We start from the raw sequence: 56585 nt of genomic DNA, 5'->3' as shown, positions 1-56585 counted from the left end.
ACCAGGCCGGCCTGCTCCAGCACCAGCAGGTGCTTCGTCACGGCCTGCCGGCTGACCGGCAGCCGCGCGCCGAGTGTGGTCGCGCTGGCCTGCCCGAGCTCGGCCAGCACGTCCAGCAGCTGGCGGCGGGTCGGGTCGGCCAGCGCGACGAGCACGGCGTCAACGCTCACATTCGGCCTTGGCGAAGTCCAGTTGCATGCGCCATCCCTTGACGTTCCCCTCCCGGTGCTCGGCCGAGACGAAGCCGCTCTCGAGGACCTTCAGCGTGGTCACGCCGTCGGACTCGGACAGCCAGAACTCCACGAGCGTCGTCGCACGCTCGTCGCCGTCGTCCAACCAACGGTACGCGACGTAACTGTGCGGTTCGGCCTTTTCCGTGCGAATGCGAAAGCTGCCGTACTTGGGGTCTGTCACGACGTCAATGTCCTCGGCCTCGCGGCTGCGGGTCTGCTTGCTGCGATCGCCGTCGCCGATCCACCAGCCGGCCTCGCTGACCAGCGCCCACACCTTGGCCACCGGGGCGTTGATGGCGATCTCGCGCTCGATGTCGTCCACGTGTTCTCTCCTCCTCATGTGCTACCCCCAGGTTGCACCTAACCGCTCGGAAGTGCAACCCACGGGTTTCACTTGGCCGACTATGGTCGCGCTGTGCCCACCACGCGCCTCGATCTCGACCGGATCCACGCCGCACGCCGGGTGATCGACCCGATGTTCCTGAACACCCCGATGTACCGGTGCGACGCGCTGGGACGCCGGCTCGGCTGCGCCGTGAGCGTCAAGGTCGAGACGGCGAACCCGGTCCGCAGCTTCAAGGCCAGGGGCACCGAACTCGTCGCCAGCCTACTGGCCTCGGCCGGACGGACGGCCGTTGTCTGCGCCAGCGCCGGCAATCTGGGCCAGGCCCTGGCTTGGTCCGGCCAGCGGCGGGGTCTGCACGTTACGGTCGTGGCCTCGCGGCAAGCGCCCGCGGCCAAGCTCGACCGGATCCGTGCGCTGGGCGCGGAGTTGGAGCTGGTGGACGGCGACTTCGACATGGCCCGCGAGCGGGCGGTGGACATCTCGCGGGAACGCGGCATCCGACTTCTTGAGGACAGCCTGGACATCGAGACCTGCGAGGGGGCCGCCACGATCGGCCTTGAGTTGGTGGACAAGGAAGTCCCGTTCGACACGGTGCTGATCGCGCTGGGCGGCGGGGCGATGGCCACCGGCATGGGTTACGTCCTCAAGACCTTGGCGCCCCAGGTCGAGGTGATCTGCGTGCAACCCTCGGGTGCGCCGGCGATGACCCGCTCCTGGCACTCGCGGCGGGTCATCACCACCGAGTCGACGGACACCATCGCCGACGGCGTCGCCGGCCGACGTCCGATCCCCGAGGTCCTGGACGACCTGCTGGCCGTGGCCGACGACGCCGTCCTGGTCCGCGAGTCGTCGATCATGGCCGGCATGCGGCTGCTCCTGGAACAGACCGGCCTGGTCGTCGAGCCCTCGGCCGCCCTCGGCGTCGCCGCCGTCCTGGAGGACCGCGACCGGTTCGCCGGCCGCCACGTCGTCTCCGTCATCTGCGGCAGCAACGTCGACCTGGACTCCTACCGGCAGTGGGTCCATCAGTGACGAGGTCCGGGACCTGCCAGGTCTCCTGCTTCGAGGATTCTTCGGCAAATCTGGATTCCCCAGGCCATGGTGCGCGACGATGGGCGCAACAGGTTGCGATTGGGGGCCACACATGGCAGTCGAGCTGCGGTTGCTCGGCGCCGTCGAAGCAACGGCCAACGGCCGGACGCTCGACCTCGGACCCGCGCGGCAGCGGTGCGTGCTGGTGGCGCTCGCAGTCGGAGCGGGCAACCCGACCTCGCTCGACCAGCTGGCCGACCGGGTGTGGGCGGAGCGGCTGCCGAGCGGCGGCCGCAAGGTGCTCTACGGCTATCTTTCGCGGCTGCGACGGATATTCGAAGACGTGGGCGTGACGATCGAGCGGCGATCCGGCGGCTACGTCCTCACCGTGGACGACGGCGCGGTGGACCTGCACCGGTTCCGCACCCTCGTGGCCGGGGCGCGGTGCGCCGAGTCGGACGAGGAGTCCCTCGCGCTGTACGACCAGGCGCTCGGCCTGTGGTACGGCGAGGCCGTCGCGGATCTGGACACGCCGTGGTTCGTGGCGCTTCGCGGCGAGTTGGCCACGGAGCGGCTGGCGGTCCAACTCGACCATGCCGAAGTCGCGTTGCGCTGCGGTCGGCATGCCGAACTGTTGCCGGCACTGTCCACGCTGGCGATGGGACATCCGCTGGACGAGCGGCTGGCCGGGCTGCTGATGCTCGCCCTGCACCAGAGCGGTCGCCAGGCCGACGCTCTCGAACGCTATGAGCTGACCCGTAAGCGGCTCGCCGACGAACTCGGCATCGATCCCGGACGACAACTGCGTGAGGCTCACCTCGTGGTCCTCGCCGCCGAGCCGGCCGGCGCACCCGTGACAACGAACGCGGTTCCGCGTCAACTGCCCGCGCCGCCGCGCTGGTTCATCGGGCGTACCGGTGAACTGGCCCAGCTGGACCAGGCCATCGTCGCCGGGTCGACCGTGGTGATCTCGACGATCGGCGGCATGGGCGGCATCGGAAAGACCTATCTCGCACTGCAGTGGGCGTACCGAAACCTGCACCGCTACCCCGACGGCCAACTGTTCGTCAACCTCGGCGGCTTCGACGGGACGGGCGAGCCGGTGTCGACCGCGGCCGCGGTGCGCCGCTTCCTCGACGCGCTCGGTGTGGTCGCCGGGGCGATACCCGCCGACGTGGACTCCCAACTCGGCATGTACCGCGGGCTGGTCGCCGACCGGCGGATGTTGATCGTGCTCGACAACGCCCGGGACACCGCCCAGGTGGCGCCGCTGCTGCCCGGTGGCACCTCCTGCACGGTGTTGGTGACGAGCCGTCATCGGCTCGGCGGTCTCGTCGCCGCGCACGGGGCGCAGCCGCTCGCCCTCGGCGGGTTCGACCCAGGGGACGCCCGAGCGCTGCTCACCTGCCGGCTCGGGCAGGACAAGGTCGCCGCCGAACCCGCCGCGGTCGACGAACTGGTCCGGCACTGCGCCGGGCTCCCGCTGGCGCTGGGCATCGTCGCCGCCCGCGCGGCCAGCCACCCCGACTTCGGCCTGGCCGCGGTCGCGGACGAGATGGCCCCGGCCTCGGCCCGGCTGGACGCCCTGGACGTCGGCGAGCTCACGGCCAACCTGCGTGCGGCGTTCACCGCGTCGTACAACGCGCTCAGTGACGGCGTCGCGCTGATGTTCTGCCAGTTGGGACTCGTGCCCGGGCCGGACATCAGCGTGTCGGCGGCGGCGAGTCTGTTCGGACTGCCCGGCACGGCGGCCGCGAGCGGACTGCGTGAACTGGAGGCCGCCCATCTGGTGCAGCAACATCTGCCCGGCCGTTACCGGATGCACGACCTGATCACCTTGTACGCCGCCGAGCAGGCGCGTCGACACCTCGACCAGGTCCAGCGGACACAGGCGTCGCAGCGACTCAGCGACTTCTACATCCACACCGCCTACGCGGGGGAAAGGCTGCTGGATCCGGACCGGCCGGCGATCGAACTGCCCGCGCCGCCACCGTCCTGCACGCCCGAGCGGCATCGCGACGTCACCGAAGCGCTGGCCTGGTTGGAAACCGAGCACCCCGCCGCGCTCGCCATGCTCGCGACGCTGGCCCGCGCCGGCGATCACGCCAGGACGTGGCGGTTGGCCTGGTCGCTGGGCACGTTCCAGTGGCGACGCGGGCATGTGGCCGACAACCTCGAAACCTGGCGTGTCGCGCTGGCCGCCGCACGGGCGCTCGGCGACCTCAGCATGCTCAGCCAGGCACACCGGCGACTCGGCTTGGCGTTCGCGCGCGCCAACGAACACGAACCGGCGGTGGAACAGCTACGGCAGGCCGTCGACGTGGCCGAACGCGCCGGCGACCCGGCCGACCTGTCCGTCAACCACCAGTCGTTCGCCTGGGTCTGCGCACGTCAGGGTCGCGACGCGGAGGCGCTGCTGCACGCGGAGCGCGCGCTTCGCCTGCTTCCCCAGGCCGCGGTGGACGCCAACTCGCTCAACCTCGTCGGCTGGTACAAGGCCCGCAGCGGGCAGTTCGAGCAGGCACTCGAGTACTGCGAGGCCGCCCTGACCGCGTGCCGGCGCGAAGGAAACCGGGAAGTCGAGGCGGACACCTTGGACAGCCTCGGTTTCATCGCGCACAACCTCGGCCGGCACAACGAGGCGGTGGCGCACTACCGGCAAGCCGCGACGCTGTTCAGCCAGCTCGGTCACGTGTACGAACTGGCCAACACCTTCGACATCCTGGGCCGCTCGCTGTGCTCGCTCGGGCAGGGCGCCGAGGCCGACGCCATCTGGCGGCGGGCGCTGGCGCTGTTCGAGGCACAGCACCGCACCTCGGACGCGACGCGGATACGGCGTCAGCTGAGGGGATTCGAGCGGCGAACGGCGGTGGCCTCGGCCCGGACGCCGATTGAAGGTTTGGCGAAGCTTCACTGAAGGCCGGCCGGGCAGCATGGTCCGCGCACGCGATGAGACAGCACGCCGGTGGCGGCCGCGTTCAGAGGGGAAACGCGGGCGGCACCGGCTGCTGGTTGCGGGATCATAGGATGATCGGGCGACGCCTGTCCTTTGTGGAGCCCGCGAGCGGGCCCGGAAGTCGTGACACGAGGCGCTTCGGCCGTCGGCGACCGGGCTGCGGACCGGGCCTGCTAGGTTTCCGGCCCGTGCGCGAGCTGACCGATGTGATCACGGCCCTCGGCCTGACCGAGCGGGCCGCCGACTGGACCAGCGCCGGCGACCTGGCCCGGCAGACCTCCTCGTCCCCGGCGCTGCTGCGGGAGCTGCTCAACCAGCTGGTGACCCTGGGCCTGTTCGACCGCGACGGTATGCGATACCGCGTGGCGGCGCACGGCTGACGGCTCGGCGTGCCCCTGCGGTTCCGGTTCCGGCTCACCCCGCTCGACCAGGTCACGCCCTGGTCGAGCGAGTACTGGCCGCACTGGTTCGGGCTGTCCGACGGCACGTACTGGATCGAGCTCGACGGCCACCGGCTGCTCTGCGGTCGCGACGGCGGGCCGTTCATCGACTACTACGTCTGCCGATTCTGGGAGGACCTGGTCGAGACCACCCTGGCGCTGTTCGCCGGCCGGACGCACCAGTTCTACCTCGGCTACCCCGGCGATCGCCACAACCCGGAATTCTCGCTGCGCCGCACCAAGAACCGGATCAAGATCCACTACCACGACCGGATCGACGACATCACCGTCGTCGCGACCGTGCCGATGAAACAGTGGCTCGCGGCGCTGGCGGAGTTGGACCGGGAGTTCGTCGCCGCCATGGCCGAACGGCTCGGCGGCGATCCGAAACTGCTTGCCGAGCATGAACAGCGGGCCCGCTGGGTGGCAAAAGCCCTGCCCTGACAAGGCGAAACGCCGGCCGCGTCGGAGGGGACGACGCGGCCGGCGTTGGTCACACGCAGCGGTAGCTGCTGGCGGTGGCAGGGTCGCCGTGGCCGAGGTAGCGGGACACCTTGGGGTAGCGGCAGATGTCCCGGGTCACGGCGCCGGTCGCGTTGGCGGCGGGCAGCGTGTCGGGGGCCTTGCCGTGCTCGACCCAGTTCACCAGGGCGCCCAGCGGATCGGTGGGGAGAGCCCCGGCGCCGCCGACGCAGTGGAAGCCGCCGGGCACGACGAACAGCCGGTAGAACGCGTCAACCCGTTGCGTGCCGCCGAAAATCCGGTCGACCTGGCGGCGGTAGTCGAACAGGCCGTTGGTCGGGATGAGCTGGTCGGCGGTGCCGACAGTGGTGATCAGCTTGCCGCCGGCGGCCCGGAAGCCGGACAGGTCGGGATCGGCGGTGCCGATGACGTTGTCGTACTGGGCCACGGACTGCCGGAACAGGGCGGCGAACCGGGCGTAGGTGATGGTGGAGACGTCGAACGTCTTCTGGTGCAACAGGAACGTCTGCACCCAGTCGGCGGCGACGATGAAGCCGGGCGCGGTGAGCGAGCCGTCGGGGGCGACCTGGGTGCCGGCGATGCCGGCGAAGCTGGCCCCCTTGGGCAGACCGCCCCACAGCCGGTGGCCGTGCTCGTCGGTCGGGCCGTCCCATATCTTGCGCACGACGTCGGCGTCCCGGGCGGAGATGGTGATCTCCTTGCCGTCACAGGTGATGCGCTGGCCGACCAGCTTTCGCGGGTCGAAGCCGCACAGCTCGGGCTGGTCGATCAGGCCGTCCGGGCCGGCGCACTGGTCGGTGGCGGCCTTGGTGAACGCGTCCAGCTCACACGAGGGCAGGATGTCGTGTTCCTGGTTCATCACCACCGCCGGCCACAGCGTCGCGACGGCGAACTGTCCCCAGTGGACGGCCGGCGCGCTGGCCAGGATGCCGTCGAAGTCATCGGGGTAGCGCTGCGCCTCGGCGTAGCCCTGGCGACCGCCGGTGGAACAGCCGTTCCAGTACGAATAGGACGCCGCGTGGCCGTAGAACCTTGCGGTTACGTCCTTTCCGACCACGGCCAGGTCGTGCTCGGACCGGTAGGCGAAGTCGGTCAGCAGGCCTTGGTCGATCGTGCCGTCGGTCTTGAGGCCCCAGCTGGCGTCCAGGGGATTGCCCGGCAGACCGGCGTCGGTGGTACCGGTGGCGTAGCCGTCTTTCACCGCCCGCACAAGGGAATCACCGGCGAAGTCACCGGCCGCGTAGGCGCTGCCGCCGAGGGCTTCGAACCGACCGTTCCACCCGTTGTCGGGCAGGTCGACGGTGGTGTGCACGTGGTCGCCAGCGCCGGGATGGCTGACCGTCACGGTGAATTCGCAGTAGGACGGCACGTCGCTGACCGGCGGAACCGGGCCGAGCGGGCCGTCGGGGAAGGTGACGGTGCCGCCGGGCCTGTGCACGGCGGTGACCGACTCGACCGTGGCGCCAGCCGGCGCCGCGACGGGAAGGCTGGCGCAGGTGCCGGTGCTGGCGGCGGCCGGCAGCGGCACCAGCAGCGCGAGCGGCACGAGGGCGGCGATCACGCCTGCTCTTCGTCTCATGGCCGCGACCCTAAGCGGCGCGAACCAGAAAACCGTTGCCATGCCACGCTTCCGGCCACAAGCTGACCGGAACCGCCGCTGCCCGAGGCGATCGGGCAGCGGCGGCGGCCTCAGCGCACCTGAACGGTCACGGTGACGGTCCTCGTCTGCGCCGGCAGCTTGCGGGTGTCGATGGCCAGATACTCGCCGTCGTCCTGGGTGCCGGCCGGGGTCGTCTTGGCGTGCAGCTGGAACGGCGGCGCGGTGTTGGTGACGCTGTCGATGCCGAAGTCGCTGTCATTGCTGACGACGATCGTGCGGCCGTGGTCGGTGGTGGCGACGCCCTCGATCTTGTCGTGGCCGAAGAAGCCGCCGGTCGGGTCGAGGCCGGTCAGCAGGCCGCCGAGGTCGACGCCCAGCGTCTTGCCCACCGGCGTGATACCCACCTTGGCCAGGTCCGCGGTGGCGGTCTTGGTGTCGTCGGTGCCGACGTAGGCGTCAATGGTGGCCTTGTTCGGGCCGACCAGCAGGCCGCCCTTGGCCCCGTCGTAGCCGCCCGCCCGCGGGCCGACGTCGGTCGCGCCGGCCAGGTCGATCTTGAACAGCTTCTTGTACGCGCCCGGCTCCGGCTTGCCGTCCCGCTCGTCGACCAGGAACGTGGTGTTGGACAGCGCGGTGATCTCGCTGACCGCGCCGCTGTTGGTCTTCGGGTCGTCGAGCAGGTACAGGTACTCGTGCGTGGCGTGCGTGCGCAGGTCGTAGGTGACGATGCGCAGCGTGGTCACGTTGCCGGGCTTCTTGGTCAGATCCGGCTGCTGGAGCGCGGACTGCATCATGCCGACCAGGGTCCGGCCGTCCGGCGTGACGGTCAGGCCCTCCATGCCCTTGTTCGGCACCCGGTTGGCCAGCTCGGCCGGCAGCGAGCCGTCGAACGGCGACAACCGTTGCAGCGCACGGCCGTTGCGGTCGAAGTGGGTGATGAACGGGCCGTACTCGTCGGACACCCAGAAGGTGCCGTCGGGCAGCGCGACCAGGCCCTCCGAGTCGTAGCCGTCGGGGTCGGCCAGCAGGGGGTTGCCGTTCAGGTCGACGATCGTCTCGCCGGTGCCAGCCTGGCTGTTGACCCGACCCGAGTAGGGCGTGCCGTCCTTGGCCCGCAACGGAATCGTGCGCTCCAGCACCGCTTTCCCGTTCACCAGGCGGAACTTGCCGATGGCCGGGTCGAAGTTCGGCAGCGGCTCGACCTTCACGCCGTTCGGGCCGTCCACGTTCGGGCCGCGGTCGGTCAGGCCGTAGTACTCGTCGCAGCTGCCCGGGACCGGGGCCAGCGACGAGCCGTAGCCGCCGGCCGTGACCGGCACGCCGCCGATGACGGCTAACGGCTTCAGGTTCGTGGTGTACAGCCGTACCGCGTCGGTTTCGGTGTAGGTGAAGGAATCCGTGCCGGTGAAGTCGGCGGCCGGGGTGTAGCGCAGCGAGCCGTCCTGGTTACGGGTGACGGTTCCGTGCGCCGGGGCGGTGTGCGACACGACCGTCTGTCTCGCGGTCACGGTCAGGGGCTGGCCGCGATGTGTGCGGTAGCCGGGGTCGGTGCTGGCGTCCGCGACGCCCGTGGCGAGCAGGCTCAGCGCGACTGCGCCGGCGGTAACGGCGATCCGGTAACGATTCACCGGCAGGAGTGTCGTCACGACAAGTGGACGCCGCCCGACCGACAGGCGACGCGCCGGTGAACAAACCCGGCCCTTCCGCCGGTCACGGGGTAGACATCAGGCATGCCGTCACAGCAGGACATCAACCAGTCGGTGATCAGTGAGTTCCGGGCCAACGGCGGCCGCGTCGGCGGCCCGCTGGCCGGCATCGACCTCGTGCTCGTCACCCACACCGGCGGCCGCACCGGTCGTAGCCTCACCACTCCCCTGGGCTACTTCGTCGACGGCGACGACCTCGTCGTCATCGCCGCCAACCGGGGCAGCGCCACCCATCCGTCCTGGTACCACAACCTCGTCGCCCACCCCGCCGTCACCGTCGAGGTCGGCACCGCCAAGTACGACGCCGTGGCCCACGTCGCCGCCGGCGCCGAGCGGTCCCGCCTGTGGTCCTCGATCTCCGGCGCGAAGCCCTTCTTCCTCGACTTCGCCGCCCAGGCCGCCCCTCGGGAGATCCCCGTCGTCATCCTCCGCCGCGCGTGATCGGCCTGCTGCACCACGTCGAGCTGTGGGTGCCCGACCTCCCTCGGGCCACCCGCAGCTGGGGCTGGCTCCTCGGCGAACTGGGCTATGTCGTGTACCAGGACTGGCCCGCCGGCCGCAGCTGGCGGCTCGGCGACACCTACCTCGTCGTCGAGCAGTCCCCCGCCCTGACCTCCGCCACCCACGACCGCCAACGCCCCGGCCTCAACCACCTCGCCTTCCACGCCGGCGACCGCGTCGACACCTTGGTCGACGCGGCTCCGGACCATGGCTGGACCCTGCTGTTCCCCGACAAGCATCCGTACGCGGGCGGCCCCGACCACTACGCCGCCTACCTCGCCGACGAGGACGGCTTCGAGGTGGAGCTGGTCGGAAGTTAGTTCAGGCCGGCCAGCAGGTCGGTCTCGGTGATGCCGGGGCCCTGGCCGTCGCGGATGAACCACTCGGTGCCGAAGGTGCGGTTGAAGTGCTCGTCCGGCAGGCTCAGGAAGAAGGAGTCGTCCGAGATCTGGCTGGTGTGGGCGCGCATGGCGGTCCGTTTGACGGGCGCGTAGGCGCTGACGTCGACGCGGGCGGTGATGATCGCCTCGGGCTTGCCGAACTCGCGCTCGCTGAAGTCGGGCATCTCGGCGCCGGTCTCGGCGGCGATGGCGGTCCAGTTGGCGATGGCGGCCTCGCGGTTCATGGTGCTCTGGTAGACGCGGGGCGTGCCGGCCAGTTCGGCGGCGCGCATGCCGACGCGGTGCACCTGGATGTGGTCGGGGTGGCCGTAGCCGCCGTTGTCGTCGTAGACGGTGAGCACGTCGGCCCGCTCCTCGACGAGGATGGCGGCGAGCTTGGCGGCAGCCTCCTCGACGGGGGCGGTCCAGAAGGAGCCGGGCGCGGTGTTGGCGTCCCAGCCCATCATGCCGGAGTCCTTGTACCCCAGGAACTCCAGCCGCTTGACGCCCAGGACGTCGGCAGCGGCCCTGGTCTCGGCGAAGCGCCGCTGGACCAGGGTCTCCCCCTCGGCCAGCAGGCCCTCGGGGATCTCGCCCTGTTCGCCGTCAGTCGCGACCACGAGCACCACCCGGTGCCCCTCGTCGGCGGCCTTGCGCATCACGCCGCCGGTGGCGATCGACTCGTCGTCCGGGTGGGCGTGGAAGGTGACGATCGTCGCCATCAGTTGTGAATCCCCATCATTCGTTCGGTGACTGCTCGGCCAGGAACTGTTCGAACTGGTCGCCGAGCTCGTCGGCGGTGGGCATCTGCTCCAGCACGTCGCTGAGCAGGCTGGGCTTGGCGGCGGCCTCGGCGAACGTGTCGTACTGGCGCTCCAGCGCCCGCACCACGTCGGCGACCTCGGCGGACTCGTTGACCTGGCGGTCGATCTCGACGGCGGCCCGGCGGGCGGACTCCCGCAGCGAGTCGTCGGGCAGGCTGAGGCCGGTGGCCCGGACGACGTGCTCCAGCAGCGTGACCGCGGCGGTCGGGTACGAGGTCTGGGCCAGGTAGTGCGGCACGTGCGCGGCGAAGCCCACGGCGTCCCGGCCGGCCTCGCCGAGCCGGAACTCCAGCAGCGCGCCGATGCTGGCCGGCACCTGAAGGTTGTTGGGCATCTGCTGGTGCTCGCCGATCAGCTCGGGCCGGGTGCCGTGCGCGGTCACGCCGAGAGCGCGCGTGTGCGGGGCGCCCATCGGAATGCCGTGGAAGTTGGCAGCCAGCCGCACGCCCCAGCGGTCCATCAGCGCCGTCACGGCCTGGATGAACAGCTCCCACTCGTGGTCGGGCTCGGGCCCGGTCAGGATCAGGAACGGCGCGCCGAGCGCGTCGTGCAGCAGCCGCACCTCCAGCGCCGGCGCCTGGTAGCTCTCCCAGCGGTCGGTGCTGTACGTCATGATCGGCCGGCGCGACCGGTAGTCGATCAGCCGGTCCACGTCGAAGGTCGCGACCACCCGGTTGTCGAACCGCTCCAGCAGGTGCTCGACCAGCAGCTTGCCGGCGCTGCCCGCGTCGACGAAACCGTCGAAGTTCACCAACAGGACCGATCCGTCCAGGTCGGGCGTGTCCGAGTCGACCTCGACCAGGTCTTCCGGATCCCGTGCCACCGCATACCTCCCACAACCAGCCGTACAGAGCTCTCCGATGTGCAACGCGTGAAGGGTTCGGATTCATCCCCGCCGGTCAGCTATAGTCAACGCTTGAACAATCAATGCTAGGTCACCCGAGAGGACGCCGTGAAGCTCACCCCGCTGGCCATGGCGGTGCTGGAGCTCCTGATGGAGAAGCCGATGCACCCCTACGAGATGGCCCAGGTGCTGCGGGCCCGGCACATCGAGACCAGGGCGAACGTCAAGCCCGGCTCGCTGTACCACGCGGTGGAGCGGCTGGAGACGCACGGCCACATCGAGGTGGTGGACACCCAGCGCGAGGGCCGCCGCCCGGAGCGCACGGTGTACGGGGTGACCGAGGCCGGCCGGGACGCGTTCCTGGAGCGGGCCAAGGCGATGCTCGGCTCGGTGGAGCAGGAGCACCCGGAGTACGCCAGCGGGCTGGCCGGGATGAACGAGCTGGACCGCGAGGACGCGTTGGCCGAACTGCGCACCCGCGCGCTGACGCTGTCGGCCGCCGCGGCGGCCGACGAGGTGATCATGGAGAGCCTGCGGGCCAAGCCGCTGCCGTCCATCTACTGGCTGGACAAGAGGTTCATCGCCGACCGGCGCGCGTTCGAGCTGGCCTGGACGAACCAGTTGATCGAGGACATCACCACCGGCCGGGTCGATTGGGTGCCCGCCGAGACCAAGGACGAGGCGTGAGCGAGCTAGCGAGCGAACCATTCAACGCAGAACGTCCGCGAACGCGGACACCGAGCGCCAGCGAGGTGCCGCAGTGAACGAGAGACCCGGCAATCCGTGGGGCGCGCTGGCCGCGCTCTGCATCGGCTTCTTCATGATCCTGCTGGACGCGACCATCGTGTCCATCGCGATTCCGGCGATGCTGCGCGGGCTGAACGCCAGCCTGAACTCCGTCGTCTGGGTGACCAGCGTCTACCTGCTCACCTATGCCGTGCCGATGCTGTTCACCAGCCGGCTCGGCGACCGGTTCGGCCCCAAGCGGGTGTTCCTGGTCGGCCTGGTGCTGTTCACGCTGGCCTCGCTGTGGTGCGGCCTGGCCGGCGACGTCGGCACGCTGATCGCGGCCCGCGGCGTGCAGGGCATCGGCGCGGCGCTGATGACGCCGCAGACGCTGGCGTTCATCAGCTTCCTGTTCCCGCCGGCCCGCCGCGGCGCGGCGATGGGCGTGTGGGGCGCGATCGCCGGCCTGGCCACCGTGGCCGGGCCGCTGCTGGGCGGCCTGCTGGTGGACAACCTCGGCTGGCAGTGGATCTTCTTCGTGAACGTGCCGGTCGGCGTGCTCGCGGTCGTGATGACGATGGCGCTGGTGCCCGACTGGCGGCCCGGCGCCGCGCACTCCTTCGACGTGCCGGGCATTCTGCTGTCCGGCGCCGGGTTGCTGCTGCTGGTGTTCGGGCTGCAGAACGGTCAGCAGTACAACTGGGGCGAGGTGTGGGGCGGCATCACCGTCTTCGAGATCATCGGCGCCGGTGTGGTGCTGTTGGTCGCGTTCGCCGTGTGGCAACGGTTCAACAAGCGGGAACCCCTGATCCCGCTGCGGGTGTTCGGCAACCGCAACTTCTCCAGCGGTGTGCTGGCCTCGGTGACGGTCGGCTTCACCATGACCGGCATGTTCTTCCCGATCGTGATCTACCTGCAGACCGTGCTCGGGCTGACGCCGCTGCAGGCCGGCCTGCTCACCGCGCCGATGTCGGTGCTGTCCGGCGTGGTCGCGCCGTTCACGGGACGGTTGTCGGACAAGGTGAACGCCAAGTTCCTGCTCATGTTCGGACTCGTGGCGCTGGCCGTCGGACTGGCCTGGATCTCGCTCCAGGTCACGCCGTCGACCACGCCCGTGGCCCTGATCCCCGCGCTGCTGGTGTGCGGCCTGGGCATCGGGTTCATCTTCTCGCCGATGAGCACCGTGACCATGGGCGCCGTGCCGCGGGAGCTCACCGGCTCCGCCTCCGGCATCTACAACACCGCCCGCCAGGTCGGCGGCGTGCTGGGCAGCGCCGCCGTCGGTGTGCTGCTGCAGGCCCGAATCACCGCATCGCTGGCCGCCTCCACCGCCGGGCTGCCCGACCAGATCCGCTCCGGCATCTCCAGCGACACCAACCTGGAGGGCGGGCCGCCGGATCTCAGCGCCGTGCCGTCCGGCCTGCGCCAGCAGATCACCGACGCCATCCACAGTGGACTGACCACCGCCGCCGCCCAAACCCTGTGGCTGCCGGCCGGTTTCCTACTGCTGGGCGCGTTGGCCGCCCTGGCCATGCGCACCGCCCGCCCGACCCGCGCCGCCGAACCAACCCCCGAACCAGCGGCGCACTAGCGCTTCAGCCCCACCACTGAACCATGACGATGTGGACCTCGCGCTGGTGGTCGAGGATCAGGTAGATCACCTGACCGGCAGCGTGAGGACCGAATTTCCACTTCCGCACCTCGGCCGTTGGGTTCTTGTCGTGCTGAGAATCCCCGTTCCACGGGGCAAGCTCAAGAACACGGAAGACCTCTGCCAGCCCCGGAACGGCCTCGGGCGGCAGCGCATCGATCTGTTCCTGAGCCTCGGGATAGACGTCGAGGCGGTACATCTAACCGGCGAGCCTCGCCTGCATCCGCGCCAACATCTCCGCGCCGGAAATGCTGCCCGCCGGGGCCTTGCCGGTCGCCAGCGTGGTTTTGATGGTCGCCATCATGCGGGCGTAGCTACCTGGGCGCTTGAGCTCCGTGTAGGCCATCAGCCGCCACTTGTCGAGCAGGTCCTGCACGCCGGCAAGGTCGTGAATCCGCCGCGCCTCTTCCATCACGAAGTCCCACTCGCGGTCGAAGTCCGCGAGCATCTGGCCCGTCAGGCAGGCGCGGATCGCGCCCGGTTCCGCCTCCGGTGGGACCGGCTCCGGGTCGTGATCGTACGCGGGCAGTGCCATGTCCCGACGGTAGCAGGTAGGGCGCTGACCACAAGCGGGTACACGCCGTAGTTGAAAATATCACCGAGGGTGACCGGTGTGCGCCCGGTCGAGTGGATCGGGCGCACACCGGCCGGGACTACGGGAGAACCTGGATCTTGCGGCCCTTGCCGGCCTTGAACTGCTCCAGGGCGGCGGCGTAGTCGTCGAGGGGGAGGCGGTCGCTGATGAAGACCTCCGGGTCGAGGACGCCGGCGGCGAAGAGGTCGGCGGCGCGCTCGTAGCTGTGCAGCACGGCCATCGAGCCGGTGATGGTGATCTCCTGGTTGTAGATCTTGTACGGGTCGATCTCCACGCGGGCGGCGTAGTCGGCCACGCCGAACTGGAGGAAGGTGCCGCCCTTGGCCACCCGGGACAGGCCGTCCTGGATGGCCCGGGCGTTGCCGGTGGCGTCGATGACGACATCCCAGCCGGCCCGGTCGAGCTCGTCGGCGCTGGTGGCGGCGGTGGTGCAGCCCAGCTGGCGGGCGGTGGCCAGGCGCTCCTCGTTGAGGTCGACGACCTCGATGCTGGCGGCGCCGGTGAGCTTGCCCAGCTCCAGCATCATCAGGCCCATGGTGCCGGAGCCGTAGATCAGCACGGACGAGGCGAGCTGGGAGCGCAGCACGTCGTAGCCCCGCACGGCACAGGACAGCGGCTCGATGAGGGCGGCGTCCTCGGTGCGCACGTGATCGGGCAGCTTGACGCAGTTGGCCACGGGCGCGACGGCGAACTCGGCGGCACCGCCGGCGGTGGAGACGCCGATACCGCCCCAGCGCTCGCACAGGTTGTTGCGCCCGGACCGGCAGTACCGGCACTCGAAGCAGTACAGCGACGGGTCCACGGCCACCCGGTCGCCGACCGCGACCTCGGTGACGTCGGCGCCGATCTCGGCCACCACGCCGGCGAACTCGTGGCCGGGGATCACGGGCAGCGTCGGCGCGAACTCGCCCTGCAGGATGTGCAGGTCGGTGCCGCACAGCCCGCAGGCGGACACGTCCACGACCACCTGCCGGCGCTGCGGCGTCGGATCGTCCACAGTGGTCACTTCGACCTGGCCGACCCCGCTGATGACGGCTGCCTTCACTTCACGGCTCCCAACGACAGGCCCTGGACCAACTTGTCCTGGGCGGCGAACCCCGCGGCGAGCACCGGCAACGAGATCACCGTCGCCGCCGCGCACACCTTGGCCAGGAACAACCCCTGACTGGTGACGAAACTGGTGAGGAACACCGGCGCGGTGCCCGCGACCACGCCGGTCAGCACCCGCGCGAACAGCAGCTCGTTCCAGCTGAAGATGAAGCAGATCAACGAGGTCGCGGCGATGCCGGGCATGGCGACCGGGGCGACCACCCGCCGCAGCGTGGTGATCAGCCCGGCCCCGTCCAGCGCGGCGGCCTCCAGCATCTCCACCGGCACCTCGGCCAGGAACGACCGCATCAGCCACACCGCGATCGGCAGGTTCATCGAGGTGTACAGCACGGTCAGGAACGAGATGTTGTCCAGCAGCCCGGAGAACTGGGCGAACAGGTAGATCGGCAGGGTGCCGGCCACCACCGGCAGCATCTTGGTGGACAGGAAGAAGAACAGCACGTCCGACCACTTGCGCACGGGCTTGATCGACAGCGCGTAGGCGGCCGGGATCGCCAGCAGCAGCACCAGGACTGTGGACCCGATGCTGGCGCTGGCCGAGTTGATCAGCGGCGGCCACGGGCTGACCCCGCTGCTGGCGCCGAAGAACTCCTCGTAGCCGGACAGGGTCAGCGGCGCGAACAGCGACGGCGGGTTGGTGGCGGCGTCGGACTCGCTGTGGAACGAGGTCAGCACCATCCACAGCACCGGCAGGGCGAACAGGATCCCGGCCAGCCAGGCGAAAACGCCCCACGGCCGCCACACCTTGCGCGGGCTCATCGTGTCACCTCGTTGCGCAGCAGGGAGGACACCACACGCAGCGCGAAGGTGGCGATGACGATCGAGGCGATCACCACGATCACGCCGGCCGCCGACGCCTGCCCGTAGTCATGGGCCTGGAAGAAGGTCTGGTAGATGGTGTACGGCAGGTTCGCGGTGCCCAGGCCGCCGGAGGTGATGGTGAACACCGCGTCGAAGTTCTGCACGATGTAGATCGACCCGAGCAGCCCGCCCAGCTCCAGGTACTGCCGCAGGTGCGGCAGCGTCAGGTAGCGGAAGACCTGCCATGGCGTGGCGCCGTCCATGCGGGCCGCCTCGATGGCGTCACCCGGACGACTTTGCAGGCCCGCCAACAGGATCAGCATCATGAACGGGGTCCACTGCCACACCAGGGCCGCCTCGACGGAGATCAGCGGCATGGACGAGATCCAGTCCGGCTGCGGCGGGGTGGCCCCGCCGAACAGGCCCCAGATCCAGGTCAGCGCGCCGTTGAGCAGGCCGTACTCGGGGTTGTAGAGCACGTGCTTCCACAGCAGCGCGGCGGCCACCGGCACCACCAGGAACGGCGCGATCAGCAGCGTGCGCACGAACCCGCGGCCGCGGAACTTCTGGTCCAGCAGCAGCGCGAGTCCCAGCCCGAGCAGCAGGCTGACGACCACGACGGCAACCGTGAGGATCACCGTGGTCACCACCGACGAGCGCAGCGCGTCGTCGGTGGCGACCGCGATGTAGTTGCCCAGGCCGGCGAACCCGCGATTGCTCGGATCCAGCGCGTTCCAGCGCAGGAAGGAGATGATCAGGGTCACGACGAACGGCAGCTGGGTGATGATGATCGTGAACACCAGCGCGGGCAGCAGCGGCGCCCGGCGCGCCCACTCGGCGGCCCGCTTGGGGCCGGTGCGCACGGGGTTCACCAGCGGTCGGTCGACCAGGGCCTGGGTCGCCATGTCACTTGCCCTGGTACTTGGTCGCGACCTTCTCGGCCAGTGCCTGGCCGGCGGTCAGCGCGGCGTCCACTGTGGTCGATCCGGCGATGGCCGAGCTGATCTGCTGCGACACCTGGGTGCCCAGGTCGGTGAACTCGGGGATGTCGACGAACTGGATGCCCAGCGTCGGCCGCGGCTGCACGCCCGGGTTCTTCGGGTCGGCGCTGGTGATGGCGTCCTTGGTCTGCGAGGCGAACGGCCCGGCGGCCTTCACGTAGTCCGGGTTGGTGTAGGTGGAGGCGCGCTTGCCGGCCGGCACCCGGGACCAACCCAGCTGAGACCCGACCAGGTTCTCGTAGCCCTTGCTGGACGCCCAGGAGATGAACTTCCAGGCGTTGTCCTGCTTCTTGGACGCCTTCTGCACGCCCCAGGCCCAGGTGTACAGCCAGCCGGAGGACTTGGTCTTGACCACCGGGGCCGGCGCGTAGCCGAGCTTGCCGGCGACCGGGGAGTCCTTGCCCTCAAGGGAACCGGCGGCCGAGGTGGCGTCGTACCACATGGCGACCTTGCTCTGCTCCAGGTTGTTCAGGCACTCGGTGAAGCCGGCCTGCGGCGCGCCGGACTCGCCGTGCGCCTTGACCAGGTCCACGTAGAACTGGGTGGCCTGCTTGAACTCCGGGCTGGTCAGCTGGGCCTGCCAGTCCTTGGTGAACCAGGTGCCGCCGAAGGTGTTGACCACGGTGTCCAGCGGAGCCATCACCTCGCCCCAGCCGGGCTGGCCGCGCAGGCAGATGCCCTTCATGCCCGGCTGCGCCCCGTCGACCTGGGCGGCCAGGTCGGCGACCTGCTGCCAGGTGGGGTTGGCCGGCATGGTCAGGCCCTTGGCCTGGAAGACGTCCTTGCGGTACATGAGGAACGAGGACTCGCCGTAGAACGGCTCGCCGTAGACCTTGCCGTCGTCGGCGGTCAGCGAGACCCGCATCGGCTCCAGGATGTCGTTCTGGTCGAACGAGCTGTCCTTGGCGATGTAGTCGTCCAGCGGCGCGAGCCAGCCGTTCTTGGCGTAGAACGGGATCTCGTAGTTGCTGATGGTGGCCACGTCGTACTGACCGGCCTGGCTGGAGAAGTCCTGGCTGATCTTGTCGCGGACGTCGTTCTCCGGCAGCACCGTGAAGTTCACCGTGATGCCGGTCTGCTTGGTGAAGTTGTCGGCGGTGAGCTTCTGGAGGTCGACCATCTGCGGGTTGTTCACCATCAGCACGTTGATCGAGTTCGTGCCGCCCGCGCCGCCGCCGCCCGCCCCGCTGCACGCGGTCAGCGCCGCGGCTGTCAGCACCGCACCGATCGCCGCGCAGCCGGCACGGCGTGCTCCGATTCGCGCCATCCGAGACATCTCCTCGTTGTTCCTCGTATACCTGGGCACTTCGGACAGCCCCCATATCCCGGTGGCGCGCACCGGGAATTCTCAGACGCGGATCACCTTCGGCCCGAGCACCGCGTACCGCTGGCTGTCCGCTGTGGACAGTCCGGGGTCGGTGACGATGGCCTCGAAGTCCGCGACGTCGGCGAACCGACTGAAGCTGGAAACGCCGAACTTTGTATGCACACCAACAAAAACACGCCGTCGGGAGACGGCGACGGCCTTGGCCTTGACCGCGCCGACCGCCGGGTCGGGCGTGGTCAGCCCGTGCTCACGGGAAATCCCGTTGGCCCCAAGGTAGGCGAGATCGATCACCATCTCGCCCAGCATGCGCAGCACCCAGTGATCAACGGTCGCCAAAGTGTGCCCGCGCAGCCGCCCGCCGAGCAGCAGCACCGTGACGCTGGGCGTGCCGGACAGGGCCGCGGCCGCCGGCAGCGAGGCCGTAACGACGGTCAGCGGGCGATCAGTTGGCAGCGCCTCGGCCACCAGTTGGGGCGTGAAGCCCTCGTCCACGAACACGGTCTCCGCGTCGCCGAGCCGGTCGGCGGCGGCCCGCGCGATGCGCCGCTTCTCCGGCAGGTGCGAGGTCGCACGGTAGGCGATGCCCGTCTCGTAGCCGGCGGTCTCCACCGGGACCGCGCCGCCATGCGTGCGACGCACCAGCCCGTGCTGGTCGAGCAACTTCAGGTCGCGGCGCACGGTCTCCGGCGCGACGTCCAGCTCGGCCGCCACGTCGCCGACGTCCACGCGGCCGTTGGCCCGGGCGCGGGCCAGGATCCGGCGCTGGCGCTCGTCAGCCTGCATCGCACCCACCTCCCACGCACATCGTTGTGTTGACTCGGGCAAGGCCACGCCCGTTCGGGCAGGAAATAGGTTTAACACCGACGCAACAGTGTGGCCAGCGCCACAACGGGGTCTCGGTTGCCCGGTTTTCGCCCGTTTGAGTGAGCCTCACCAGCGATGCCGGGCATGATCGGCCCGTATCGTGCCCGTTTCCCAGCGTGACCGTGCCCGATCGCGGCTCGATTTCCCCCTATGCGGTTAACTGGTGGCCATGGGCAGCATCTCGGACGTCGTCCGCTGGGCCGTAGTCGTCACCATGGCCGGGCCGCTGGCCCTGGTCGGCACGCCGGCGCCGCTGGCGACCAACAGCACGCTCCCGACGGGGCTGTCCACCGACCAGCTGGCCGGGCAGCGGGTCATCTACTCCTACCCGGGCGCGACGCCGCCGCAGAGCCTGCTGGACCGGATCAGCCAGGGCCGGGCCGGCGGCGTGATCTTCTTCGGCGAGAACATCCAGTCCGCCGCCCAGATCAAGGGCGCGGTCGACCAGCTGCGGCAGGCCGCCTCGAAGAGTCCGGTGCACCAGCCGCTGCTGCTGATGACCGACCAGGAGGGCGGGCTGGTCCGCCGGCTGCCCGGCGCGCCCACGATGTCGGAGAAGCAGATCGGGCAGGCCGCCAACGCGCAGCAGCAGGCCGCCAACGCGGGCACCGGGGCCGGGCAGAACCTGGCCAGTGTCGACATGAACTTCAACCTCGCGCCCGTGCTGGACGTCTACCGCACGCCCGGCGACTTCGACGACTCGGCGCAGCGCTCGTACAGCACCGACCCGGCCAAGGTGAACACCCTGGGCGCGGCCTTCGTCTCGGCCCAGCAGCAGACCGGCGTCGCCGCCACCGTGAAGCACTTCCCCGGCCTCGGCTCGGCCACCACCCAGCAGAACACCGACGAGCAGCCGGTGACCCTGACCGCGTCGGCCGACACCCTGCGCAACGTCGACGAGGCCGCGTATCCGGCCTCGGTGGCCGCCGGGGCCAAGTCGGTGATGCTGTCCTGGGCGATCTATTCCTCGCTGGACCCGAAGCTGCCGGCCGGCCTGTCCCCCACGATCATCAACCAGGAGCTGCGGGGCCGGCTCGGCTTCAAGGGCGTGACCATCACCGACGCCCTGGAAGCCGGCGCGCTCAAGGCCTTCGGCGACACCGGCCAGCGGGCCGTCTCCGCGGCCGGCGCCGGCATGGACCTCATCCTGTGCTCCGGCCGTGACGTCAGCCAGGGCGACCAGGCCGCCGCCGCCATCTCCGCCGCCGTCACCAACAACCAGCTCGACCACAGCGCCTTCGACGCGTCCGTCGAGCGGGTGTTGGACATGCGCGGCACGTTGCGTTGAGTCGCGAGGCCGCGCCGGTGCCTGGACTGTCGCCGGATTTCGGCCGCCGCCACCCGACGCGCCCCACCACCCGAGCCGGATGCGGCGGGCTAAATCCGGCCAGGGAAGGCACCGGTCACGAGCGGCCTCGCCCCGCGCGGAACGCGCGGAAAAAACACTGCAACAATCTCCCGGCTGTGACCACAAGTGGGGGTGGAGACACTGGCCGACTTGGAGTCGGCAGCTGACACAACGCTGTGGGGGGCGATCGCGGAGGATGACCACGCGGCGTTCACCACGCTGTACGAGCGGCACGCCCAGGCGGTGTGGAACTACGCGTATCGGCTGACCGGCTCGTGGTCGACGGCTGAGGACGTGCTGGCCACGGCGTTCATGACGGCGTGGCAGCGGCGGGCCGACGTGGTGCTGATCCGGGACAGCGCGTTGCCCTGGCTGTACACGGTGGCGGCCAACCTGGTGCGCAACGACCACCGCCGGCGCGGCCGGTTCCTGCGGCTGGTGCCGAAGCTGGCGGTGCTCGACGAGGCCCGTGACCACGCGGAGGAATTCGTCGAGCGGGACCACACTCAGCAGCGCCTCACCAAGGTGCTGGCGGCCGTGGACCGGCTGCCGGCCGCCGAGAAGGAGGCGGTGCAGCTGTGCATGGTGGGCCGGATGAGCACGGCCGACGCCGCCCAACTGCTCGGCATCACCGAGGTCAGTGTCCGTTCCCGCCTGTCCAGGGCGCGCACCCGACTGCGCCGCATGACCGAGGGCAGCATGACCGAGGGTGGCATGACCGAGGAGAGCTTCGATGAGTGACCCGTTCGACCTGCCCGAGCGGGAACTGCCCGACCACGTCCGGCAGCTGGCCCTGCTCCGGGTGATGGAAGGCATCGACCGCACCCCGCCGCGCCGCAGGACGGGCCTAGCGCCGCTGCTGATCGCCGCGTCGGTGATCGCCCTGATGGCCGGCGCGACGATCGTCACCAGCACGCTGAACACCAAGGACAACCGGACGCTGACCGCCTCGCCGACCAGCCCGCACCCGACGACATCGGTCAGCGGCCAGCCCTCGGGTGGCTTCCCGTTCTACGGCATGACGCTCAACTGGGGCACCGGCTCGCAGATGGAGCGCTGCTGGTCGGCGGACCACAAGCCGAACGACTGGGAGCCGCTGCTCCAGGTCAGCCGCAACAGCCTGACCGCGTTGCTCTACCGGGTCGGCGCCGACCTGGTCCTGTGCGAGCTGACCAAGGAGACGGTGACGGTCAAGGCGCTGCGGTACCCGGACCCGCCGGCCGGGAACGTGCCGGCGAAGATCATGTTCACCACCCAGGACGGCACCTACGCCGGCGTGGTGGCGCCGGGCGTCGGCACCATGGTGCTCGGCTCGAAGGACAACAACGGTGACGCGGCGGCCGTCGGCAACGGGGTCTTCATCGTGCCGAACAGCTACAAGCCGAGCGACCACGTCTTCCTGCGTGACTACATCCATCCGCTCTACGCCGTGCCGAAGGCGGACCTGCCGGCGGTGCTGCCGCCGAACATCACCGCCCACGACCCGAAGGCGGACCGCACCTCGCCGGCCGGGCAGCGGGTCGGTGGTTGCCTGGACGCCATGGTCGACCACCCGCTGCCGGACCCCGACTACTGGCAGCCGGTGACGTACCGGCAGATCGACGCCACACACTGGGTCCAACTGGCGAAGTTGGACGACACGCTCGTCGTGTGCCAGCACGGGCCCGACCAGTACGACATCACCGACGGGCGCTCGACCAGCGAACTCCTGGTCAGCCCGGACCGGACCACGCTGACGGGCGTCGCCGTCGGCGGCGGCATCGCCTACTACGGATTCCTCGCCCAGCCGAACGCGAAGACGGTCGGGCTCGATCAGCCCGGCGCGGCCGCCGAGCTGAAGGGCACGGTCGAGAACGGCGCCTTCGTTCTGTTCCAGCCGGTGGCGAGGAACCTGGCCGCCGGCAGCACGTTCGTGGTCCGGGACGTCTCCGGAGCGGTGATCAGCCAGATCGACGTGCGCTAACGTCGGTGGTGTGACCACCGAGTACCGGCAGTTCCGGTTCCAGCGCCCGCCCGGCTCCACCGAGCTGGTGCTGGTCCGGCACGGCGAGTCGGCGCCGGCCCGGTTCGACCGGCCCTATCCGTTCCAGGACGGGCACGGTGATCCGGAGCTGGCGCCGCAGGGCCGTGAGCAGGCGGACAGGCTCGCGGAGCGGTTCAAGGACGAGCACTTCGACGCCATCTACGTGACGATCCTGCGCCGCACCGCCGAGACGGCCGCGCCGCTGGCCGAGCGGCTGGGCATCGTGCCGCAGGTCGAGCCTGACCTGCGGGAGGTGCACCTCGGCGAGTGGGAGGGCGGCCTGCTGCGCAAGCACGTCGCCGAAGGGCATCCGCTGGCCGTGAAGCTGTACGCCGAGCAGCGCTGGGACGTGATCCCAGGCGCGGAGTCGAACGAGCAGCTGGCCGAGCGGACCAGCACGGGCATCCGCCGCATCGCCGAGAAGCACCCTGATCAGCGGGTGTTGGTGGTGGCCCACGGCGGCGCGATCGGGCAGGTGCTGGCCACGGCGACCGGGGCCGAGCCGTTCACGTTCAGCGGCTCGGACAACGCCTCGGTGTCGGTGCTGGTGGTGGCCGGTGAGCGGTGGATCCTGCGCGGCTTCAACGACGTGTCACACCTGCGCTGACGGCTCCGCGTCGAAGTCGCCCAGGTCGGAGAAGACGAAGACCCGCACGGCGTAGCCGGTCGTCGGGTGCACCTGGGCCAGGTAGGCCGACACGGAGCTGCCGACGATCTCCTCGACGGCGTCGAGGAACTCCTGCTTGGTGGCTTCGTGCAGCGCCTCGTGGTGGCGCAGCACGGCGTCGGAGTAGCCGCGTTCGTTGAGCACGGCGTCGGCGACGGTGAGGCTGTCGATGGACAGCACGACCAGGCTGATCGGGTCGTCGTCGCTGACCGAGACCTTCACGTTGCGGGGACCCCGCCCGTAGAACGATCGCTCCAGGCTCGTGACCTTTTCGGCGACCGCGTTGCGTTGGGCCCTGGTGATGCGCACCGGTGGCTTTCCTCTCGCGGGCTATGGGGGTTACCCTCGGCCGGATCACAACAACATAGTGGTTTCCGAGCCCACTCGCAGCGAAACAGCTGTTCCGAGGCGGTGTGGCCCGGGCGAGATACCTCCCGTGCTGGCGCGGCTCGACGGTCCGGCACCCCGGAAAGGCGAGCGGTGACATCGCGGGACGCCAAGCGAAAGGGCTTGTCTCGTGGCCGTTCAGACCCGTCCCGCCCAGTTGCGGGACCTTGTCGCCGACTTCGTCGCCCGCCGCGACGAGTGGTCGGCGCACGTCCGCTTCGATCTCACGGAGCGGTACTTCCAACGCCTGCACCTCGATGACGACGTCGAGGTCTGGCTCATCTGCTGGGATCTCGGGCAGGACACGCTGCTGCACGACCACGGGGGCAGCGTCGGCGCCTTCGCGGTGGCCAGCGGCCAGCTGATCGAGGACTACGGCGACACCGGCCAGCGAGGCCTGCGGACCCGAAGGCACCGGGCCGGCGACGCCGTCGGATTCGGGCGGACCTACCTGCACAACCTGGTCAATGTCGGCACCGAGCCGGCGATCTCCATTCACGCCTATTCGAAGCCGCTCACGGCGATGAACTTCTACTGCTGGCTCCCGTCCGGCATCCACCACCTGCGTGAAGTGCCGTGCGACACACCGGAGCCGGACACCACCGCGCTGGAGGCCACGGCGGCTCGGCTGCGTGAGGCAGCGCTATGAGCGACGTGATCACCGGACTGCTCGACCAGGCCCGCGAGCACATCACCCGGCACAGCCCGGCACAGGCGGCCGAGGCGATGCGCAACGGGGCGGTGCTGGTCGACCTGCGGCCGACCGAGTACCGCTGGCGGTTCGGCGAGATCCCCGGGGCCATCGCCGTCTCCCGGCACGTGCTGGAGTGGCGGATGGACGTGACCAGTCCGCACCGCATCAAGGAACTCCGGGCCGGCGACCACGATCAGGAGATCATCCTGATCTGCAACGAGGGCTACACCTCCAGCCTCGCCGCCTACCAGCTGCGCACTCAGCTGGGCCTGCGCAACGTCAACGACGTGGACGGCGGTTTCGCGGCCTGGCGGGACGCGGGTCATCCGATTGTGCGCCGCCTGGGGCCGGAGGCCGACTAGGCTCCGCCCGTGCTCGACTGGGTGACGATTTCCTCGCTGGCCACGGCGATCGGCACGTTGGTGCTGGCCGTGGCCACCTTCTCCTCGGTGCGCGCCGCCGCCCGCGCGGCGCGCGCCGCCGAACAGGCCTTACAGGTCGGCCTGCGACCGGCGCTGCTGACCTCGCGACTGGAAGACCCGGTGCAGAAGGTCGGCTTCCAGGACCGCAAGTGGCTCAAGGTGCCCGGCGGCGGCGCGAACGCCGAGGTCGGCGACGACGCCGTCTATCTGGCGATCTCGTTGCGGAACATGGGCAACGGGCTGGCCGTGCTGCACGGCTGGCGGTTCACGCCGGAGCGGGTGATCAACCATGTGAAGCCGGACCTGGCCGACTTCCACCGGCTGACCCGTGACCTGTACGTGGCCGCCGGCGAGTTCGGCTACTGGCAGGGGGCCTTCCGCGACCGCGGCGATCCGCAGTTCGACGCGGCCCAGCGGGCGATCAAGGACCGCGAGCCGGTGACCGTCGACATCCTGTACGGGGACCACGACGGCGGGCAGCGAACCATCAGCCGCTTTGTCCTGCTGCCGATGCAGGACGACGGCTGGCTGGTCTCGCATGCCCGCCAGTGGAACGTGGACCGCCCCGATCCGCGCTAGCGCGGGCGGCGTTCGCCGGCCGTCACCGGGACGGTGATCTCGTTGCCGGCCGGCGGCATCGGGCAGATGCCGTAGTCGGTGAAGGCGGACGGGAAGTTCCTGGCCTGGTTGAAATCCAGCGTCACCCGGCCGTCGACCGGCAGCGGGGCGTCGAGCTGCCGCCACGGCGCGGTGGTGTCGCCGTTGGTGGGGTCGTGGAACACCAGGCTGATCGTGTCGCCGCCGGCGGTCGCGGTGAGCCGTTGTTCTTTGCCACCAACGGTGAACCGCACCTCGCCGACGTCGAAGAGCACTTCGTGGATGCCGGGCTGGGCGCTGTCGACCTCCAGCCGCTTGGCCGGCTTACGTGGCGTGAACTCCGCCGGCACCACCCATTCCGGCGCGTGGTCGAACACTGAGGGGCCGTCATACCCTTGCCGCGCAGGGCCTTCCGGGTCGCGCAGCCGGATGCCGGGGCGGCCGTCGCGGATCAGCGCCTCGACGTGGATCCGCCCGTAGGCCACGAACTCCGCGGCGTCGCCCTTGACCTCACGAACGCCGTCGAACGGCCGCCCGTCGTGGAAAAGTCCGTCGGACACCGAGGCTTTCACCCGGATGACGCCGTCCTCGGCGCTCCACTCCCCCGGCAGGTCGGCGAACCGCTGCGGCGTCGAGTCCAGCCAGTGCAGCCCGACCAGGCTCAACCACCCGTACGGCGCACAGAGGTCCTGCCGACGCCGGTCCAGCCACTCCTGCCATCCGCTCATGTTCCGTATGACACCGCGAAACGGCCGCAGTGTCTAATCTTCCGGGTCCCACATCCTGGAGCGCCGTTGACAGTGACACTGCGCACTGGTCCGATGACCTCATGGATCTGACCAGGCGCCTGCACGTGGACCTCGCCCGCGTGAACGCGCAGGGCTGTGCGGCCACGCCGGAGTAGCCGCCCCCTGTCCATCTCCCCGTTGCGAGGAAACCGCCATGCCGTACCAATTCTCCGCCCCGCTCTCGCTGTCCACCAGCCAGGCCGCCGAGGTGACGGTGGTCGTTCGGGTCAGTACGAACAACGACCAGGCGCCGACGGTGGCCGCCCGCGTCGTGGACGCCGTGCGCACCGCCGTCGACCTGCCGGGCACCACGCTCACGGTGTCCGTGCCGCAGGCCCGCACACCCGAATCGGGCGAGTTACGCATCCTGCCGTTGGCCCGCCGCGTCTTCCACCGCGACGGCGCGGTCGACCTGACCCGGATGGAGTTCGACCTGCTGCTGCACCTGGCCCGCCGCCCCGGCCAGGTGCTGCTGCGCACCGCCCTGCTGTCCGAGTTGTGGGGTCTGCCCGACGGCGTCGAGACCAGGACGCTGGACGTGCACGTCCGCCGGCTGCGACGCAAGCTCGGGCCGGCGGCCGAGCTGATCACTACGGTCCGTGGTGTGGGCTACCGCATGGACGGGGCCGAACGGGTGACCATCGAGGATTGATCCGCCCGAATTGTCGGACTAGAACCTCAAATGTTGCTCAAGTTTCCCCAGATATTCGGATCGTAACGTCAGTGGCGGTTCCATTGATGCCGTCCATACGCCATGCTCCCCGAACCCGAACGGGTGGTGCGGGTCACGTCCATAGTGGACCAGAGAGCAGGGGTGTGAGCGATGGCTTCGCCGTCCAACGTCGCTTCGTCGCCAACAGGTGGGAACGGGCACTTCAAGAGAACCGTCGGCTTCTACGGCCTGATGTTCATCTCGCTGGGTTCGATCATCGGGTCGGGCTGGCTGCTGGGCGCGCTGAACGCGGCCAAGGTCGCCGGCCCCGCCTCGCTCATCTCGTGGGTGCTGGCGGCGGCGATGCTGGCGGTGCTGGCGCTGATCCACGCCGAGCTGGGCGCGGCCTACCCGGTCGCCGGCGGCACCGCGCGGTTCCCGCTGTTCGCCTTCGGTGGCCTCGCCGGCTTCATCGCCGGCTGGTCCTCCTGGTTGCAGGCGGTGGCCATCGCGCCGATCGAGGTCGAGGCCAGCCTGGCCTACCTGGACAACATCGCGTGGGTGAAGGACAACCTGAACCTGCTCAACGAGGACGGCACGCTGACCGGCAGCGGCCTGGCCTGGGCCAGCCTGCTGATGGTGATCTTCACCGTGGTCAACATCGTCGGCGTCAAGCTGCTGTCCGAGAGCAACACCATCACGGTGCTGTGGAAGACCGCGGTGCCGCTGCTGACCGTCATCGTGCTGGTGCCGCTGAGCTTCCACGGCTCCAACTTCGGCGCGGGCGGCGGTTTCATGCCGTTCGGCCTGCACGGCGTGTTCCAGGCGCTGCCGCTGGGCGTGGTGTTCGCGTTGCAGGGCTTCGAACAGTGCATCCAGCTGGCCGCTGAGGCCGCCCAGCCGAAGAAGGACCTGTCCCGCGCGGTGCTGGTCGCCATGGGCATCGGCGCGGTCGTCTACATCCTGCTGGAGATCGCGTTCATCGGCAGCCTCGACCCTGCCGCCCTGGTGCACGGCTGGGCCGACCCGATCGCCAAGGGCGACTTCGGCCCGTACGCCACGCTGGCCATCGCCGCCGGCGCCGGCTGGCTGGCCTACATCCTCTACGTCGACGCGTTCGTCTCGCCGGCCGGCACCGGCCTGATCTACGTCGGCACGTCGGCCCGCCTGACCTACGCCCTGGGCCGCGACAAGCAGATCCCGGGCGTGTTCGGCAAGCTCAGCGTGCGCGGTGTGCCGCTGTGGTCGATCGTGCTCGCGTTCGTCATCGGCGAGCTGGCCTTCCTGCCGTTCCCGTCGTGGAGCATCCTGGTCTCGGTGGTCACCTCGGCCACCGCCGTGATGTACGCCTTTGCCCCGGTGTCGCTGGCCGCGCTGCGCAAGCGGGACCCGGGCCGCGAGCGGCCGTACCTGACCCCGTTCGCGCCGGTCCTGGCGCCGCTCGGCTTCGTGTTCGCCAACCTGATCATCTACTGGTCCGGCTGGGACGTGAACTACAAGATCGGCATCGCGATCGTGATCGGCCTGGTCGTGTTCGCCGTGACCCGCGTGTTCCAGAACCCGGCGACCCGGGAGAAGCTGGACCTCAAGGCGGCGCAGTGGGTTGTGCCGTGGTTCGCCGGCCTGGTCATCCTGGGCTACCTGGGCCGCTACAACAACTCCACCGACGAGCCCTCGGCGATGATCCTGCCGGACGGCGTCGACGTGCTGATCATCGCGGCGTTCGCGGTGGCCGTCTACTACTGGGCGGTCGCCTGCGCCCGGCCCGCCGCGGAGGTCACCGCCGCGGTGGAGCGGGAGCAGATCGAGCTGGAGAACCAGCCCGAGATCACCACCGCCTGACGCAGCGCACGACAACGGCCCCGGACTGGAGTCCGGGGCCGTTTCGCGTCAACCCCGCGAGTCCCGCTCTCGGACAACCGAAATACGGTTTCAGTCGGCCCGGTGCGCGATGCCTTCCTCGATGGCCAGCCGGGTCAGCTCCGGCCGGCGGCGACGCCCGGTCTTGTCCCGGATCCGGTCCAAATAGGACCGTACGGTGCGGACGGTGATGTTCATGGCCTCGGCGATGTCCTGGTCCCGTTCCCCGGCGGCGAGCAGTGACAGCACCTGGCGTTCACGATCGGACAACACCAGCTTCGGACCGCTGTGACGCTCCCGCGAGGAGTTGAGCACGAACGAGGCCAGCGTCGGCGACACGTAGCTGTTGCCGATGGCGATTTCCCTGACAGCGCGCAGGATCTCGTCGCCGTCGGAGTCCTTGGACAGGTAGCCGCGGGCGCCGGCGGCGATGGCGCCCAGCACCTCGGCCTGCCCGGCGTGCGCGGACACCACGAGCACCTTGTGGCCCATGCCGACGACTTCCAGCACGGCCGCCGCGTCCTGCACGCCCCGCAGCTTCAGGTCCAGCACGACAACACTGTCCGGCTGCTGCCGGCCGGCGGCGAAGCGGCCGACCGAATCGGCGACCACGCCCAGTTCGATGTCGGGCGCGTCGGCCAGCACCCGGGCCACCGCGGCCCGGTAGAGCGGGTGGTCCTCGACCACGCCGACGACGATCGGCTCCCCTTCGGCCCCCATCGACCCACTCCCCTCAGTTGACCGGCGCCGGCTTCGTCGCCGCCGACCGGTCCAGCGCCGGTCCCCTGGGCAGCAACGCGAGCAGGCTGGTGTCCACGGCCGGCGCGGTGACGCCGCCGTAGCCCAGCGCCTTCACCGACTCGTCGTCGGCCACCGGATACCTGCTGCCGGTGTCGGTGATCAGGTACACCGCGTTCGAGCGGTCCTTCACCAGCGCACCCGATCCCGGTGGCACGTAGACGTTCTGCCCGCCACGGGCGTCGGTGCGGTCCACGGTGAGCGGGTGGGCGTCCGCCGGCAGCGGCACGTCCTTGCTCACCGTCACCTTGGACCCGTTGGAGCACAACGTGATCGACGCCGGCACGGTGGCGACGACCTGCGGCGCCTTCACCGGATAGCCGCCGCTGTTCTCGTCCACAGTAGACTGATGAGCGCGTGGCACGGTATTGACGTCGGCCGTGGACACCTGGATCACGCGGGTGCCGGTGTTGGCCGGGTTGCCGGCCACCAGCTTCGCCTCGGTCTGGGTGATCGCCTGCACGGAATCCTTGCGCACCAAGTAGAAGCCACCATTATCGGCTTGCAGCACCTGGCCGACACGAGCCGAGTCACCGCCGACGGTCGGGCCGGTGGCGCCGCTGTCGTCCACCTTGACCAGGCCCAGCGACTGCCCGGCCGGCACGGTGTCCAGCCACGAGTCCGCGACCGGCACGAACGGCAGGCCGTCGTAGCCGAGGGCGGTGATCGAGGCGGCATCGGGCAGGGTGTAGCGGCGGCCGGCGGTGATCAGGTAGCGGCCGCCGGAGTGGGCCTGGGCCAACAGGCCCTGACCGGCCGGCTCGGGCGTGCCGCCACTGACCGCGCCGAGGATCACCGTGGACACCGGTTCGACGCCGGCCGGGCGGTCGGCCGACGAGCTCGTGCAACTGGTGAACGCCCTGCCCAGCAAGCGATCCGCGGTCGGCAGCGAGTCCGGGGCGCCGGGAATGCCGTAGGCCGGTCCACGAGAGACAGTCGCCAGCGTCGCCGCCGGCACCGTCACGGTCTTGTCCCCGTTACCGCCGGCCAGCAGCCGCGCGGAGGCGAAGTTCAGCACCGGGTGTAGCAGCTTGTCCTGGCCCAGCACAAAACGCGCGCCGGTCTCCTGTTCGACGATGACCTGGCCACCCTGCCGCCAATCGGCGTCACCGGTCGGGTTCAGCACCCCCAGCACGCCGTAGACACCGGTGACCAGCAGCGCCGCGCCGACGCCGATCGCCACCCCCAGCACCAGCCGCCGGCTCGGCGACACCGGGTGGTTCGCATCGGCCGCGACCAGCGCCGACACCAGCCGTCGCCGGAGAAACTGGTACGCCTGGATCTGGTCCCGCTGCGTCCACACCACGTGCCCCCAGCCCGTGCCCCCTAGAAACACCTTGCCCGGTAAGAAATCCCTCTGTACGGGGCGACCCGAGCATACCTATGCTGCGGGGGTCGCCCAGGACAAGTTCCGGGATTTTCGGGCACTTTTGCCGGACACAAGGGCAAGGAGCGTCGCAGCGCCATGACGGTAGCCGACACGAGCACGCAGGTCAGGCCGCGAGCCAGGGCACGCTGGCTGCGGCCGGTCACGGCCGGCCAGATCGCGGTGTGGCAGATCGCCCTGCTGGCCGTGCTGATGACCCTGCCGGCCTTCGACGTCACCGCGATCGCGGTCGCGGCCGCCGCCGTGCTCATGGTGGCGGCGACTTCCGTGCGGCGCGGCGGGCTGTGCCTCTACCAGTGGCTCGGCGTGCGGCTGGCGTACCTGCGGCGGGCCAAGCCGACGCCGTCGCCGGACCCGATCGAGGCCGTGCTGCCCGGTTTGACCGTCGTGCGGCATGTCGACCGCGCCGGCAACCGGGTCGGACTCGCGTGCAGCGGCGCCGACCGGATCGCTTTGGTGCGGCTGCCTTCCGGCGTGCGGCCGGAGCTCGACGCCGTGATCACCGCCCTGCGAGAGGCCCAGCGGCGCACCGACATTCCGCTCGCCGGGGCCCAGCTCGTCATCTGGACCGGCCCTGGACCCACATCCGCCGCACCGCTGCGGACCCACTGGCTGGCCCTTCGCTACCGGCCCTCCGTCGCCCCCGGCGCCGCGTTGGCCCGTGGCGGCGGCTCCACCGGCTCCGACCGGGCCGCCGCCAGCGCTGCCCTTGGTCTGGTCGGACGATTGGCCGAGGCCGGCCAGTCCGCCGCCGTCCTGGACGAACCCGAACTCCGTCAGGACCTCTTGGTGGCGCTGGGAGCCGACCCCCGCGCCTTCGCCGGCAGCACCCCCGGCGCGCGGCCCGTCGTCACCGTCGAGGAGACGTGGCGCACCTGGTCCATCGGCCGGCTCACCCAGATGTGCTTCAGTCCCGGCCACCGCGTCGCCACCGAAGTGTTGGGGACGCTGGTTCCCGGCACCGAGTTCACCTGCACGTCGCTGCTGCTGCGCCGCACTCCCCGTGGCACCACGGAAACCAGCGTCTCCGTGCGTATCGGCTACGTCGCCAAGCACACCCGGCACCGCCCCGAGTCACTGGTCAAGCAGCTGGCCGGCGACCTCTACCCCACCACCGGCCGCCACTCCGCCGCCCTGCTGCGCTCGCTCCCCCTGGCCAACCCCGACTAGACCGCACGTGAGTGGCTGACCTGGCCGACAGCGCCAAGTCAGCCACTCATGTGCGATTCAGAGCATGCCGCGGACGACCACGTACACGTTGAGCACCGCGCCGACCAACGGGACGATGGCGATGAGGCCGAGGAATTCGGCGATGTCCATCATCCGGGACCAGTACGGGGATCGGTGGCCACGGCGAACACGGGTCGCGTGGGCCAGGCAGAGGATGGCGGCGACGATCAGCACCGCGACGGCCACGAGGACACCGTGCTGCCAGGTGATCAGCCAAGCACCGAGGCGGCCGAGCATGGCCAGGCCGGCCAGCAGCAGCACGAGGCGCTGGGCGGTGCCGGCGTAGGACCGGGAGCGCAGCAGCCAGACCAGGCCCAGCACGCCGGAAAGCGCCGCCGACCAAGGGGAATCGTCAGCCAGCAGGGCGAAGACGCCGCCGACGGCAGCCAGGGCCAAGGCGGCCAGCAAGCCGGTGAGGATGCGTTCGGCGTTGGCGGTCTGGTCGATCACATCGGGCCCGAGGGTGGGTTCCTCCTCGGCCCGGAACGAGTCGATGTCGGCGGGGACGCGGGGCAACGGGAGCTTTCCCAGGCGCAGGGCCAACATCGGGGCCAGCGCGGCCAGGGCCGTGACGACGGCGGCCAGCACGGCGGCGGGGCCGGCGACGGGAACCCCGGACAGCAGCACGAATGCGGTGGCGACGGTGCCGAAGCCGGCGGCGACGGCCAAGCCGCCGAACCACGGCAGACGATCCGACAACAGAACCGCGGCGAGCACGCCATATCCGGTCGTGGCGGCCAGGCCGGCGGCGATCGAGGCAACCTCCAGCGACGCCTGGAACGGCGGCACAGCGGTCAAACCAGCCAGCAGAGCGGGGCCGACGCCGGCGGCCGCGCAGGCCACGCCGGAGCCGGAATCGCCGTAAGCGCGGGCCAAAGCACCGCCGGAGAACAGCAGCACCAGGGCGAAAACGCCGCAAGCGGCCGGGGCGAACCACGTGCCGGAAAGACCGGCGGCCAGCAGCACGGCAGCGCCCAGCAGCGCCACCACGGCCGCCAGCTGCGCGCAGCGGCGGGCGATGTTCCCGGCCCACGCCCCGGTTTTGGTCCCGGCGACGCTGGCGATGGCGTCCACCACGTCGTCGAACAGCAGCGGCACGACCTGCCGCTCACGCGGGCTCAGGTGCAGCACTTCACCGTCCCGCAGTCCGATCGCGGCCACGGTGAGCCCCGGCGGGAACGGCGAGTCGCCGAGCCGGGACAGCACCCAGCCCGGATTGTCCGGCGACGCCTGGCCTTCGGCCCCGGACAGGCGGACCAGCTGCGGCACCAGCTCGGCCAGCGTGCTCTGCACCGGCAGCGCGACATCCACACGCGCCCGGGGAGTGACAACGGTGATCCGGCGCGTCGTGGAGATCATGACGTGAACCGCTCCATCCGGCCGGCCGCCTCGATCACCGGCGCGAACCGGGCGCTGGTGGCCTCGGCCATCTTGCGCAGCCCGTCGTTGACCGCCTCCAGCACCATGTCCCCGAGGTCGCGGGCGTTGTAGCGGCGCATCGACTCCGGGTCGATACTGATGTCGGTGAACCGCCCGCTGCCGCGCAGCGACACCGTCACCTCGTTGCCACGGGAGTAGCCCTTGACCTCCAGGGTCTCGACCCCACGCTGGATGCGCTGCACCTGCTCCTGCTGGGCCCGCACCTGGTCCAGCAGGCCCTGCACGTCGACACCGGTCTCCAGGTCCATGATCAGCCTCTCACTCGTCGTCCGCGCGCAGGTGGAAGCTGGCCACCAGCCGCTGGAAGTCCGGCACCGCCCGGTCGGCCTGCGACGGCGTGCAGGTGCCGGCGATCTCCACCGGCACGTGGCCCTCGTCGGCCGGCAACGGAATCGACAGGTGCACCTGGTACTGGGCCAGCCGCTGCCCGCCGACCAGCAGGTCGATCACCTGGGCCACCCCGGGCGTCGGCTCCCCGCCCACGTCCTGCCGGCTGCGCACGGCCAGCTCGTCGGCCACCTCGGACAGCCGCCGCACGGCCTGGTCGGCCGCTTCGTGAATGTCCACAGTGGACGATACTTCGCCGACGCCGACGGTGATGTTGGGCGTGAACTCGCCTTCCGGCGTGGGCAGCACGACCACCAGCGCCGCGCCCGGCGCGCCCGCCTCGGCCGGGTCGACGGGCACCCAGCCGTCCGGCACGTCCACGCCCAGCGGCAGCTCTACCATACCGATCCGATCGCCCGCGCCGCCTGCGACGCCGTGTTGCTCACCGACTCGTACGCCTCATGACCGTAGTGCGACGCGGTCTCGTACACCTTGGGCAGGTCGACGTCGATGTTCGCGCCGAGGCTGGCGCCGACCCCGAGCGCCGCCCCCACCTTGAAGTTCACCTTGACGTGCCAGTTGTCCATGGTGGCCTGGCCGTCGAACTGCGCGCCGATGCCGGCCTCCAGCTCGCCCTTGGCCCCCACTCCGATGCCGGCCACGTCGACCCCGGCGGAGCCGCTGAGTTTGGCTCCGGCAAAGGCATCCAGGTGCGCGGCGACGCCATGGCTGCTGCCGTCGAGGTGACCGGCCAGCTGTCCGCCGACGTACGCGTCGACATCGCCTTTGGCCGTGACCACGCCGTCGGTCAGCGCCCCGCTGGCGCCGACATCGGCCAGCGTGCCCTGGACCTTGCCGTCCAGCCGGAACTCGCCGCCGTGCACCAGCGCCGCCCCGTCCCAGGTCGCGCGCGGGCCGAGGTAGGCGTGGGCCTCGTCGACGTTGTCGCCGATCTTGCCGCCGTAGCTGTCGTCGGCGATCACACCCTCACCCTTGAGCAGGGTGATGTCCGTGCTGTGCCAGAGCTTCTGGCCGGTGGTGGCGTTCTCCGGCAGCTCGGCGTCGCCGAACGGCGTATCGTCCTTCTTCGGCGCGCGGGTGCCGGTGAAGCCGTCCTCGGTGAGCTTGTACCAGCCGGAGTTGGCGAACCAGGACGGCACCGACCGTGGCCGCTTGCGCCCGTCCAGGATCTCGTCGCCGATCCACTCGAGCGGGCCCTTCTTCAGCTGGGTCAGGTCGACCTTGACCTTGCCCGGCCCCTCGTCGTCTTCCTTCTTCTCGTCCTTGTTCTCGGCTGGCTCCGCGGTTTCCGGCTTGAGGCCGTACAGCTGGGTCAGCGCGTCGGCCAGCCGCTGGCGCAGCGCGGTCGCCGACTTCACCGCCGACTCGCCCAGCTGCTGGGCCGCGTTCAGGAACGCCTGCTCGGACCCGTTCGCCGCGGTCCGCGCCTCGTCGATGAGCACCTTGGCGTACTGGAGGAACTCGCCGCGCACGGTGTCCATCGCGGACATCGTCGTCTGGATCGCGCTCGCCGTCATCGACAGCCGCTGGGCCTCGGTCTTCAGCTGCTGCGTGACGTCGTCGATGTCCTTGGTGACCACACCGGCCGCCGACTTGAAGGCCTGCTGCGCGGTGCCCTGCCAGCTGGCGTCGCTTTTCGTGGCGCAGCTGGAGATCTCCGTCGACACCGCGGCCAGCTGCGTGGCCTCGTCGTTCTGCCGCTGCGATTGCTGTTGCAGCGCCGAAGGATCGCCGGTGACCTGCTGCGCGCACTGGTCCAGCACGTTCAGGTAGCCGCTGAGGACCGAGGTGACGACCCCGGAGATGTCGGTCACGACGCGCCCGTGACCGAGATGTGCTCGGTGACGTGCTGGCCGTTGACCGGGATGTCCACGTCCAGCTGGGCGTTGTGACCGGTCGGGATCTCCACGGTGGTCGACTCGGCGCCGATCGTGGTGGTCACCTTGATCACGCCGGTGTCCACGGGCGTGCTGGGCGCGGGGGTGGCGGGTGTGGACCCGGCCGGCGGGTCGACCGGGATCCACGTGTCCGCCGTGCCCGGGGTGGCCCCGCCGAGCGCGGGCGGCGTGTAGTTGTACGGATTCTGCTGCGACACAGTGGAAGTCGTCGGCAGCGTGCCGGTCGGCGCGGTCGTCGTCGGCGTGCTCACCGTGGGCACGGTCGGCGTCGAGGTGACCTGCTGGCCGCTGGCCGAGGCCACCGGCGGCGGCGTCACCGGCGCGGTCACCGGGTTGCTGGTCACGGTCGTGGTCGACGGCGTGGTCCCGGACGGCGTCGAGGCCGAGGCCGACTTGTTATTGCCGAAGAGCTTCTCCAGCTCCTGGATGATCGACGCCAGCGTGGTCAGCTCCGCGCCGAGATTGGTCAGGCCCAGAGTCTTGAGCAGGCCGCCGATCGCCTCGATGAAACCGCGCAGCGAAGCCGAGGTGGCGGTGGACAGCGCGACCGCCGCCGCGTGCGTCCACGGGTTCGACATCAGCGCCGCGACCGTCGGGTTCACCGCCGAGACCACCGAGGTGTAGGCGGTCTGCGCGGACTTCACCAGGGTGCTGGCCACGCCCAGCAGCTGCGCGCCCTCCTGCACCACCTTGATGATCTTCTCGAAGGACTGCAGCGAGTCGGTGATCTTCTTCAGCGCCGTCTCCGACGCCGCGCCCGACCACACCTGGGACAGCTGCTTCTCGGCCTTGGCGAAGTCGTCCATCAGCGTGACGAACTGCTTGGCCTTGGCCAGCACCTGGGTCACGTGCGCGGCGATCTGCTCGGGCTGGCCGGTGACGATGCGCGGCAGGAACGTGATCGGCCCGCCGGAGCTCGCCGTCGCGTCCATCGCGCTGGAGTTCGGGAACGTGAGCACGGTGGTCTCTCCTGTCAGGCCGGCATCGGACGGTAGACGCGGACCATCGCCAGGCCGCCGTAGTCCGGGGTGAGCAGGCCGTGGTTGTAGAGCTGGCCGCCGGTGCCGGCGACGCCGATGGTGGAGTTGACCACCACCACGTCGCCCGCGTGCACGCCGCCGGGGATGTCGCCGAGGTTTCGGGCCACACCCGAGTACACGCCGATCACGCCGACCTGGGCCTGGTGGTCGGGGCTGGCGTCGAGCCAGTTGGCGAAACCCGTGCTGTCGTGGGCGAACTGGCCGGCCGACGAGTCGTGGCCCAGACCCGCGTGGCCCAGGTAGTCCAGCACGTTGGCCACCGAGTGCGGATCGCCCGCGCCGCCGACGCTGTCGTTGAACGCCTGCGCCGCCACCAGACCGGCCGCCGGGCTCGACCACAGGCTGGCCGTGTTGGCCGTGCCGGCCGACGGGCTGCCGCCGAATCCCTGCGCCACCGCCCGGTCCGCCTCGTCGTAGGCGTCCGCGCTCTTCTTGATCAGATCGTTGACCGCCTGCAGGCCCTTGAGCAGCGACTGCATCGCGGCCACCTGCTGCGCCTGCATCGCCACGTTGCCCGAGGCCACCGCGTCGCCGATCATGGCGAACGAGGTCGGCGCCAACACCAGCTTCTCCAGGTCGAGCACGGCGTTGACGGTCTGCATGATGATGCCGCCGATGTTGCCGACCGCGGACCGCATGGCCTCCGGGCGCACCTCGTACTGACCGGTGTCCATCCCACTCCCTCCCTGGTCGGCGACCTTGTCAGACGGAGAGTAGAGCGGATGCGGCGGCGATCCAGACGGCAGAATTACCCACTGTGCCGCCGGCACGAGTCCCCGTGCAGGGAAGGACGCCTTACCCTCGTTCAACGCGGGTAAGGCGTCCTTCCCTGCATGAAGTGGGGCAGGGTGACGGCAAAAGTACCCACAAACCGATCACCCTTCTCTGGGCAGAATGCCGTGGTGAGTGCGGTACAGACCAGGCTGGAGCCACCGACCGGCGAGATCGTGTTGCAGTCCCCGCCGATGCTGCCCAAGGGCTCCAACCAGGGCGCGGTGCAGCTGCTGTTCTTCCTGCCGATGATGCTCGGCATGGGAGCCATGTCGTTCGTCTACATCGGACGCAGCGGCGGCGTGATGACCTACGTCTTCGGCGCGCTGTTCGCGGTGTCCATGGCCGGCATGGTGATCATGTCGCTGGCCCGCGGCGGGGCGGCCAAGAAGGCGCAGATCAACGAGGAGCGGCGGGACTACCAGCGCTACCTGACCGGCCTGCGCGGCCAGGTGCGGGAAGTGGCGGAGCGGCAGCGGATCGCCCTGACCGCGGCCCAGCCGGAGCCGGTCGACCTGTGGGCGTTCGTGGAGCGCGGCCGGCTGTGGGAGCGGCGGCGGATGGACCCGGCGTTCGGCAAGGTCCGCGTCGGGGCCGGCCCACAGCGCCTGGCCACGCCGCTGCGTGCGCCGCAGACCGTGCCGCTGGAGGACCTGGATCCGGTCTCCTCCACGGCATTGCGACACTTCATCCGTGCCTACGCCACGGTGCAGGACCTACCGGTGGCGATCTCGCTGCGCTCGTTCGCGCGGATCACCGTGACCGGCGACCGGCGGCAGGTGCTGGACCTGGTCCGCGCCGTGCTGGCCCAGCTGGCGGCCTTCCACTCCCCGACCGATCTGCGTATCGCGTTCTGCGTGCCGGCGGACCGGATCCGGGACTGGGAGTGGGCGAAGTGGTTGCCGCACAACCAGGGCACGACCGGCGATCCGACCGGCCCGACCCGGCTGGTGGCCGACCGGGTGGGCGCGCTGGCCGACCTGCTCGGGGCCGACCTGGGCGAGCGGCCGGCCTTCAGCAAGACGACTTCCCCGGAGTACCAGCACATCGTGGTCGTGCTGGACGGCGGCCGCACCGCCGACGACAGCCGGCTGACCGCGGCCGGCGGCCGCCAGGCCGTCACGGTGATCGACGTCAGCGGCGGCATCCCGGACGAGACCCCGGACCACGACCTGTTCCTGCACGTGGCCGGCGAGCGGCTGGGCATGGTCGTCGGCGAGGACAGCGACCGGCGGATCGCCCTGTTGGGCCGCCCGGACCGGTTCGACCACGCCTCGGCCGAGGCCCTGGCCCGCCAGCTCGCCCCGCTCTACCAGGGCTCGCCGGTGGTCGCGGAATCGCCGATGGCGGCCAACTTCGGGCTGCCGGGCCTGCTCGGCATCGGCGATCCCCGTGACCTCGACACGGATGTCACGTGGCGCCGCCGCACCGCCCGGGAGCGGCTGCGGCTGCCGATCGGCGTCGACCCCGACGGTCGGCCGGTCGACCTGGACCTCAAGGAGTCGGCCGAGGGCGGCATGGGTCCGCACGGCCTGGTGATCGGCGCGACCGGCTCCGGCAAGTCGGAGCTGCTGCGCACGCTGGTCATCGGCCTGGCCGCCACGCACTCCTCGGAGCAGCTGAACCTGGCCCTGATCGACTTCAAGGGCGGCGCGACCTTCGCCGGCATGACCGGCCTGCCGCACACCTGCGCGGTGATCACCAACCTGGCCGAGGACCTGTCGATGGTCGACCGCATGGGCGACGCGATCAAGGGCGAGCTGGTCCGCCGGCAGGAGTTGCTGAAGGCGGCCGGCAACTACGCGTCCGTGCGTGACTACGAGCGGGCCCGGATGGACGGCGCGACCCTGGATCCGCTGCCGTCGCTGCTGGTGATCATCGACGAGTTCTCCGAGCTGCTGAGCAGCCAGCCCGAGTTCATCGACCTGTTCGTCATGATCGGCCGGCTCGGCCGCAGCCTCGGCATCCACCTTCTCCTTGCCTCGCAGCGGCTTGAGGAAGGTCGGCTGCGCGGCCTCGACTCGCACCTGTCCTACCGGGTCGGCCTGCGCACGTTCTCCGCCTCGGAGAGCCGGTCGGTGCTCGGCGTCGCCGACGCACATCAGCTGCCGCCGGTGCCGGGTTCGGGTTACCTGCGCGTGGACACCGAGACGCTGATCCGGTTCAAGGCCGCGTTCGTGTCCGGCGACCTGCCGCCTCGCGGCGTCGTCGAGGCCGGCCCGGCCCAGGTCCGGGCGGTGCTGCCGTTCACCCTTGCCCCGACGCCGATTCCTGAAGTGATCACCGCGCCGCAGACGCCGGAGCAGCCCAGCACCGGTGAGACGATCATGGGCACGATCGTGGAGCGGTTGCAGGGCAAGGGACCTGACGCGCATCAGATCTGGCTGCCGCCGCTGGGCGAGCCGCCCACGCTGGACCAGCTGATGCCGCCGCTGGGCGTGGACCCGGAGCGTGGGCTGTGCCCGGTCGGCTGGGGCGGCAACGGCCGGCTGATCGTGCCGATCGCCATCGTGGACAAGCCGTTCGAGCAGCGACGGGATCTGCTGTGGGCCGACCTGTCCGGGGCCGCCGGCAACGCCATCGTCGTCGGCGCGCCGCAGAGCGGCAAGAGCACGTTGCTGCGCACGCTGATCGGCGTGCTGGCCTTGACCCACACGCCAGCCGAGGCCCAGTTCTTCGTGCTGGACATGGGTGGTGGCGCACTGCGGCCGATCTCCGGCCTGCCGCACACCTCCGGCTACGCCACCCGCCGCGAGCCCGAGCGCTGCCGCCGGGTCGTCGCCGAGGTCACGACGCTGCTGGCCGAGCGGGAACTCTTCTTCGCCGCCAACGGAATCGACTCGATCACCACGTTCCGGCAACGGCGGGCCGAGTTCACCGAGAGCGCCGACGGCCGCGAGTTCGGCGACGTGTTCCTGGTCGTGGACGGCTGGGCGACACTGCGCGAGGAGCAGGAAGCGTTGGAGCAGGCCGTGATCGGGCTGGCCGCCCGGGGCCTGGGCTTCGGCATCCACGTGGTCGTCTCGGCCAACTGGTGGATGGGCGTGCGGCCGCAGCTGCGCGACGCCGCCGGCACCCGGTTCGAGCTGCGGCTGGGCGACCCCGCCGACTCGTCGATCGACCGCCGGGCCGCGCAGAACGTGCCGGCCGGCGCTCCCGGTCGCGGTCTCACCAAGGACAAGCTGCACTTCCTCACCGCACTGCCCCGCGTGGACGGCGATCAGCGTCCTGGCTCCCTGGCCGCCGGCACCACCTCCTTCGTCGAGGCCGTCACCAAGGCCTGGACCCGTCCGCCCGCCCCGCCGGTCCGCCTGCTGCCGCGCGAGGTCCCGCTGGCCGAGGTCTCCGGCAGCGAAGGCAAGATCGTGCCCCTCGGGCTGGCCGAGGCCGACCTCAAGCCCGTGCACCTGGACTTCGCCGCCGAGCCGCACTTCCTGGCCTTCGGCGACGTCGAGTCGGGCAAGACCAACCTGCTGCGGGTGATCGCCAACGGCATCACCGCCCGGTACACCGCCAACGAGGCCGCCATCATCGTCGTGGATTACCGGCGGGGCCTGCTCGACGCCGTCACCGGTCCGCACCTGCTGGGCTACGCCGGCGCCGAGAACGCCGTCACCGGCCTGGTGGCCGAGGCCGCCGCCGCCATGCAGACCCGCCTTCCCGGGCCCGAGGTGACCGTCGAGCAGCTACGGGAACGCACCTGGTGGACCGGCCCGGAGCTGTTCGTCATCGTCGACGACTACGAGCTCGTGGCCAATCCCGGCCGCAATCCCCTGTCCCCGCTGATGGACTACCTGCCCCAGGCTCGGGACGTCGGCCTTCACCTGATCATCGCAAGGGCCAGCGGCGGCGCCTCCCGCGCGTTGTTCGAACCCCTCGTGCAACGCGTCCGTGAACTCGGCTCACCCGGCCTGGTCCTGTCCGGCTCGCCGGAGGAAGGGATCTTGTTGGGCGACGCCAAACCCACCTCCCAGCCGCCCGGCCGTGGCCAGTTGGTCCGCCGGCGTTCCCGGACTTCCCTTGTGCAGGTGGCGATGTCGGAGTAGCGCCGGCGGTCGAGGCCCGACCTGTGGGTAATAGTGCCGTCACCCGACCTGGTAGTTGTGCCGTTTGCTCTAAGCCTCAAGGTTTCTAGCGTTGTCGGTGACGGATGAGCAGTCGAGCGAGAGGAGGTGGCCCGTGAGCAGCCCCGGCTTCAAGGCCGACGCAGCGGCGATGACGCGAGCGGTCCAGGGTTTCGAGGAGTGCGCGGCGAACGCCAAGAAGACCATGTCGGACCTGGAGAACGACCTGGTCTCGGCGCTGAGCCACTACCAGGGCAGCCAGGCCACCGCGTTCTGGCAGCTGCACACCCAGCTCCAGGACAAGATGCGGACGGCGAGCTCCGAGCTGGACACCATGTCGAACCTGGTGAACCAGAGCTTCCACAACTACGGCAGCGGTGACAGCACGGTCGCCCAGAGCCTGACCAGCCTGTCCAACAACGTCGACGCCGGTGGCGCGGTCTTCGGCCGCCTGACCGGCGGATCGCTGGCCTGACCCGAGGGAGCACACGATGACCGCCGACCAGATCAGCGTCGACTTCGCGGCGCTCCAGGTCAGCTCGCAGACCCTGGCCGCCAAGGCGAAGGCGTTGCAGGAGTACCTGGACCAGCTGCACACCTCGCTCCAGCCGATCAAGGCCACCTGGTACGCCTCGGGGAGCGCGGCGGGCCAGGCGGCGGAGCAGGCCGAGACGCGGCTGCGCAACGCCACCAACGACATCGCCACCATTGTCGGCCAGTTCGGCGGCAAGGTGATGGAGGCGCACGACCTCCAGCTGGCGCTGGAGAACAAGAACACGCAGTACTTCGCGTGACCCCCGGCGGCGGCGGTCCGGCGTGTGCGCCGGACCGCCGCCGTCGCCACGACTATCTGGGGAGCTGACCAGGGATGTGGGACCAGTCGTTCTCCGTCCACCTGGAGTCGTTGACGGACTTCGCCCGCGAGCTGCAGACCCAGCTGGACGGCATGGGCGGCCCGATGGACCAGCTCACGCAGCTGGCCGGGGCGCCGGTGCTGCTGGGTGAGTTCGGCGAGGCGCTCGGGCTGGCGACGCGCACCAAGGCGGCGGTGGCCGAGATGCACGGCCTGCTCGACCAGGTGCGCCAGGCGATCGAGTTCGCCGAGAACGTGACCAAGACCGTGGCCACCGGCTACGAGCAGCTTGACACCGACCTCGCCAGCGGCATGCAGGTGGCGACCGGTTACGCGGATGCCCAGGGTGACTCGGCCCAGGGGGGCTCGACATGGACATGACCCCACACACGAACTTCGCGCAGTACAGCCACGAGCAGCTCTACACGATGCTGTTCGCCAGCGACCCGGACACGGTCACCGAGGCGGCCGACACCTGGGACACGACCGGCAAGGGCCTGCACGACAAGGCCAACGACCTCCAGTCGCAGCTGTCGGGCTTCCAGAACAAGTGGCAGGGCGGCGCGGCCCAGCAGTACCAGTCGATGATCAGCGACCTGGCCGACGGCATCCGCAAGGTCGCCGACACCGCGTTCGCGATGCGCGACCTGACCCACGACGCCGGCGAGGCGCTGGTCACCGCGCGGGCCAAGATGCCCAAGCCGGTGAACGTGCCGCAGGTGTCGCCGTCGGTGATGAGCCTTGCCACCACGCAGATCCAGGTGCAGGCCGACACGCCGCCGCAGGTGGTGGCCCAGATGCAGCAACAGCAGGCGGCCGCCGTCGCGCAGGTGCGCGACCAGCAGCAGGCCGCGGCGGCCTCGAACGCCGCGCACGCCGAGGCCGTGATGGTGATGCAGGCGCTGGCCGGCGACTACACGACGGCGCAGGACTCGATTCCGCCGTCCCCCAACGCCGAGCAGGTGCCCAGCGGCAGCACGCCGACGACCACCCAGTCCGACACCGGATCCGCGGCGGTGCCGATCGCGTCGACCGGGGCCTCGTCGTGGGTGAACGTGGCCACCGGCACCACAACCACGCTGCCCGTGGGCGGCGGCACGCCGGTTTCCGGCCAGCAGCAGACCAGTTCTCCGTTGTTCGGCGGCATGTTCACCGCCGGCCTGGCCGCCGCGTCGGCGGCGGCGTTCGGAAGGTTCGGCTCGATCATGCCGAAGGTGCCCGGCTTCGCGAAGCCCAAGACGGACGAGAAGTCGACGACCCCGGCCGGCGCCAAGCTCGGTGACACGGCCGGTTCGGGATCGTTCAGCGGCAAGCTTCCCGGCGGGATCGGCGGCGGTGGCGGCGGAATCGGCGGCGGGGCAACGGGATCCGTGCCGACGGCCGACGCCAGCATGGTGTCCGGCGGTTCCGGGCCGACCGCCGACATCGCCGGCGGCGCGCTCGGCGCGGCCGTCGCGGACACCGCCGCCAGCAAGGCGATGGCCCCGATGATGCCCATGATGCCGATGAACGGGGCCGGCGCCGGGGACATGGGCGGCGGCCGGCGGATCCCGCCGTGGCTGGTGGAGACCGAGGACGTGTGGGGCGAATCGTCGGCCGTCGCGCCGTCGGTGATCGGCGAGGACCTCTGACATGCCCACGATCAGCGCTCGCGAGATCGCCCAGCACGCCTACGACGCCGGCTTCCGCGGCGAGTCGCTGAACACCGCCGTCGCCGTCGCGCTGGCCGAGTCCCACGGCGACACCGGCATCCACGGCGACGTGAACCTCCAGACCGGGACCTGGGGCCCGTCGGTCGGGCTGTGGCAGATCCGGTCGCTCAACCCCGGTCACGGCACCGCCGCCGAGCAGGCGCTGCGCAACGCCCAGGCCAACGCCGACCCGGCGGTGAACGCCCGGCACGCGTACGCCATTTCCCATCAGGGCACCAATTTCCGGCCCTGGTCGACGTACACCAACGGGGCGTACCGGAGTTATCTGAACCAGGCGAGGACCGCCAGCGGCCAGGTCACCAGCGGCCCGGCGACCGGTGGCGCCACCCCCACCTCGTTCCGGGCCGCGCCGCGCGCCCTGGACCAGGTGGCCGCCGAGTTGGCCGCCCAGGCCCAGCGGCTGCGGTCCGTGCAGGGCGAGGTCGGATCCCCCGAACCGGCCTCGACCGCCTTCGGCGGCCTGCCGCAGTCGCAGCAGGCCGCCGAGGCGCACGCCAAGCTGGTGGAATCGCTGGCCACCCGGATCACCGCCCAGCTCAACCGGACCTCCACCCTGGCCACCGGCGTGCAGTCGAGTTCGGCGAACTACCAGCAGGGCGACACCCAGACCGCCACCTCCTACCAGTCCCTGCTCGCCTGACCCCCGCGAGTCACGCTCTCCGTCACACCGAATGTCGGTTTCCGGCACACCCGAATGCCACATGCGCTTCCCAGTTGCGGCCAGATGCCGAACGGGAAGCGCATGTGGCGTAACGGCGTGGGGTGCGGCTTGCTTGGACAGCGAGCGGTGGTGAATCTTCCCCCATGACCTCAGAGCAGCGTGCCGTGTCCAAGAGCCAGTGGGTGCTGGAGGCCAAGGGAGCCGGCGGCGAAGCCGTTCCCCCGTCCGTACTGGCCGAGTGGCAGCGCTACCAGAAGTCGTCCCGGGCCGCGCGACGTCTGCATTCCCTCATCGAGGCGGCGAGCCTGGTCGTCACCGCCACCATTCCCGCGCTCGCGGTGTTCGCGCCCGACGCGCGGCTCGTCGCCGCTGTCGGCTCACTCGCGGTGCTGGTCAACGGGTTGCGGGCGTTGGGTGGTTTCAAGGAGAACTGGACCAGCCGGACGCGGGCGCGCTACGCCATCGAGCGGGAGATCGCCCTGTTCGCGGTGCACCACGGCCGATACGGCGAGCCCGGCGCGGCGGTCGCCCTGGTCGAGGCGGTCGAGCAGATCTGCGCCACGGAGCGCGAAGGCTGGGCCGCCCTCCGCCTGGCCTACGGCGGGGTGCCGCAGAAGCCGAAGGGCAGCTGACCGCCCGGCTCACGCGACGTTCGGCTGCCAGCACGGGAGAACGCGAGGCCCCGCCGATGCTTCGCCCGGTTGCCGGATTTCGCCCGCCGCCACCCAACGCGCCCCACCACCCGAGCCGGATGCGGCGGGCGAAATCCGGCAAGGGCGAGGCATCGGCCCCCGAAGGGGCCGAGCCCCGCGCGGAACGCGCGGCATGTCACAGCCTGACCTTCCAGCCCCTTGCCCGGCCACGCCGGATGGTCACGGTGATCAACCCGGCCAACGCCGCCAAGCCGACTCCACCCAACGCCAAGCCGCCGACCAGGGTGTTCAACGGCGGCCGGGCCGGCGCGGCGGCCGGCACCAGATTCGGCACGGACGCGGCGGCGGGCGAGGCATCCGGCCCGGGCGTGGACAGCGGCAGCTGCGAGGTGACGGCCGCGTAGGCATCGACGATTCCCCAACCCAGCCGGGAATCCCGGCCACCACCGGCAGCCCGGGACGCGGTGAGCGTCAGCCGGTTCACGATCTGCGCGGGCGTCGCGGTCGGCTGATACGACCGCAGCAACGCCGCAGTCGCGGCGACATAGGCGGCGGCCGCGGCTGGATCCTTGATGGGCCAGGAATGTCCGTACCCGCCGGCCGAGGTGCTGACGAGGTCGGCCCCGGGCGCGGCGATGTCGATGTAGTCGCCGGATTCCGTCTGCACGGCCGCGCCGTTCTGGTCGGCAGCGCCAACACTGAGCACTCCCGGCAATGCGGTGGGGTAGCTGACCACGCCGGCCTGGGCGCCGACCGCCGGTGACACGATCACCGAGCCGGCGGCCAGAGCCGCGCTCACGGCGTCATCCAGCGCCGGACTGTCCACAGTGGTCGGAACATCGACGAGAATCGTGCCGGCCCCGGCATGCACGGCCTGCGTGATCGCAGTGGCCAGGCGCCCGGGATCGCCGGGATTGGTGTCGCCCGCGCCAGCGGTGTAGCGCAGCGGCAGCAGCTTCACACCAGGGGCCATGCCGACGAACGTCGTCTGGTCGTTCGGCTGCGCGCCGATGATGCCGGCGGCGAACGTGCCGCGGCCGTCGCAGTCGGCCACACCGCCGGGGCGCGGCACCAAGTCGTTGGACGCCAACACCTGGCCCGCCCCGAACTGCGGGTTGCCGCCGTCGACGCCTGCGCCGACGATGGCCACCGTCTGCCCGGTTCCCTTGGTGAGCAACCAGATCCGCGACGGATCGACCAGTTTTTGAGCCCACGACGGCGCATCCTGGTAGACCTGTTTCGACGTGGCGCAGCCGGCGGCCTGTGCGCTCGGCACGTCCACGATCATCGCCAGCACGACCGCCACCAGCGCCGCGGCGGCCGCCCTCACCGGGGCACCCACAGCGTCACCCTGGTTCCCCGCCCCGGCTGCGAGTCGACGTGCGAGCGGCCGCCGACCTCGGCCAACCGGGCCGTGATCGACTCGCTGATGCCGAAGCCGGCCGGCCGGTCCGTGTCGCTGAAGCCGCTGCCGTGGTCACGGGCGATCACCGCGATGCCGCCGTCCCGCTCCTCGATCCGCAGCACGGCCTTGTTGGTGCCGGAGTGCTTCATCGTGTTGCGCAACGCTTCCCGCGCCGCGTCGCGGACGGCCCGCCGCCGCGCCTCGGGCATCGTGCTGTCGTCCACCTCGGCGAACACCAGCTGGGCGCGCAGCCCTTCACGGGCCATTTCCGTGGCCAGCAAGGCAAGATCCTCGCCGATGGTCGTCGGGTGCGGCAGGTCCGGCTCGCCGGCCAGCCCCCGCCGGAGCTCCATCGCCTGGGCCCGGGCGATCCCCCGCAGCTCCGCGAGCCGTTCGGCGGCCTGCTCGGAGTCGCCGGGACCGGGCAGAGCCATGGCCTCCAACGCCTGCAGCACGGTGTCGTGCAACTCGCGCCGAACCTTGGCCGCCTCGGCCTCCCGCCCACGCCGGATCCCCAGTCCCAGCGCCAGTCTCGTGCCGAGGCCGACCAGCAGCAGCGCACCGGTCGACGTCACCATTGTCACGACCAACAGCAAGGTGTTGGCGGCCAACGTGATCACGTTCACCGACACGATCGCCTGCAGCGGCACGCTCAGCACCGTGAGCGCCAGCCCGAACGGGATCCCCCAGGCGACCGTCCACAGTGCCACCGAGCCGACCAGATGCGTCCACGTCAGCGCCGACGCGCCCGGATCCACATATCCCACAAGGAGATTGGCCCCGATCGCCACACACGCGTCCGTGATCAGCAGACCCCGCAGGGACTCGCTCAGCACGCCCGGCACCCGCAGCGCCCACACGATCAGCGCCGCGTTCAGCACGAACAGCAGCAGCCCCACCGCGAGCCCCACGCCCACGTGGCCGGCGCCCAGCACCGGCAGCAGCATCACCGGCAGCGCCACGAACCGGTACACCATCGGCACCAGCACCACGTACCGGCAGGCGCGCACCATCAGCGAGTCCGGCTCCGACTGGCTCTCGGCCGAGCACATCGCCGAGATCCGCTGCCAGCCCGGCACCGGCGTCGGATCCACCACCAGGTCCGGCACGTCCTTCGGGGTAGCCGCGATCACCGGCGCACCCCGGCGCAGCAGCTGCCCCAGGAAACTCGGCGCCCCCGCCGGGTATCCGGCCAACGACATCAGGACCCCTCCGACGCGTCTCGGCTTCCCCCGCACCGTACCCGGACGAGGGAACGCCTTCGAGAGGCTCAAGGGAAGCCGGCCGGGTGTGGGAAGGCAACCCCCTTGAGCCGATCAGCGCAGGGATCCGCGAAGACGTCCACACCGGACTCACCGGGCGCGTCCCGACCCTTTGGCGACGTCTGCCCAAGGGCCCGATCGCACGGCGCACCGGTCCGGCCACCCGCTGTCACCGTTCCGGAAGGACACCTCTGACGCGGGCAGCAGCCCGGTCCGTGAACGGGCTCACTGTTCCCCCGCACCCAAGTTAGTTGTACGCTGATAACAATTACAGACGTAGAACTATCTTGAGGGGGCGCGGGTGCCGGAGCTCAGCCGCGGCCGACGGCGACTCATCCTGGCGATCTGCTGCATGAGCCTGTTCATCGTCGGCCTGGACAACACGATCGTGAACCTGGCCCTGCCGTCGATCCAGCGTGACCTGCACGCCTCGGTGGCCAGCCTGCAGTGGACCATCGACGCCTACGTGCTGGTGCTGGCCAGCCTGCTGATGCTGGCCGGCTCGACCGGCGACCGGATCGGCCGCCGCCGCACCTTCCAGACCGGCCTGACGCTGTTCGGCCTGGGCTCGCTGCTGTGCAGCGTGGCCCCCAACGCCGGCGCGCTGATCGCCTTCCGCATGGTGCAGGCGGTCGGCGGCTCGATGCTCAACCCGGTGGCGATGTCGATCATCACCAACACCTTCACCGACAACCGCGAGCGGGCCAGGGCGATCGGCGTGTGGGGCGGCGTGGTCGGCCTGAGCATGGCGCTGGGCCCGCTGGTCGGCGGCACGCTGGTGGAGACCGCCGGCTGGCAGTCGATCTTCTGGATCAACGTCCCGGTGTGCGTCGCGGCGATCATCCTGGCCGCGAAGTTCGTGCCCGAGTCCCGCTCGCCGCGCCCACGCCGGCTGGACCCGGTCGGGCAGCTGCTGGTCATCGTGCTGTTCGCCGGCCTGACCTACGGCATCATCGAGGGCCCGGGCCACGGCTGGGGCTCCCTGGAGATCATCGGCTGCTTCACGCTGGCCGCGCTGGCCGCCGTCGGCCTGGCCGTGTACGAGCCGCGCCGCCGGGAACCGCTGCTGGACCTGCGGTTCTTCCGCAGCGTCCCGTTCTCGGGCACCACCCTGATCGCGATCAGCGGCTTCGCCGCCCTGTCGGGCTACCTGTTCCTCAACGCCCTCTACCTCCAGCAGGTCCGCGGCATGACGCCGCTGGAGGCGGGCCTGCTGTCGCTGCCGTCGGCCGCGATCACGGCGGTCCTGGCCCCGATCTCCGGCCGGATCGTGGCCTCCCGCGGCGCCCGGCTGCCACTGGTCGTCGCCGGTTGCGGCCTCATCGTCAGCGGCCTGATCCTCACGCAGCTGCAGGCGGACTGGCCGATCGCGCTGCTGCTGCTCCCCTACGTCGCGTTCGGCATCGGCTTCGGCACGCTGAACGCGCCGATCACCAACACCGCGGTCTCCGGCATGCCCCGCGCGCAGGGCGGTGTGGCCGCGGCGGTGGCCTCGACCAGCCGGCAGCTCGGCGCGGCGCTGGGCGTGGCGATCATCGGCTCGGTGGTCACCTCGCACGTGACCGGTTCGTTCGCCACCGGCTTCACCCCGGCCAGCCACCTCGGCTGGTGGATCATGACTGGTTGCGGCGTGCTGGTGCTGGCCATGGGTATCCTGACGACGAGCCGATGGGCCCGGCGCACCGCCGACGCCGCGGCTGCGACCTTCGAGAGCGACGAGCCCAGGATTCCGGTGACCACCTCATGACCACGCAGACCGCGGCCCGGGCCTGGCAGGCGATGCGCAAGCTGGTGCTGGAGAAGCACGACCGCCGGGCCGAGGTCTGCCAAGCGCTGGACATGAGCTTCATCAAGGTCAAGGCCCTGCGGCGGCTGGCCCAGGGTCCGCTGACCATGCGCGAGCTGACCGACACGCTGGCCATCGACAAGCCGTACACCACGCTGGTGGTGGACTTCCTGGAGGACCGGGGCCTGGTCGAGCGCAGCCGGCACCCGGACGACCGCCGCTGCAAGATCGTCACGGTCACGGCGGCCGGCGCGGCCGAGGCGGCCAAGGCCGACGAGATCATCGACGCGCCGCCGGCCCCGCTGCTGGCGCTGTCCGAGCGGGACGTGGCCGAGCTGGAACGGATCCTGGCCGAGCTGGCGGGCGACTGACTTGCTGTTGCACGGATTGTGCGGGCCGGACGGCCGTCTGGCACTGTGGGCCGAGGATCCTGGCCTACCCCGGGAGACCGACGGCGACGTCCACCCGTTCGCCGTGACGCCGGGTCATGGCAAGCCCGAGACCCGCACGATCACCTTGCCCTCCACCGAATCCGGGCCGCTGGCCTCGACCGATCCGTTGAACGGGCAGCGGCTGCGGCCGTGGCGGGTGCCGGTCGGCGTGGTGGACGCGGCGGCGCTGGCCGAGCTGTCGGACGACGAACTCACCGACTCGGCCCGGTTCCTGGCCGACGTCGCCGCGTTCGCCGAGGACCTGGTGTCCCGGGGCCGGGTCGTGCCGGACGAGCAGTCCCGTTGGCGCGCCGTGCTGTCCGGTGTGGACTCGGCCCGGTTCGTCGCACTGGCCGGGGCGATGCCGCCGGCCTGCCGCGCCGAGTCCCTGGAGTCCGACGCCGGCGCGGTGCTGACGTCCACTGTGGACCGACTGGTGGACGACGAGGTGCGGCAACGGCTCAGCGGCGTGCGGCTCAGTCGCGGGCGCGCGGAGCTGGACCGCTGGCTGGCCGCGCTGACCGGTGAGCCGACGTCGTTCCCCAGCCTGGCCCGGCCGCTGGAAGCGTGGTGCGCCAGCCTGGCCTCGGACAGCCCGGTGCGCACGTGTTTCCGGCTCAGCTCGCCCGAACTGGAGGACGACGACTTCTGGCTGCTGGAAGTGCTGCTGCAGTCGGTGGACGACCCGAGCGTGCTGGTGCCGGCCGGGCAGCTCTGGCACGGCAACGACGACGTGCTGTACCGGTGGATCGACGATCCCCAGGCGCAGCTGCTGGCTGACCTCGGCCGGGCCAGCCGGCTGCATCGTGGCCTGGAACAGCTGCTGCGGCAGTCCCAGCCTTCGCAGCTGCGCACGGATGTCGATGGCGCCCATGCCTTTCTGCTCGACGCGCCGCTGCTCACGCAGGCCGGCTTCGCGGTGCTGCTGCCGGCCAAGTGGGGGCATCTCGGCCTGCGGCTGTCGGCGCGCAGCCCCCAGTCGGTCGGGACCGTCGGCCGCGAGCGGGGCATGGGCCTCGACCTGCTCGTCGACTACAAGTGGCAGCTGGCACTGGGATCCGAGCCGCTGACCGAGGCGGAGATGGCGACGCTGGCCGCCGCCAAAGTCCCCCTGGTGCGGCTGCGCGGCCGGTGGCTGCACCTGGACGGCAAACGCCTGGCCGCCGGTCTCGCCTACCTGGGCCGATCCGGTCAGGGCACCATGACCGCCGGCGAGGTGCTGTGGGCCGAGCAGGCCGACCTGCCGCTGCCGGTCACCGACGTGCACGCCGAGGGCTGGCTCGGACGGCTGCTGTCCGATCATACCGACCAGCGGCTGGAACCCGTCGAGCCGCCGGCCGCGTTCGAGGCGACCCTGCGGCCGTACCAGGAGCGTGGGCTGGCGTGGCTGAGCCTGATGGACCGGGTCGGGCTCGGCGCCTGCCTGGCCGACGACATGGGGCTGGGCAAGACCGTGCAGCTGCTGGCGCTGGCCGTGTCCACGGCCGGGCGCGGGCCGACGCTGGTGGTGTGCCCGATGTCCGTGGTCGGCAATTGGCGGCGGGAGGCCGAGCGGTTCGCGCCGACGCTGTCCGTGCACGTCCACCACGGCGAGGACCGGGTGTCCGCCGCCGAGCTGGCCCGGCACGACCTCGTGATCACCACTTACGGTGTGGTGGCCCGGGATCTGGCCAATCTGTCCGAAGTGGACTGGGATCGGGTCGTGCTCGACGAGGCCCAGTACGTCAAGAACAGCGCTTCCGTGCAGGCCCGGGCCGTGCGGGCGCTGCCGGCCCGGCACCGGGTCGCGCTCACCGGCACTCCCGTGGAGAACCGGCTCGCCGAGCTGTGGTCGGTGATGGACTTCCTCAATCCCGGGCTGCTGCGCACCGAGCACACCTTCCGGGCCCGGTTCGCCGTGCCCATCGAGCGTTTCAACGACCAGGAGGCCGCCGCCCGGCTCCGCCGCATCACCGGGCCGTTCCTGTTGCGGCGCTTGAAAACCGACCGTGCCGTCATCGACGACCTGCCCGAGAAGTTCGAGGTTCGGCAGCTGTGCAACCTCACTGTCGAGCAGGCCACGCTGTACCAGGCAGTGGTCGACGAGATGCTCGGCCGGATCGGCGAAAGCCGTGGCATCAAACGCAAGGGTCTCGTGCTGGCCGCGATGACCAAGCTCAAGCAGGTCTGCAACCACCCCGCCCAACTGCTCGGCGACGGCTCCCGGGTGGCCGGCCGCTCCGGCAAGGTCGCCCGGCTGGAGGAGATCGTCGAGCAGGTGCTGGCCGACGGCGACAAGGTGCTGTGCTTCACCCAGTTCGTCTCGTTCGGACGGATGCTGGTCGGCCACCTCTCCGCCCGGTTCGGCATCGAGGTCCCCTTCCTGCACGGTGGCACCCCGCAGCGGGCCCGCGACGAGCTCGTCGCCCGCTTCCAGTCCCCCGACGGCCCTTCGATCCTGTTGGTGTCGTTGAAGGCCGGCGGCACCGGCCTCAATCTCACCGCCGCCAACCACGTCGTGCACCTGGACCGCTGGTGGAACCCCGCCGTCGAGGACCAGGCCACCGACCGCGCCTTCCGCATCGGCCAGCGCCGCGACGTCCAGGTCCGCAAGTTCGTCTGCCTGGGCACCCTGGAGGAACGCATCGACCGCGTCATCGCCGAGAAGCGCGCCCTGGCCCAGTTGGTGGTCGGGGCCGGCGAAAGCTGGCTCACCGAGCTGTCCACCAGTGAGCTGCGGGAGCTCATCACGCTCGCCCCGGAGGCCGTCGGTGAATAACGCCCCGCCGCTCCTCGCCGCACCTTGCCCCGTCGGAGGCCGCCGGTGACCACTGGACTCGGCTCCCACTTCGTCGCCGTGCTGGAATCCCTGGGCATGGCTTCCCGCCTCCGCCAGGGCCGCCTCGCCGCCCGCGCCGGGCAGGTGCTGAGCATGTCGTTGTCCACCAGCGTGGTCGTCGCCCAGGTGCAGGACGGCTCCCGCACCCACCGCTGCCGCATCGGCATCAAGGCCTTCACCAAGCCCGAGTGGGCGTCCGTCGAGAAAGCCCTTGTCTCCCAGGCGCTCTACACCGCCCGCCTGCTGTCCGGCGAGGTCCCCTACGAGATGTTCGCCGACCTCGGCCTGCGGCTGTTCCCCGATGACATGCGTGAACTGGCCATGGACTGCACGTGCGACACGTGGGACATGCCCTGTCAGCACCTGGCCGCGGTCTGCCACCTGCTGGCCGAGATGTTCGACCAGGATCCCTTCCAGGCCCTCGCCTGGCGTGGCCGCGGTCGCGAGGAGCTGTTGGCCCGTCTGGGCGATCTCCGTCGCGGCACCCAGGAACCCCAGTCCATCAAGGGCTTCTGGCGCACACGGCGCCCGGCTGCCGCCGAGCTCACCGAGGCCACCACATGGCCGCAAGCCGATTCGGCCGTTGCCGCACCGAGTGGCCGTCCCGACGCCGTGCTCGACGAGCTCGCGCCGCTGCCCCTGGAACTCCGCGGCGAGCGGATCGTCGACCTGCTGCGCCCGGCCTACGAGGCCATGACCCGCCGCTCAGCCGACTAGACGCGCCACTGCCATTCAGTGACCCGCGAGCGGCCCGGCAGTTCTCCCCGGCCGGTCGCCCACAGCAGCGTCGCCCACCGGTCGGTATCCGTTGGCGCGTCGGGAAAGAACCGAGCCAGCACCCGGTCACACAGATCGTCCGGCGGCGTCCACGCGAACCCCAGTCCAACAGCGACATCGTGCATGTGCACCAAGGTTTCGCCGACGCTGATCGCGGCGAAACCCTCGGCGGCGAGCACGCCTTCGTCGTGGTACGCACGGACCGTCGGCGACGTGGTGCGCACCATGGAAACCAGGATTGCGCCGCACGCGTCCACGACTCGCAGCAGACCGTCCAGCCCCGCAGCACGATCGGCGAAGATCACCAGACCCGGGCCGCCCGGACGGTGCCGGGCCCACGCGAACGGCACCGACCGGTCGGTGTCCGGCGTCTCGGGACCGAGCTGTGCGGCGTGGAAGAACAGGTTGTCGGCAATGTGCTCGACGGTCTCCCAGCAGGTCCACGCCAACGGACCGGCCTTGGCCTCCCAGTCGGCTTCGCGCGCCTCGCCCAGCGTCGCGACGGTCAGTCGGACCGTGGCGGCCGCATCGGCCGCGGTGATGGACATCGCGCGAGCGTATTCCTCACCTGGTGACGCCGACACCGAATTTCGCTAGGACACCACTCGGTCCAGCACGGCGCGGAACACGTCACGGTCCACAGTGGAGGGATCGGCGGCGAGCCACTGCCCCAGCTCCACCACGAACCGCTGCGGGCTCATCGGCGGGGCCAGCGCGTCGTCGGGATCGCCGGTGGACACGTCGCCGGCCCGACTCGGATAGATCAGCACCGCGCCCCGGACGTCCACGCCGGGCAGCAGCTCGGCGAAGGCGTCGATGGAGTCGTCCAGCCGCACGGCACCGCCGCGGAACGGATGTCCGTTGCGCCACATCGCACCGGTCTCGTCGGCCTCGTAGTGCCCGGGCAGCCACAGCTTCGACTCGATGAGCACCAGCCGGTGCCCGCACAGCACGGCGTGGTCCACATCGGCGAACACCGACTCCGGCAGACCGAGGCCGTGGAAGATGCGCACACCGGGCAGCCGGGTCAGGTACTTGGCCAACAGCTCGGCGGTGAGCTTCTCGGCCCGGTCGCCCGGCAGGCCGAACGAACGGCTGGTGCCGATCTCGGCGGTGAAGGCCTGGTGCTCACGCTTGGCGGCCAGTAAACCGCGCCCCATTCGCACCAGCACCACCACGGTCGCGGCCACCAGCACCAGCACGACGGCCAGTAAAAGGGGGCTGAGGTTGATCGCCAACAGAATGGAGAGCAGCACGATCAGGCTGGCCAGGGCCACCACGACCGGCGCGTGGCCGGGTCCGACCTGCGGCACGTAGCGGACGCGCTCGCCGACGTCCACACCGGCCCACCAGGGAATGCCCCGGGGATCGATCCGCGGCAGCTTCGGCACGTAGTTCGGGTCGTCGCCGAAGTCCCGCCGCGGCGTGGGTCTTCTGGTGCGCGGGGCGGCGGTCGCCGGCACGGGCTCGTCGGCATCGCCGAGGTCGTAGCGGGCGCGCCGGGTCGGGTCGGTCAGCGTCTCGTACGCGAGCTGGAGCATGCGGAACGTGCCGGCGGTGCCGCCGGCGTCGGGGTGCATCACCTTGGCGAGCGCCCGGTAGGCCGACTTCACCTCGGCGGCTGAAGCGCCCCGAGAAACCCCGAGCAGTTCGTAGTAGTCGACCTCGGCCACGGCGCACACCCTAGTGCAGCCCCAAAAATGTTGATCATGCAGGTTTCAGGCCAGGTTCAGCCTGGTGGCTCACAGTGGGGTCATGACCCGCAGAACCAGGACCATGCTCATCACCGGCGCGGCCGCCGTCGCGCTGATCGCCAGCGGCGGCGTCGCCTACGCCGTGAGCGCTCCCGCCGCCACCACGACATCCACCCCGTCGTCCACGCAGCCGGCCGCCCCGGCGAAGGCCAAGCACCACAAGGCACTGCTCGGCCGGGTGGCGCACGGCGAGGTCACCCTGAACGGCAAGGACCACCGCGTCATCGACGTGCAGCGCGGCCAGGTGCAGTCGGTCAGCTCGACGTCCATCACCGTCAAGAGCGACGACGGCTTCACCGCCACCTACACCGTCAACGGCGACAGCAAGGTCCGCAAGGACGGCAAGGCCGCCGCCATCGGCGACGTGCACACCGGCGACAAGGTCGGCATCACCGCCACCAAGGCGAACGGCGCCGACACGGTCACCCACGTCGTCGACCGGACGAAGTAGCCACGACAGTCCCGGCTGCCCAGGCCCGCACGTCAGACCTGGGTCGCCAGGACCTCGTCGCAGAACTCCAGGCAGCGGTCGCAGATCCGCGCGTCCGCCGCCTCGGCCAGCCAGCCGTCCTCGGCGGCCGGGCGGTCGCAGAACGAGCAGTCCGCCGCGCTGGAGGTCAGCGGCGGTTGGGCGCGGAA

Annotated in this window: 58 protein-coding genes (2 of these 58 running past the window's edge); 30 read left to right on the top strand and 28 right to left on the bottom strand. The window is 70.6% G+C overall.

All coding sequences use genetic code 11. From position 1 onward, the window contains the following. Window positions 1-170, bottom strand: the 5' portion of a protein-coding gene (locus JJ691_RS50175) for an ArsR/SmtB family transcription factor (RefSeq protein ID WP_211766405.1). It extends 148 nt beyond the left edge of the window; only the first 170 of its 318 coding nucleotides appear in the window; it begins with the start codon at window positions 168-170; its stop codon lies off the left edge, out of view. Next, entirely contained in the window at window positions 160-555 is a 396-nt protein-coding gene (locus tag JJ691_RS50170; protein WP_211766404.1) for an SRPBCC domain-containing protein, read from the bottom strand. The genes JJ691_RS50175 and JJ691_RS50170 overlap by 11 nt, the downstream gene beginning before the upstream one ends. 93 nt (window positions 556-648) lie before the next feature. On the opposite strand from JJ691_RS50170, the gene JJ691_RS50165 reads away from it, so the two are divergent. The 4 genes from JJ691_RS50165 to JJ691_RS50150 all read left to right on the top strand — a co-directional run bounded on the left by JJ691_RS50165 (window position 649) and on the right by JJ691_RS50150 (window position 5451). Next, window positions 649-1611 carry a threonine ammonia-lyase gene (locus tag JJ691_RS50165; RefSeq protein WP_211766403.1) on the top strand — a complete coding sequence of 321 codons (963 nt, stop codon included), beginning with the start codon at window positions 649-651 and terminating at the stop codon, window positions 1609-1611. Window positions 1612-1723: 112 nt separating this feature from the next. Then, window positions 1724-4528 carry an AfsR/SARP family transcriptional regulator gene (locus JJ691_RS50160; protein ID WP_211766402.1) on the top strand — a complete coding sequence of 935 codons (2805 nt, stop codon included), beginning with the start codon at window positions 1724-1726 and terminating at the stop codon, window positions 4526-4528. Between the two features lie 227 nt (window positions 4529-4755). Beyond that, the gene (locus JJ691_RS50155; RefSeq protein WP_211766401.1) at window positions 4756-4947 is read left to right on the top strand and encodes a hypothetical protein; all 192 of its coding nucleotides are present in this window, start codon (window positions 4756-4758) and stop codon (window positions 4945-4947) included. Window positions 4948-4956: 9 nt separating this feature from the next. Continuing rightward, complete coding sequence (locus JJ691_RS50150) at window positions 4957-5451, top strand: DUF5984 family protein (protein ID WP_211766400.1); 495 nt, start codon at window positions 4957-4959, stop codon at window positions 5449-5451. A 49-nt stretch (window positions 5452-5500) separates the two neighbouring features. On the opposite strand, the gene JJ691_RS50145 is transcribed toward JJ691_RS50150, so the two are convergent. Both JJ691_RS50145 and JJ691_RS50140 read right to left on the bottom strand, forming a co-directional pair. Further along, entirely contained in the window at window positions 5501-7069 is a 1569-nt protein-coding gene (locus JJ691_RS50145) for a tannase/feruloyl esterase family alpha/beta hydrolase (protein WP_211766399.1), read from the bottom strand. 110 nt (window positions 7070-7179) lie between these two features. Beyond that, window positions 7180-8718 carry an esterase-like activity of phytase family protein gene (locus tag JJ691_RS50140; RefSeq protein ID WP_211766398.1) on the bottom strand — a complete coding sequence of 513 codons (1539 nt, stop codon included), beginning with the start codon at window positions 8716-8718 and terminating at the stop codon, window positions 7180-7182. Between the two features lie 102 nt (window positions 8719-8820). Here JJ691_RS50140 and JJ691_RS50135 point away from each other — a divergent pair, with 102 nt between their 5' ends. Then, window positions 8821-9237, top strand: a complete 417-nt coding sequence (locus tag JJ691_RS50135; RefSeq protein WP_211766397.1) for a nitroreductase family deazaflavin-dependent oxidoreductase — start codon at window positions 8821-8823, stop codon at window positions 9235-9237. Continuing rightward, window positions 9234-9617 carry a VOC family protein gene (locus JJ691_RS50130; RefSeq protein ID WP_249227556.1) on the top strand — a complete coding sequence of 128 codons (384 nt, stop codon included), beginning with the start codon at window positions 9234-9236 and terminating at the stop codon, window positions 9615-9617. The genes JJ691_RS50135 and JJ691_RS50130 overlap by 4 nt, the downstream gene beginning before the upstream one ends. Here JJ691_RS50130 and JJ691_RS50125 read toward each other — a convergent pair. Both JJ691_RS50125 and JJ691_RS50120 read right to left on the bottom strand, forming a co-directional pair. Further along, on the bottom strand, window positions 9614-10399 hold the full coding sequence (locus JJ691_RS50125; protein ID WP_211766395.1) for a PIG-L family deacetylase: 786 nt from the start codon (window positions 10397-10399) through the stop codon (window positions 9614-9616). The two genes, JJ691_RS50130 and JJ691_RS50125, sit on opposite strands and share 4 nt — an antisense overlap. 16 nt (window positions 10400-10415) lie before the next feature. Continuing rightward, window positions 10416-11324, bottom strand: coding sequence for a proteasome assembly chaperone family protein (locus tag JJ691_RS50120; RefSeq protein ID WP_211766394.1), 909 nt, complete (start codon window positions 11322-11324; stop codon window positions 10416-10418). Between the two features lie 129 nt (window positions 11325-11453). Here JJ691_RS50120 and JJ691_RS50115 point away from each other — a divergent pair, with 129 nt between their 5' ends. Together JJ691_RS50115 and JJ691_RS50110 are read left to right on the top strand one after the other, a co-directional pair. Further along, window positions 11454-12032, top strand: a complete 579-nt coding sequence (locus JJ691_RS50115) for a PadR family transcriptional regulator (protein WP_249227555.1) — start codon at window positions 11454-11456, stop codon at window positions 12030-12032. 73 nt (window positions 12033-12105) lie between these two features. Continuing rightward, window positions 12106-13662: an MFS transporter gene (locus JJ691_RS50110; protein ID WP_211766393.1), complete on the top strand. Its 1557-nt coding sequence runs from the start codon at window positions 12106-12108 to the stop codon at window positions 13660-13662. 4 nt (window positions 13663-13666) lie between these two features. Here the strand turns inward: JJ691_RS50110 and JJ691_RS50105 are convergent, their stop codons facing one another. From JJ691_RS50105 to JJ691_RS50075, 7 genes are all read right to left on the bottom strand, one after another. Beyond that, window positions 13667-13921, bottom strand: coding sequence for a hypothetical protein (locus JJ691_RS50105; RefSeq protein WP_211766392.1), 255 nt, complete (start codon window positions 13919-13921; stop codon window positions 13667-13669). After that, window positions 13922-14257 (bottom strand): DUF6247 family protein, encoded by a 336-nt coding sequence (locus JJ691_RS50100; RefSeq protein ID WP_211766391.1) that lies wholly within the window; start codon window positions 14255-14257, stop codon window positions 13922-13924. Between the two features lie 118 nt (window positions 14258-14375). After that, the gene (locus JJ691_RS50095; protein ID WP_211766390.1) at window positions 14376-15362 is read right to left on the bottom strand and encodes a zinc-dependent alcohol dehydrogenase family protein; all 987 of its coding nucleotides are present in this window, start codon (window positions 15360-15362) and stop codon (window positions 14376-14378) included. Continuing rightward, complete coding sequence (locus tag JJ691_RS50090) at window positions 15359-16186, bottom strand: carbohydrate ABC transporter permease (RefSeq protein ID WP_211766389.1); 828 nt, start codon at window positions 16184-16186, stop codon at window positions 15359-15361. Before JJ691_RS50090 ends, JJ691_RS50095 begins: the two co-directional genes overlap by 4 nt. Next, window positions 16183-17133 carry a carbohydrate ABC transporter permease gene (locus JJ691_RS50085; protein ID WP_211766388.1) on the bottom strand — a complete coding sequence of 317 codons (951 nt, stop codon included), beginning with the start codon at window positions 17131-17133 and terminating at the stop codon, window positions 16183-16185. Before JJ691_RS50085 ends, JJ691_RS50090 begins: the two co-directional genes overlap by 4 nt. 1 nt (window position 17134) lies before the next feature. After that, window positions 17135-18496 carry an ABC transporter substrate-binding protein gene (locus tag JJ691_RS50080; protein ID WP_211766387.1) on the bottom strand — a complete coding sequence of 454 codons (1362 nt, stop codon included), beginning with the start codon at window positions 18494-18496 and terminating at the stop codon, window positions 17135-17137. Between the two features lie 81 nt (window positions 18497-18577). Beyond that, entirely contained in the window at window positions 18578-19339 is a 762-nt protein-coding gene (locus JJ691_RS50075; RefSeq protein WP_211766386.1) for a DeoR/GlpR family DNA-binding transcription regulator, read from the bottom strand. A gap of 250 nt (window positions 19340-19589) precedes the next feature. Between JJ691_RS50075 and JJ691_RS50070 the strand changes: the two genes are divergently transcribed. From JJ691_RS50070 to JJ691_RS50055, 4 genes are all read left to right on the top strand, one after another. Then, a complete protein-coding gene (locus tag JJ691_RS50070) occupies window positions 19590-20708 on the top strand; it encodes a glycoside hydrolase family 3 N-terminal domain-containing protein (RefSeq protein WP_249227554.1) in 1119 nt (372 codons plus the stop codon). A 210-nt stretch (window positions 20709-20918) separates the two neighbouring features. Continuing rightward, a complete protein-coding gene (locus JJ691_RS50065; RefSeq protein WP_211766385.1) occupies window positions 20919-21509 on the top strand; it encodes an RNA polymerase sigma factor in 591 nt (196 codons plus the stop codon). Further along, window positions 21502-22731 carry a hypothetical protein gene (locus JJ691_RS50060; protein WP_211766384.1) on the top strand — a complete coding sequence of 410 codons (1230 nt, stop codon included), beginning with the start codon at window positions 21502-21504 and terminating at the stop codon, window positions 22729-22731. The genes JJ691_RS50065 and JJ691_RS50060 overlap by 8 nt, the downstream gene beginning before the upstream one ends. Before the next feature lie 10 nt (window positions 22732-22741). Beyond that, entirely contained in the window at window positions 22742-23398 is a 657-nt protein-coding gene (locus tag JJ691_RS50055; RefSeq protein WP_211766383.1) for a histidine phosphatase family protein, read from the top strand. On the opposite strand, the gene JJ691_RS50050 is transcribed toward JJ691_RS50055, so the two are convergent. After that, complete coding sequence (locus JJ691_RS50050) at window positions 23384-23767, bottom strand: Na-translocating system protein MpsC family protein (protein ID WP_211766382.1); 384 nt, start codon at window positions 23765-23767, stop codon at window positions 23384-23386. The two genes, JJ691_RS50055 and JJ691_RS50050, sit on opposite strands and share 15 nt — an antisense overlap. A gap of 208 nt (window positions 23768-23975) precedes the next feature. Here JJ691_RS50050 and JJ691_RS50045 point away from each other — a divergent pair, with 208 nt between their 5' ends. The 3 genes from JJ691_RS50045 to JJ691_RS50035 are packed head-to-tail and all read left to right on the top strand — an operon-like array spanning window position 23976 to window position 25540. Continuing rightward, on the top strand, window positions 23976-24494 hold the full coding sequence (locus JJ691_RS50045; protein ID WP_211766381.1) for a cysteine dioxygenase: 519 nt from the start codon (window positions 23976-23978) through the stop codon (window positions 24492-24494). Further along, window positions 24491-24901 (top strand): rhodanese-like domain-containing protein, encoded by a 411-nt coding sequence (locus JJ691_RS50040; RefSeq protein WP_211766380.1) that lies wholly within the window; start codon window positions 24491-24493, stop codon window positions 24899-24901. Before JJ691_RS50045 ends, JJ691_RS50040 begins: the two co-directional genes overlap by 4 nt. Before the next feature lie 9 nt (window positions 24902-24910). Then, window positions 24911-25540 (top strand): hypothetical protein, encoded by a 630-nt coding sequence (locus tag JJ691_RS50035; RefSeq protein WP_211766379.1) that lies wholly within the window; start codon window positions 24911-24913, stop codon window positions 25538-25540. Here the strand turns inward: JJ691_RS50035 and JJ691_RS50030 are convergent. Next, window positions 25537-26286: a DUF1684 domain-containing protein gene (locus tag JJ691_RS50030; protein ID WP_211766378.1), complete on the bottom strand. Its 750-nt coding sequence runs from the start codon at window positions 26284-26286 to the stop codon at window positions 25537-25539. The two genes, JJ691_RS50035 and JJ691_RS50030, sit on opposite strands and share 4 nt — an antisense overlap. 214 nt (window positions 26287-26500) lie before the next feature. Between JJ691_RS50030 and JJ691_RS53150 the strand changes: the two genes are divergently transcribed. After that, a complete protein-coding gene (locus tag JJ691_RS53150) occupies window positions 26501-26998 on the top strand; it encodes a winged helix-turn-helix domain-containing protein (protein WP_211766377.1) in 498 nt (165 codons plus the stop codon). 171 nt (window positions 26999-27169) lie between these two features. Next, window positions 27170-28840, top strand: coding sequence for an APC family permease (locus JJ691_RS50020; protein ID WP_211766376.1), 1671 nt, complete (start codon window positions 27170-27172; stop codon window positions 28838-28840). Window positions 28841-28930: 90 nt separating this feature from the next. Here the strand turns inward: JJ691_RS50020 and JJ691_RS50015 are convergent, their stop codons facing one another. Then, window positions 28931-29578: a LuxR C-terminal-related transcriptional regulator gene (locus JJ691_RS50015; RefSeq protein WP_211766375.1), complete on the bottom strand. Its 648-nt coding sequence runs from the start codon at window positions 29576-29578 to the stop codon at window positions 28931-28933. A gap of 13 nt (window positions 29579-29591) precedes the next feature. Next, entirely contained in the window at window positions 29592-30962 is a 1371-nt protein-coding gene (gene eccB / locus JJ691_RS50010; RefSeq protein WP_249227553.1) for a type VII secretion protein EccB, read from the bottom strand. Between the two features lie 159 nt (window positions 30963-31121). Between eccB and JJ691_RS50005 the strand changes: the two genes are divergently transcribed. Next, complete coding sequence (locus JJ691_RS50005) at window positions 31122-32213, top strand: type VII secretion protein EccE (protein WP_211766374.1); 1092 nt, start codon at window positions 31122-31124, stop codon at window positions 32211-32213. A 57-nt stretch (window positions 32214-32270) separates the two neighbouring features. On the opposite strand, the gene eccD is transcribed toward JJ691_RS50005, so the two are convergent. The 6 genes from eccD to JJ691_RS49975 are packed head-to-tail and all read right to left on the bottom strand — an operon-like array spanning window position 32271 to window position 37673. Beyond that, window positions 32271-33632 (bottom strand): type VII secretion integral membrane protein EccD, encoded by a 1362-nt coding sequence (gene eccD, locus JJ691_RS50000; RefSeq protein ID WP_211766373.1) that lies wholly within the window; start codon window positions 33630-33632, stop codon window positions 32271-32273. Then, window positions 33629-33961 (bottom strand): YbaB/EbfC family nucleoid-associated protein, encoded by a 333-nt coding sequence (locus JJ691_RS49995; RefSeq protein WP_211766372.1) that lies wholly within the window; start codon window positions 33959-33961, stop codon window positions 33629-33631. The genes eccD and JJ691_RS49995 overlap by 4 nt, the downstream gene beginning before the upstream one ends. 10 nt (window positions 33962-33971) lie before the next feature. Next, window positions 33972-34442: a hypothetical protein gene (locus JJ691_RS49990; RefSeq protein ID WP_211766371.1), complete on the bottom strand. Its 471-nt coding sequence runs from the start codon at window positions 34440-34442 to the stop codon at window positions 33972-33974. Next, window positions 34436-35875: a WXG100 family type VII secretion target gene (locus tag JJ691_RS49985; protein ID WP_211766370.1), complete on the bottom strand. Its 1440-nt coding sequence runs from the start codon at window positions 35873-35875 to the stop codon at window positions 34436-34438. Before JJ691_RS49985 ends, JJ691_RS49990 begins: the two co-directional genes overlap by 7 nt. Further along, window positions 35872-36918, bottom strand: coding sequence for a WXG100 family type VII secretion target (locus tag JJ691_RS49980; protein ID WP_211766369.1), 1047 nt, complete (start codon window positions 36916-36918; stop codon window positions 35872-35874). The genes JJ691_RS49985 and JJ691_RS49980 overlap by 4 nt, the downstream gene beginning before the upstream one ends. Window positions 36919-36932: 14 nt before the next feature. Further along, a complete protein-coding gene (locus tag JJ691_RS49975; RefSeq protein WP_211766368.1) occupies window positions 36933-37673 on the bottom strand; it encodes a WXG100 family type VII secretion target in 741 nt (246 codons plus the stop codon). Window positions 37674-37901: 228 nt separating this feature from the next. Here JJ691_RS49975 and eccCa point away from each other — a divergent pair, with 228 nt between their 5' ends. The 7 genes from eccCa to JJ691_RS49940 all read left to right on the top strand — a co-directional run bounded on the left by eccCa (window position 37902) and on the right by JJ691_RS49940 (window position 45692). Next, a complete protein-coding gene (eccCa, locus tag JJ691_RS49970; protein ID WP_249227552.1) occupies window positions 37902-41816 on the top strand; it encodes a type VII secretion protein EccCa in 3915 nt (1304 codons plus the stop codon). 133 nt (window positions 41817-41949) lie between these two features. Further along, window positions 41950-42309, top strand: a complete 360-nt coding sequence (locus tag JJ691_RS49965) for a WXG100 family type VII secretion target (protein WP_249227551.1) — start codon at window positions 41950-41952, stop codon at window positions 42307-42309. Window positions 42310-42325: 16 nt separating this feature from the next. Then, on the top strand, window positions 42326-42628 hold the full coding sequence (locus tag JJ691_RS49960; RefSeq protein ID WP_211766366.1) for a hypothetical protein: 303 nt from the start codon (window positions 42326-42328) through the stop codon (window positions 42626-42628). A gap of 74 nt (window positions 42629-42702) precedes the next feature. After that, window positions 42703-43068, top strand: coding sequence for a hypothetical protein (locus JJ691_RS49955; protein WP_211766365.1), 366 nt, complete (start codon window positions 42703-42705; stop codon window positions 43066-43068). Continuing rightward, a complete protein-coding gene (locus JJ691_RS49950) occupies window positions 43059-44318 on the top strand; it encodes a WXG100 family type VII secretion target (protein ID WP_211766364.1) in 1260 nt (419 codons plus the stop codon). The genes JJ691_RS49955 and JJ691_RS49950 overlap by 10 nt, the downstream gene beginning before the upstream one ends. Window position 44319: 1 nt before the next feature. Beyond that, window positions 44320-45039, top strand: coding sequence for a hypothetical protein (locus tag JJ691_RS49945; RefSeq protein ID WP_211766363.1), 720 nt, complete (start codon window positions 44320-44322; stop codon window positions 45037-45039). Window positions 45040-45203: 164 nt separating this feature from the next. Continuing rightward, window positions 45204-45692 (top strand): DUF4231 domain-containing protein, encoded by a 489-nt coding sequence (locus tag JJ691_RS49940; RefSeq protein ID WP_211766362.1) that lies wholly within the window; start codon window positions 45204-45206, stop codon window positions 45690-45692. Between the two features lie 196 nt (window positions 45693-45888). On the opposite strand, the gene JJ691_RS49935 is transcribed toward JJ691_RS49940, so the two are convergent. Together JJ691_RS49935 and JJ691_RS49930 are read right to left on the bottom strand one after the other, a co-directional pair. Beyond that, window positions 45889-47055, bottom strand: a complete 1167-nt coding sequence (locus JJ691_RS49935; RefSeq protein WP_249227550.1) for a S8 family serine peptidase — start codon at window positions 47053-47055, stop codon at window positions 45889-45891. Next, window positions 47040-48320: a sensor histidine kinase gene (locus tag JJ691_RS49930; RefSeq protein ID WP_211766361.1), complete on the bottom strand. Its 1281-nt coding sequence runs from the start codon at window positions 48318-48320 to the stop codon at window positions 47040-47042. Before JJ691_RS49930 ends, JJ691_RS49935 begins: the two co-directional genes overlap by 16 nt. Before the next feature lie 361 nt (window positions 48321-48681). Between JJ691_RS49930 and JJ691_RS49925 the strand changes: the two genes are divergently transcribed. The 4 genes from JJ691_RS49925 to JJ691_RS49910 are packed head-to-tail and all read left to right on the top strand — an operon-like array spanning window position 48682 to window position 54132. Further along, the gene (locus JJ691_RS49925; RefSeq protein ID WP_249227549.1) at window positions 48682-50127 is read left to right on the top strand and encodes an MFS transporter; all 1446 of its coding nucleotides are present in this window, start codon (window positions 48682-48684) and stop codon (window positions 50125-50127) included. Further along, complete coding sequence (locus JJ691_RS49920; RefSeq protein ID WP_211766360.1) at window positions 50124-50537, top strand: MarR family winged helix-turn-helix transcriptional regulator; 414 nt, start codon at window positions 50124-50126, stop codon at window positions 50535-50537. Before JJ691_RS49925 ends, JJ691_RS49920 begins: the two co-directional genes overlap by 4 nt. A 4-nt stretch (window positions 50538-50541) precedes the next feature. Further along, window positions 50542-53355 (top strand): DEAD/DEAH box helicase, encoded by a 2814-nt coding sequence (locus JJ691_RS49915; protein WP_442912813.1) that lies wholly within the window; start codon window positions 50542-50544, stop codon window positions 53353-53355. A gap of 45 nt (window positions 53356-53400) precedes the next feature. Beyond that, window positions 53401-54132 carry an SWIM zinc finger family protein gene (locus JJ691_RS49910; RefSeq protein ID WP_211766358.1) on the top strand — a complete coding sequence of 244 codons (732 nt, stop codon included), beginning with the start codon at window positions 53401-53403 and terminating at the stop codon, window positions 54130-54132. On the opposite strand, the gene JJ691_RS49905 is transcribed toward JJ691_RS49910, so the two are convergent. Together JJ691_RS49905 and JJ691_RS49900 are read right to left on the bottom strand one after the other, a co-directional pair. Continuing rightward, the gene (locus JJ691_RS49905; RefSeq protein WP_211766357.1) at window positions 54129-54740 is read right to left on the bottom strand and encodes a hypothetical protein; all 612 of its coding nucleotides are present in this window, start codon (window positions 54738-54740) and stop codon (window positions 54129-54131) included. The two genes, JJ691_RS49910 and JJ691_RS49905, sit on opposite strands and share 4 nt — an antisense overlap. Window positions 54741-54785: 45 nt before the next feature. Continuing rightward, window positions 54786-55865, bottom strand: coding sequence for a J domain-containing protein (locus tag JJ691_RS49900; protein WP_211766356.1), 1080 nt, complete (start codon window positions 55863-55865; stop codon window positions 54786-54788). An 82-nt stretch (window positions 55866-55947) separates the two neighbouring features. Between JJ691_RS49900 and JJ691_RS49895 the strand changes: the two genes are divergently transcribed. After that, window positions 55948-56397, top strand: a complete 450-nt coding sequence (locus tag JJ691_RS49895) for a hypothetical protein (RefSeq protein WP_211766355.1) — start codon at window positions 55948-55950, stop codon at window positions 56395-56397. A 32-nt stretch (window positions 56398-56429) separates the two neighbouring features. Here JJ691_RS49895 and JJ691_RS52815 read toward each other — a convergent pair whose 3' ends face one another. After that, on the bottom strand, window positions 56430-56585 hold the final stretch of the coding sequence (locus tag JJ691_RS52815; RefSeq protein WP_249227548.1) for a ClpX C4-type zinc finger protein. Its footprint extends 330 nt past the window's final position; the window shows 156 of its 486 coding nt (coding positions 331-486); its start codon lies off the right edge, out of view; it ends in the stop codon at window positions 56430-56432.

The organism is Kutzneria sp. CA-103260, from assembly GCF_018263855.1.
GTDB lineage: Bacteria > Actinomycetota > Actinomycetes > Mycobacteriales > Pseudonocardiaceae > Kutzneria.
This window is presented reverse-complemented; position numbering and strand designations above follow the sequence as displayed.

Bases quoted from the DNA above. Each gene is read 5' to 3' on its own strand.
- eccD (WP_211766373.1), bottom strand. From the start codon at position 33,632: ATGATCTCCACGACGCGCCGGATCACCGTTGTCACTCCCCGGGCGCGT.
- JJ691_RS50085 (WP_211766388.1), bottom strand. From the start codon at position 17,133: ATGGCGACCCAGGCCCTGGTCGACCGACCGCTGGTGAACCCCGTGCGC.
- JJ691_RS50080 (WP_211766387.1), bottom strand. From the start codon at position 18,496: ATGGCGCGAATCGGAGCACGCCGTGCCGGCTGCGCGGCGATCGGTGCG.
- JJ691_RS50070 (WP_249227554.1), top strand. From the start codon at position 19,590: ATGGGCAGCATCTCGGACGTCGTCCGCTGGGCCGTAGTCGTCACCATG.
- JJ691_RS50135 (WP_211766397.1), top strand. From the start codon at position 8,821: ATGCCGTCACAGCAGGACATCAACCAGTCGGTGATCAGTGAGTTCCGG.
- JJ691_RS49940 (WP_211766362.1), top strand. From the start codon at position 45,204: ATGACCTCAGAGCAGCGTGCCGTGTCCAAGAGCCAGTGGGTGCTGGAG.
- JJ691_RS49920 (WP_211766360.1), top strand. From the start codon at position 50,124: ATGACCACGCAGACCGCGGCCCGGGCCTGGCAGGCGATGCGCAAGCTG.
- JJ691_RS49945 (WP_211766363.1), top strand. From the start codon at position 44,320: ATGCCCACGATCAGCGCTCGCGAGATCGCCCAGCACGCCTACGACGCC.
- JJ691_RS49995 (WP_211766372.1), bottom strand. From the start codon at position 33,961: ATGGACCTGGAGACCGGTGTCGACGTGCAGGGCCTGCTGGACCAGGTG.
- JJ691_RS50005 (WP_211766374.1), top strand. From the start codon at position 31,122: ATGACGGTAGCCGACACGAGCACGCAGGTCAGGCCGCGAGCCAGGGCA.
- JJ691_RS50020 (WP_211766376.1), top strand. From the start codon at position 27,170: ATGGCTTCGCCGTCCAACGTCGCTTCGTCGCCAACAGGTGGGAACGGG.
- JJ691_RS49975 (WP_211766368.1), bottom strand. From the start codon at position 37,673: ATGGACACCGGTCAGTACGAGGTGCGCCCGGAGGCCATGCGGTCCGCG.
- JJ691_RS49930 (WP_211766361.1), bottom strand. From the start codon at position 48,320: ATGTCGTTGGCCGGATACCCGGCGGGGGCGCCGAGTTTCCTGGGGCAG.
- JJ691_RS50015 (WP_211766375.1), bottom strand. From the start codon at position 29,578: ATGGGGGCCGAAGGGGAGCCGATCGTCGTCGGCGTGGTCGAGGACCAC.
- JJ691_RS49960 (WP_211766366.1), top strand. From the start codon at position 42,326: ATGACCGCCGACCAGATCAGCGTCGACTTCGCGGCGCTCCAGGTCAGC.
- JJ691_RS49895 (WP_211766355.1), top strand. From the start codon at position 55,948: ATGACCCGCAGAACCAGGACCATGCTCATCACCGGCGCGGCCGCCGTC.
- JJ691_RS50100 (WP_211766391.1), bottom strand. From the start codon at position 14,257: ATGGCACTGCCCGCGTACGATCACGACCCGGAGCCGGTCCCACCGGAG.
- JJ691_RS50090 (WP_211766389.1), bottom strand. From the start codon at position 16,186: ATGAGCCCGCGCAAGGTGTGGCGGCCGTGGGGCGTTTTCGCCTGGCTG.
- JJ691_RS49955 (WP_211766365.1), top strand. From the start codon at position 42,703: ATGTGGGACCAGTCGTTCTCCGTCCACCTGGAGTCGTTGACGGACTTC.
- JJ691_RS49990 (WP_211766371.1), bottom strand. From the start codon at position 34,442: ATGGTAGAGCTGCCGCTGGGCGTGGACGTGCCGGACGGCTGGGTGCCC.
- JJ691_RS50145 (WP_211766399.1), bottom strand. From the start codon at position 7,069: ATGAGACGAAGAGCAGGCGTGATCGCCGCCCTCGTGCCGCTCGCGCTG.
- JJ691_RS53150 (WP_211766377.1), top strand. From the start codon at position 26,501: ATGCCGTACCAATTCTCCGCCCCGCTCTCGCTGTCCACCAGCCAGGCC.
- JJ691_RS49905 (WP_211766357.1), bottom strand. From the start codon at position 54,740: ATGTCCATCACCGCGGCCGATGCGGCCGCCACGGTCCGACTGACCGTC.
- JJ691_RS50075 (WP_211766386.1), bottom strand. From the start codon at position 19,339: ATGCAGGCTGACGAGCGCCAGCGCCGGATCCTGGCCCGCGCCCGGGCC.
- JJ691_RS50160 (WP_211766402.1), top strand. From the start codon at position 1,724: ATGGCAGTCGAGCTGCGGTTGCTCGGCGCCGTCGAAGCAACGGCCAAC.
- JJ691_RS50125 (WP_211766395.1), bottom strand. From the start codon at position 10,399: ATGGCGACGATCGTCACCTTCCACGCCCACCCGGACGACGAGTCGATC.
- JJ691_RS49950 (WP_211766364.1), top strand. From the start codon at position 43,059: ATGGACATGACCCCACACACGAACTTCGCGCAGTACAGCCACGAGCAG.
- JJ691_RS50105 (WP_211766392.1), bottom strand. From the start codon at position 13,921: ATGTACCGCCTCGACGTCTATCCCGAGGCTCAGGAACAGATCGATGCG.
- JJ691_RS50060 (WP_211766384.1), top strand. From the start codon at position 21,502: ATGAGTGACCCGTTCGACCTGCCCGAGCGGGAACTGCCCGACCACGTC.
- JJ691_RS50040 (WP_211766380.1), top strand. From the start codon at position 24,491: ATGAGCGACGTGATCACCGGACTGCTCGACCAGGCCCGCGAGCACATC.
- JJ691_RS50030 (WP_211766378.1), bottom strand. From the start codon at position 26,286: ATGAGCGGATGGCAGGAGTGGCTGGACCGGCGTCGGCAGGACCTCTGT.